The 57671-nt window shown below is 55.5% G+C and carries 52 protein-coding genes and 1 tRNA gene (2 of these 53 running past the window's edge); 29 read left to right on the top strand and 24 right to left on the bottom strand.

The features are described 5' to 3' along the window. The 3 genes in view from bcsE to bcsG are tightly spaced (each overlapping or abutting the next) and all read left to right on the top strand, a layout consistent with a single transcriptional unit that may run on beyond the window. A protein-coding gene (gene bcsE / locus PGS10_RS09900) for a cellulose biosynthesis protein BcsE (RefSeq protein WP_047047793.1) crosses the window boundary here: on the top strand, positions 1-1353 show its 3' portion. Its footprint begins 204 nt before the window's first position; 1353 of the gene's 1557 nt are visible here — the last part of the coding sequence; its start codon lies beyond the left edge, outside the window; it ends in the stop codon at positions 1351-1353. Beyond that, the gene (gene bcsF, locus PGS10_RS09895) at positions 1350-1547 is read left to right on the top strand and encodes a cellulose biosynthesis protein BcsF (RefSeq protein WP_045390791.1); all 198 of its coding nucleotides are present in this window, start codon (positions 1350-1352) and stop codon (positions 1545-1547) included. Before bcsE ends, bcsF begins: the two co-directional genes overlap by 4 nt. Further along, complete coding sequence (gene bcsG, locus PGS10_RS09890; RefSeq protein WP_047047789.1) at positions 1544-3223, top strand: cellulose biosynthesis protein BcsG; 1680 nt, start codon at positions 1544-1546, stop codon at positions 3221-3223. Before bcsF ends, bcsG begins: the two co-directional genes overlap by 4 nt. A gap of 82 nt (positions 3224-3305) precedes the next feature. Here bcsG and PGS10_RS09885 read toward each other — a convergent pair whose 3' ends face one another. The 10 genes from PGS10_RS09885 to PGS10_RS09840 all read right to left on the bottom strand — a co-directional run bounded on the left by PGS10_RS09885 (position 3306) and on the right by PGS10_RS09840 (position 14260). Continuing rightward, positions 3306-3413 (bottom strand): type I toxin-antitoxin system toxin Ldr family protein, encoded by a 108-nt coding sequence (locus PGS10_RS09885; RefSeq protein ID WP_015703763.1) that lies wholly within the window; start codon positions 3411-3413, stop codon positions 3306-3308. Between the two features lie 299 nt (positions 3414-3712). Next, positions 3713-4726 (bottom strand): dipeptide ABC transporter ATP-binding subunit DppF, encoded by a 1014-nt coding sequence (gene dppF, locus PGS10_RS09880; protein ID WP_015369233.1) that lies wholly within the window; start codon positions 4724-4726, stop codon positions 3713-3715. Further along, complete coding sequence (gene dppD / locus PGS10_RS09875; RefSeq protein ID WP_045390786.1) at positions 4723-5706, bottom strand: dipeptide ABC transporter ATP-binding protein; 984 nt, start codon at positions 5704-5706, stop codon at positions 4723-4725. Before dppD ends, dppF begins: the two co-directional genes overlap by 4 nt. A gap of 10 nt (positions 5707-5716) precedes the next feature. Beyond that, positions 5717-6619 carry a dipeptide ABC transporter permease DppC gene (dppC, locus tag PGS10_RS09870; RefSeq protein WP_045390783.1) on the bottom strand — a complete coding sequence of 301 codons (903 nt, stop codon included), beginning with the start codon at positions 6617-6619 and terminating at the stop codon, positions 5717-5719. Between the two features lie 9 nt (positions 6620-6628). After that, the gene (gene dppB / locus PGS10_RS09865; protein WP_002921786.1) at positions 6629-7648 is read right to left on the bottom strand and encodes a dipeptide ABC transporter permease DppB; all 1020 of its coding nucleotides are present in this window, start codon (positions 7646-7648) and stop codon (positions 6629-6631) included. A 133-nt stretch (positions 7649-7781) separates the two neighbouring features. Further along, positions 7782-9389 carry a dipeptide ABC transporter periplasmic-binding protein DppA gene (dppA, locus tag PGS10_RS09860; RefSeq protein ID WP_047047780.1) on the bottom strand — a complete coding sequence of 536 codons (1608 nt, stop codon included), beginning with the start codon at positions 9387-9389 and terminating at the stop codon, positions 7782-7784. 758 nt (positions 9390-10147) lie between these two features. Beyond that, a tRNA-Pro gene (locus PGS10_RS09855) sits at positions 10148-10224 on the bottom strand. A 91-nt stretch (positions 10225-10315) separates the two neighbouring features. After that, positions 10316-12007, bottom strand: coding sequence for a kdo(2)-lipid A phosphoethanolamine 7''-transferase (gene eptB, locus PGS10_RS09850; RefSeq protein ID WP_045390774.1), 1692 nt, complete (start codon positions 12005-12007; stop codon positions 10316-10318). A 222-nt stretch (positions 12008-12229) separates the two neighbouring features. Beyond that, positions 12230-13435, bottom strand: a complete 1206-nt coding sequence (locus PGS10_RS09845) for an L-lactate MFS transporter (protein ID WP_045390772.1) — start codon at positions 13433-13435, stop codon at positions 12230-12232. A 240-nt stretch (positions 13436-13675) separates the two neighbouring features. Further along, positions 13676-14260: an autotransporter outer membrane beta-barrel domain-containing protein gene (locus tag PGS10_RS09840; protein WP_161801957.1), complete on the bottom strand. Its 585-nt coding sequence runs from the start codon at positions 14258-14260 to the stop codon at positions 13676-13678. A gap of 258 nt (positions 14261-14518) precedes the next feature. On the opposite strand from PGS10_RS09840, the gene tag reads away from it, so the two are divergent. Then, on the top strand, positions 14519-15082 hold the full coding sequence (tag, locus tag PGS10_RS09835) for a DNA-3-methyladenine glycosylase I (protein ID WP_047047771.1): 564 nt from the start codon (positions 14519-14521) through the stop codon (positions 15080-15082). Then, positions 15079-15519 (top strand): N-acetyltransferase, encoded by a 441-nt coding sequence (locus PGS10_RS09830; protein WP_047078836.1) that lies wholly within the window; start codon positions 15079-15081, stop codon positions 15517-15519. Before tag ends, PGS10_RS09830 begins: the two co-directional genes overlap by 4 nt. Here the strand turns inward: PGS10_RS09830 and PGS10_RS09825 are convergent. Then, positions 15488-17818: a molybdopterin guanine dinucleotide-containing S/N-oxide reductase gene (locus tag PGS10_RS09825; RefSeq protein ID WP_316422814.1), complete on the bottom strand. Its 2331-nt coding sequence runs from the start codon at positions 17816-17818 to the stop codon at positions 15488-15490. The genes PGS10_RS09830 and PGS10_RS09825 overlap by 32 nt on opposite strands. A gap of 168 nt (positions 17819-17986) precedes the next feature. Here PGS10_RS09825 and PGS10_RS09820 point away from each other — a divergent pair, with 168 nt between their 5' ends. The 6 genes from PGS10_RS09820 to ghrB all read left to right on the top strand — a co-directional run bounded on the left by PGS10_RS09820 (position 17987) and on the right by ghrB (position 23943). Beyond that, positions 17987-18649, top strand: coding sequence for an OmpA family lipoprotein (locus PGS10_RS09820; RefSeq protein ID WP_015369222.1), 663 nt, complete (start codon positions 17987-17989; stop codon positions 18647-18649). Positions 18650-18751: 102 nt separating this feature from the next. Next, positions 18752-19768, top strand: coding sequence for a LacI family DNA-binding transcriptional regulator (locus PGS10_RS09815; RefSeq protein WP_045390758.1), 1017 nt, complete (start codon positions 18752-18754; stop codon positions 19766-19768). A 109-nt stretch (positions 19769-19877) separates the two neighbouring features. Next, positions 19878-20627, top strand: a complete 750-nt coding sequence (locus PGS10_RS09810; protein ID WP_045390756.1) for a sugar phosphate isomerase/epimerase family protein — start codon at positions 19878-19880, stop codon at positions 20625-20627. Between the two features lie 3 nt (positions 20628-20630). Next, complete coding sequence (locus tag PGS10_RS09805) at positions 20631-21566, top strand: sugar kinase (RefSeq protein ID WP_316422812.1); 936 nt, start codon at positions 20631-20633, stop codon at positions 21564-21566. Positions 21567-21666: 100 nt separating this feature from the next. Next, positions 21667-22947, top strand: coding sequence for an MFS transporter (locus PGS10_RS09800; protein ID WP_045390750.1), 1281 nt, complete (start codon positions 21667-21669; stop codon positions 22945-22947). 24 nt (positions 22948-22971) lie between these two features. Beyond that, a complete protein-coding gene (gene ghrB / locus PGS10_RS09795) occupies positions 22972-23943 on the top strand; it encodes a glyoxylate/hydroxypyruvate reductase GhrB (protein WP_047078832.1) in 972 nt (323 codons plus the stop codon). 66 nt (positions 23944-24009) lie between these two features. Here the strand turns inward: ghrB and PGS10_RS09790 are convergent, their stop codons facing one another. Next, positions 24010-24720 (bottom strand): DUF3053 domain-containing protein, encoded by a 711-nt coding sequence (locus PGS10_RS09790; RefSeq protein ID WP_045390744.1) that lies wholly within the window; start codon positions 24718-24720, stop codon positions 24010-24012. A 435-nt stretch (positions 24721-25155) separates the two neighbouring features. Here PGS10_RS09790 and PGS10_RS09785 point away from each other — a divergent pair, with 435 nt between their 5' ends. From PGS10_RS09785 to cspE, 3 genes are all read left to right on the top strand, one after another. Beyond that, positions 25156-26535: an MFS transporter gene (locus tag PGS10_RS09785; protein WP_316422808.1), complete on the top strand. Its 1380-nt coding sequence runs from the start codon at positions 25156-25158 to the stop codon at positions 26533-26535. Between the two features lie 246 nt (positions 26536-26781). Beyond that, a complete protein-coding gene (locus PGS10_RS09780; RefSeq protein WP_047047749.1) occupies positions 26782-27072 on the top strand; it encodes an HTH-type transcriptional regulator in 291 nt (96 codons plus the stop codon). A gap of 264 nt (positions 27073-27336) precedes the next feature. Further along, entirely contained in the window at positions 27337-27549 is a 213-nt protein-coding gene (gene cspE, locus PGS10_RS09775) for a transcription antiterminator/RNA stability regulator CspE (protein WP_000014594.1), read from the top strand. Between the two features lie 50 nt (positions 27550-27599). Here the strand turns inward: cspE and yidD are convergent, their stop codons facing one another. The 5 genes from yidD to PGS10_RS09750 form a co-directional block, all read right to left on the bottom strand. Beyond that, positions 27600-28004: a membrane protein insertion efficiency factor YidD gene (yidD, locus tag PGS10_RS09770; RefSeq protein WP_072058237.1), complete on the bottom strand. Its 405-nt coding sequence runs from the start codon at positions 28002-28004 to the stop codon at positions 27600-27602. An 86-nt stretch (positions 28005-28090) separates the two neighbouring features. After that, on the bottom strand, positions 28091-29710 hold the full coding sequence (locus PGS10_RS09765; protein ID WP_316422807.1) for an ABC-F family ATP-binding cassette domain-containing protein: 1620 nt from the start codon (positions 29708-29710) through the stop codon (positions 28091-28093). Between the two features lie 232 nt (positions 29711-29942). After that, complete coding sequence (gene glyS, locus PGS10_RS09760) at positions 29943-32012, bottom strand: glycine--tRNA ligase subunit beta (RefSeq protein WP_020077709.1); 2070 nt, start codon at positions 32010-32012, stop codon at positions 29943-29945. A gap of 9 nt (positions 32013-32021) precedes the next feature. Then, complete coding sequence (gene glyQ / locus PGS10_RS09755; RefSeq protein ID WP_001168551.1) at positions 32022-32933, bottom strand: glycine--tRNA ligase subunit alpha; 912 nt, start codon at positions 32931-32933, stop codon at positions 32022-32024. 137 nt (positions 32934-33070) lie between these two features. Next, positions 33071-33370, bottom strand: coding sequence for a YsaB family lipoprotein (locus PGS10_RS09750; RefSeq protein WP_045390734.1), 300 nt, complete (start codon positions 33368-33370; stop codon positions 33071-33073). 184 nt (positions 33371-33554) lie between these two features. Between PGS10_RS09750 and PGS10_RS09745 the strand changes: the two genes are divergently transcribed. Beyond that, complete coding sequence (locus PGS10_RS09745; RefSeq protein ID WP_316422806.1) at positions 33555-34550, top strand: acyltransferase; 996 nt, start codon at positions 33555-33557, stop codon at positions 34548-34550. Between the two features lie 34 nt (positions 34551-34584). On the opposite strand, the gene yiaA is transcribed toward PGS10_RS09745, so the two are convergent. The 4 genes from yiaA to xylA form a co-directional block, all read right to left on the bottom strand. Next, a complete protein-coding gene (yiaA, locus tag PGS10_RS09740; protein WP_045390728.1) occupies positions 34585-35025 on the bottom strand; it encodes an inner membrane protein YiaA in 441 nt (146 codons plus the stop codon). Between the two features lie 34 nt (positions 35026-35059). Further along, positions 35060-35437, bottom strand: coding sequence for an inner membrane protein YiaB (yiaB, locus tag PGS10_RS09735; RefSeq protein WP_047047737.1), 378 nt, complete (start codon positions 35435-35437; stop codon positions 35060-35062). A 169-nt stretch (positions 35438-35606) separates the two neighbouring features. Beyond that, a complete protein-coding gene (gene xylB / locus PGS10_RS09730; RefSeq protein WP_316422803.1) occupies positions 35607-37061 on the bottom strand; it encodes a xylulokinase in 1455 nt (484 codons plus the stop codon). Between the two features lie 94 nt (positions 37062-37155). Beyond that, positions 37156-38478, bottom strand: coding sequence for a xylose isomerase (gene xylA / locus PGS10_RS09725; RefSeq protein WP_047047733.1), 1323 nt, complete (start codon positions 38476-38478; stop codon positions 37156-37158). Between the two features lie 372 nt (positions 38479-38850). Here xylA and xylF point away from each other — a divergent pair, with 372 nt between their 5' ends. The 4 genes from xylF to xylR all read left to right on the top strand — a co-directional run bounded on the left by xylF (position 38851) and on the right by xylR (position 43913). Beyond that, positions 38851-39846: a D-xylose ABC transporter substrate-binding protein gene (gene xylF / locus PGS10_RS09720; protein ID WP_045390717.1), complete on the top strand. Its 996-nt coding sequence runs from the start codon at positions 38851-38853 to the stop codon at positions 39844-39846. 64 nt (positions 39847-39910) lie between these two features. Next, positions 39911-41452 (top strand): xylose ABC transporter ATP-binding protein, encoded by a 1542-nt coding sequence (locus PGS10_RS09715; RefSeq protein ID WP_045390714.1) that lies wholly within the window; start codon positions 39911-39913, stop codon positions 41450-41452. Then, positions 41430-42611 (top strand): xylose ABC transporter permease XylH, encoded by a 1182-nt coding sequence (gene xylH / locus PGS10_RS09710; RefSeq protein WP_047047728.1) that lies wholly within the window; start codon positions 41430-41432, stop codon positions 42609-42611. Before PGS10_RS09715 ends, xylH begins: the two co-directional genes overlap by 23 nt. Positions 42612-42734: 123 nt before the next feature. Beyond that, positions 42735-43913, top strand: coding sequence for a D-xylose utilization transcriptional activator XylR (xylR, locus tag PGS10_RS09705; protein ID WP_045390709.1), 1179 nt, complete (start codon positions 42735-42737; stop codon positions 43911-43913). Positions 43914-43956: 43 nt separating this feature from the next. Here xylR and PGS10_RS09700 read toward each other — a convergent pair whose 3' ends face one another. Continuing rightward, positions 43957-44784: a protein bax gene (locus PGS10_RS09700; RefSeq protein ID WP_063447255.1), complete on the bottom strand. Its 828-nt coding sequence runs from the start codon at positions 44782-44784 to the stop codon at positions 43957-43959. A 315-nt stretch (positions 44785-45099) separates the two neighbouring features. Here PGS10_RS09700 and PGS10_RS09695 point away from each other — a divergent pair, with 315 nt between their 5' ends. Both PGS10_RS09695 and avtA read left to right on the top strand, forming a co-directional pair. After that, positions 45100-47130 (top strand): alpha-amylase, encoded by a 2031-nt coding sequence (locus PGS10_RS09695; protein WP_047047725.1) that lies wholly within the window; start codon positions 45100-45102, stop codon positions 47128-47130. A gap of 172 nt (positions 47131-47302) precedes the next feature. Continuing rightward, positions 47303-48559, top strand: a complete 1257-nt coding sequence (gene avtA, locus PGS10_RS09690; protein ID WP_015369199.1) for a valine--pyruvate transaminase — start codon at positions 47303-47305, stop codon at positions 48557-48559. A 36-nt stretch (positions 48560-48595) separates the two neighbouring features. Here avtA and PGS10_RS09685 read toward each other — a convergent pair whose 3' ends face one another. Then, a complete protein-coding gene (locus tag PGS10_RS09685) occupies positions 48596-49084 on the bottom strand; it encodes a 4Fe-4S binding protein (RefSeq protein ID WP_047047721.1) in 489 nt (162 codons plus the stop codon). 118 nt (positions 49085-49202) lie between these two features. Beyond that, positions 49203-50021: an IclR family transcriptional regulator YiaJ gene (yiaJ, locus tag PGS10_RS09680; protein WP_045390824.1), complete on the bottom strand. Its 819-nt coding sequence runs from the start codon at positions 50019-50021 to the stop codon at positions 49203-49205. 217 nt (positions 50022-50238) lie between these two features. Between yiaJ and yiaK the strand changes: the two genes are divergently transcribed. The 8 genes in view from yiaK to araD are tightly spaced (at most 50 nt apart) and all read left to right on the top strand, a layout consistent with a single transcriptional unit that may run on beyond the window. Continuing rightward, positions 50239-51237 carry a 3-dehydro-L-gulonate 2-dehydrogenase gene (gene yiaK, locus PGS10_RS09675; RefSeq protein WP_316422796.1) on the top strand — a complete coding sequence of 333 codons (999 nt, stop codon included), beginning with the start codon at positions 50239-50241 and terminating at the stop codon, positions 51235-51237. An 11-nt stretch (positions 51238-51248) separates the two neighbouring features. Next, the gene (locus PGS10_RS09670) at positions 51249-51713 is read left to right on the top strand and encodes a YhcH/YjgK/YiaL family protein (RefSeq protein WP_047047716.1); all 465 of its coding nucleotides are present in this window, start codon (positions 51249-51251) and stop codon (positions 51711-51713) included. A gap of 38 nt (positions 51714-51751) precedes the next feature. After that, positions 51752-52675, top strand: coding sequence for a DUF4862 family protein (locus tag PGS10_RS09665; protein WP_047047713.1), 924 nt, complete (start codon positions 51752-51754; stop codon positions 52673-52675). 50 nt (positions 52676-52725) lie between these two features. Next, positions 52726-54045 (top strand): MFS transporter, encoded by a 1320-nt coding sequence (locus tag PGS10_RS09660; RefSeq protein WP_047047711.1) that lies wholly within the window; start codon positions 52726-52728, stop codon positions 54043-54045. A 48-nt stretch (positions 54046-54093) separates the two neighbouring features. Next, the gene (locus tag PGS10_RS09655) at positions 54094-55599 is read left to right on the top strand and encodes an FGGY-family carbohydrate kinase (protein ID WP_047047708.1); all 1506 of its coding nucleotides are present in this window, start codon (positions 54094-54096) and stop codon (positions 55597-55599) included. Continuing rightward, positions 55596-56258: a 3-keto-L-gulonate-6-phosphate decarboxylase UlaD gene (ulaD, locus tag PGS10_RS09650; protein ID WP_316422793.1), complete on the top strand. Its 663-nt coding sequence runs from the start codon at positions 55596-55598 to the stop codon at positions 56256-56258. Before PGS10_RS09655 ends, ulaD begins: the two co-directional genes overlap by 4 nt. Continuing rightward, entirely contained in the window at positions 56251-57111 is an 861-nt protein-coding gene (locus PGS10_RS09645; RefSeq protein WP_045390681.1) for an L-ribulose-5-phosphate 3-epimerase, read from the top strand. Before ulaD ends, PGS10_RS09645 begins: the two co-directional genes overlap by 8 nt. Then, positions 57105-57671, top strand: the 5' portion of a protein-coding gene (gene araD, locus PGS10_RS09640; protein ID WP_049060720.1) for an L-ribulose-5-phosphate 4-epimerase. Its footprint extends 132 nt past the window's final position; the window shows 567 of its 699 coding nt (coding positions 1-567); it begins with the start codon at positions 57105-57107; its stop codon lies beyond the right edge, outside the window. Before PGS10_RS09645 ends, araD begins: the two co-directional genes overlap by 7 nt.

The raw sequence follows: 57671 nt of genomic DNA, 5'->3' as shown, positions 1-57671 counted from the left end.
AAATATCGCGGTCCTGATAAAATCGCATTATTCACGATGCCAGATCGCCCGGAAGGCCTGCAGGAGTTGCACCGCGACATACTTTGTTCTATGGAACCTGGCAACTATTTATTTATTCTGCTATGTACAGAAAATTCCTGGCAAAATATAAAAACAGAAGAATTACTCCATTGGGTAGAAAAATCTAATCGATGGGCCAAATACCATAACTGCTCTCTTATGGTACTTAATTCGGCTAATGATACCGACAAACAACTTTCTCCGTTATTACGCCAGTACCGCGCCCTTTCCGGGCTGGCGAGCATTCGTTATCAGGGCGATAGCCATCTATTTGATATCGCGTGGTGGGGCAGTGAGAAAGGTATTAGCGCGCAGCAGCAGCTGGTTATTTTACACGATGATGAGGGCTGGCGGCTGGCGCAGAGCGAAGAAGCGGCAGTGCAACCGCGTAGCGACGAAAAAATCGTCCTCAGTAATTTGCGCGTGCTGGAAGGGGCGCCTGCGCTTTCCGAATACTGGACGCTGTTCGAAACCAATGACGCCGTCTTTGAAGCCGGTCGTACCGCGCAGGCGGCCACCTTGCTATTTTCCATTACCCAAAATGAGCAAATAGAGCAGCTCGGACGCTATATCCATACCCTGCGTCGCCAGCGCGGCAGCGCCTTAAAAATCGTGGTACGTGAACAAACGCCGAGCCTGCGCGCCACCGATGAACGCTTGCTGTTAAGCAGCGGCGCCAACATGGTAATCCCCTGCAGCGCCGGGCTTTCTCGATGCCTCACGCTTATTGAAAGCGTGCAAAAGCAGAAATTTACTCGCCACGTTCCGGAAGACTTCAACACGCTGTTGACCTGGAGCCGGCCGCTTAAACTTCGCGGTTATCAAAAGTGGGACGCCTTCTGTGAAGCGGTCAGCAATATCATGGCCAACACGCTGCTGCCGCCGGATAGCAAAGGGGTAATGGTGGCGCTGCGCCCCGCGCCGGGGCTACGTGTCGAACAGGCGTTAACCCTTTGTAAACCCAACCGCATGGGCGATATCGCGACGATCGGTAATAATCGATTAGTGCTGTTTTTATCGTTTTGCCGGGTAAATGACCTGGACACGGCGTTAAACCATATCTTCCCTTTACCGACCGGAGACATTTTCTCTAACCGTATGATTTGGTTCGAAGATAAGCAAATTTCCGCGGAAATCCTGTTGATGCGCGGCATATCTCCTGACAACTGGAACACGCCGCTGCCGATTACGGTGGGCAAAAACGAAGCCCTTAACGTTAAACACGATGGGCGCCAGTGGCGGCGAATCCCTGAACCCTGGCGACTCTCCACCGACGGAGAACCGCGGTCATGATGTCTATCGCCGATATCATTCAGCTGATCGTATTGTGCGCCCTGCTATTTTTCCCGCTGGGATACCTGACGCGTCATTATCAGCGCCGTATTCGCACCACTTTACGTTTGATGTTCTTTAAACCCCGTTTCGTGAAACCGGCCGGCGTACTGCGCCGGGAGAGCGCGACCAGGCAGGGCAAACCGAAAAAATGACCAAAGCAAAAACTACCGCTACGCCGCTTCCGCTATGGCAGTACTGGCGCGGCCTGTCCGGCTGGAACTTCTATTTTCTCGTGAAGTTTGCCCTGCTGTGGGCGGGATACCTGAACTTCCATCCAATGCTCAACCTGGTGTTCCTCGCCTTTTTGCTGGTGCCGATCCCCCGTGAAAAACTGCACCGGATACGCCACTGGATAGCGATTCCGCTCGGCTTTGCCCTGTTCTGGCATGACACCTGGTTACCGGGTCCGGAAAGCATCATGAGCCAGGGCTCGCAAATCGCCGGTTTCAGCGCCGATTACATCTGGGACCTGATCACCCGTTTTATTAACTGGAATATGGTCGGCGCCTTCTTTGTGCTGCTGGTGCTGTGGCTATTCATCAGTCAATGGCTGCGCGTTACCGTCTTCGTTTCGGCGATCATGGTCTGGCTGGTTATCAGCCCGCTGCTGCCCTCCTTTACTTTATGGCCCGCCGGGCAGCCGACCACCGCAGCGGCCACGCCGGCGGCAACGACCGGTGGAACGACAACAGCCGCGGCATCAACCAGCGCCGCCGCCAGCGGCGATATCCCGCCGCAGACCGAACCGCCAACCTCAGCTAACCTTAGCAATTGGCTGAAAACTTTCTATGCTTCTGAACAGAAAAGAAAAACACCGTTCCCGGATCAGCTGCCTGGGGATGCGCAGCCGTTCGATCTGCTGGTTATTAATATCTGTTCCCTGTCATGGTCAGACATTGAGGCTGCCGGGTTGATGGATCATCCGCTGTGGAAACATTTCGATATCCTCTTCAAAAACTTTAACTCCGCCACTTCCTACAGCGGCCCGGCAGCCGTTCGCCTGCTGCGCGCCAGCTGCGGCCAGCTATCGCATAACAACCTGTATCAGCCGTCTGGCAACGAGTGCTACCTGTTCGAAAATCTGGCCAAACTCGGCTTTACCCAACAGCTGATGCTGGGGCATAACGGCGTATTCGGCGACTTCCTCAAAGAGGTTCGCTCGCTCGGCGGCATGCAGAGTCCGCTGATGGATCAGAGCGGTTTGCCGGTAATCCTGCAAGGCTTCGACGGATCGCCGGTTTACGACGACCAGGCGACGCTCGATCGCTGGCTACAGTCTACCGAGAAGCTTAACACGCCCCGTACCGCGACCTTCTACAACACGCTGCCGCTGCACGATGGCAACCATTATCCCGGCCAAAGCAAAACGGCCGACTATAAAGCCCGCGCGCAGAAGTTCTTTGATGAGCTGGACGCCTTCTTCACCGAACTGGAAAAATCGGGGCGTAAAGTGATGGTGGTGGTGGTGCCGGAACACGGCGCCGCGCTGAAGGGGGATAAGATGCAGGTTTCCGGGCTGCGCGATATCCCAAGCCCGTCGATTACCAACGTACCTGCGGCGGTGAAATTCTTCGGCATGAAGGCTCCGCATCAGGGCGCCGCGGTGGAAATCACTCAGCCTTCCAGCTACCTCGCGGTTTCTGAACTGGTGGTGCGCGCCCTGGACGGTAAGATGTTTACCGAAGATAACGTCAACTGGCAGCAATACACCGCAAATCTGCCGCAGACCGCGGCGGTATCAGAAAACTCCAACGCCATTGTCATTCAGTATCAGGGCAAACCCTACGTGCAGCTAAACGGCGGCAGTTGGGTGCCGTATCCGCAGTAAAGACGAAAAAGGCCGCAGGAGAATTCCTGCGGCCTGTTCGGGCGCAAATTGCCAACGCAGCAGACTCACGCCCGCCGGTCCGTCACTTCTGGTTGTGCATCCAGCTGACGATAATGCTGACCACAATGCCAGCAATTATCGGCGCCGCCAGATCGTCCCATAAGATCAGACCTAACTGTGTGAGCGTCATAGAGCCGCCTGTATTGCAATGGCAACCGTTCGCGGCTATCTTTAACTTGTCTGGAGTTAGTGATAGCCCTCGTTCAGTTGCCTGGTTAACACCAGCAACGTGCGAGGGTTTTCTCTTTCCAGCAACTTATCTATGCCGCCGGGGTTCAAGCCCCCGCAACATTGCGCCTCACCGGGCGAACCCGGCTTGGCGTCGATTCTACTGCTCCTTGTCATCGCCTTCACCACGCCCTTTGGCAATCTGCGAGGCGCATTCCAGCCCTCCCCCGCAGAAATCATCACGCGACAACCCGCTTCCCATCACGCCCGCGCTTTCTCGGGATTCTCATCCTGATCAACGGCAAAGCAGGCCACCAGTTGGCCACCGTAATCCTTAAGCTGCGGCTGAAGCTGAGTGCATGGGCCAAAGCGTCGGCGGCAGCGCGCATTGAAGGCGCAGCCCGGCGGCGGATTCAGCGGGCTCGGCAGTTCGCCGGTGAGCTTGATGCGCTCGCGTCGATCGTCCGGATTCAGACGCGGCGTCGCTGACAACAGGGCCTGAGTATACGGATGACGCGGGTTATTAAAGATCTGGTCCTTGGTCCCCTTCTCCACGCAGCGGCCAAGATACATCACCATGACTTCATCAGCGATGTGCTCGACGACCGAGAGATCGTGGGAGATAAACACGTAGGACAAACCTAAATCCTGCTGCAGGTCCATCATCAGGTTCAGCACCTGCGCACGTACCGAAACATCCAGCGCGGAAACCGGCTCATCGGCTATCACCACATCCGGATCCAGCATCAGTCCGCGGGCAATAGCGATACGCTGGCGCTGGCCGCCGGAGAACATATGCGGGTAGCGATCGTAATGTTCCGTTTTCAGGCCCACCTTCGCCATCATCGCCAGCGCTTTTTCACGCCGCTGCTCTTTGCTCAGGCTACTGTTGATCAACAGCGGCTCTTCCAGAATCTGCCCCACTTTTTTACGCGGGTTCAGCGAACCATATGGATTCTGAAACACAATCTGAATTTTTTGCCGCCGCAGCTTTTGCGCCTGCGGGTCGTGCTTGAGCAGATCCTGCCCCTGATAATACAGCTCGCCGCCGGTGGGAATTTCAATCATCGTCAGCAAACGACCCAGCGTCGATTTGCCGCATCCCGACTCCCCCACCACCGCCAGCGTTTTACCGCGTTCAAGGGTAAAGGAGACGCCGTCCAGCGCTTTTACCAACCGTTCCGGAGCAAACAACCCTTTCTTCACCGGATAGTGTTTTTTCAGATCTATGGCCTGCAACAGCGGTTGTTGCGTGGCGGCCTTTTGCGTACTCATAATCCAGGCCTCCCGGCATCATCGAGTGGGTAGTGGCATTTTGACTGACGGCCGCCGTCGAGATCCGCGAGCGCGGGCTCTTCGCTCCGGCATTTATCCGTGGCATAGGGGCAGCGCGGGTTCAGCAGGCATCCGTTTGGGCGGTCATATTTCCCCGGAACTACCCCCGGTAGCGATGCGAGACGCGCCTTATCCTGGGCAAACTCTGGCAGCGCGCGCAGCAGCGCCTGGGTGTAAGGATGGCGCGGCGCGCGGAAGATATCTTTCGCATCCCCGGTCTCCACCACCTGACCCGCGTACATGACGATAATTTTATGCGCGGCTTCCGCCACCAGCGCCAGGTCATGGGTAATCAACACCAGCGCCATATTTTCTTGCTGCTGCAACTCCAGCAGCAGTTCGATAATCTGCGCCTGAATGGTCACATCCAGCGCGGTGGTCGGTTCATCGGCAATCAGCAGTTTTGGCCGGCAGGCGATAGCCATCGCGATCATCACGCGCTGGCTCATCCCACCGGAAAGCTGATGCGGGTAAACGTCCAACCGCGACGCCGGGTCAGGAATACCCACCAGGTTCAGCAGGTCGATCGCCCGCTGGCGGCGGGTTTGCTTATTGCCGCCCTGATGGACCTTAATCGCTTCCATTATCTGATAGCCGACGGTAAAGCACGGGTTGAGGCTGGTCATCGGATCCTGGAAGATCATTGCCACTTCCGCCCCCACCAGCTGACGCCGCTCTTTTTCCGAAATTCGCTGCAGATCGCGGCCGTTAAATTCCAGTTTGTCCGCCATCACCCGACCGGGGTAGTCAATCAGGCCCATAATCGCCAGCGAACTCACCGACTTACCGGAACCCGACTCGCCCACGATACCGACCACTTCGCCCTGCTTCACGCTATAGCTGATGCGGTCCACGGCGCGGAACGGCGCATTTTGCTCGCCGAAATGCACCGATAATTTATCTACATTTAATAACGCCATCTCGAACCTCTTACTGCTTCAGTTTGGGATCGAGCGCGTCACGCAGACCGTCACCCATCAGGTTAAATGCCAGCACCGTCAGCAGGATCGCCACGCCCGGGAAGGTCACCACCCACCAGGCGCTTTGTGCGAACTGCAATACGTCGGAAAGCATGGTGCCCCACTCAGGCGTCGGCGGCTGCGCGCCCATGCCGAGGAACCCCAGCGCTGCCATGTCGAGAATGGCGTTAGAGAAGCCCAGCGACGCCTGAACGATCAACGGCGCAAGACAGTTAGGGAGAATATTAACGAACATCTGGCGCATCGCGCCGGCGCCCGCTACGCGGGAAGCGGTCACGTAATCGCGGTGCACTTCCACCAGCACCGCCGCGCGCGTCAGACGCACATAGTGCGGTAGAGCAACGAAGGTGAGCGCCAGCGAAGCATTGACGATTGACGGCCCGAAGATAGCCACCAGCACCAACGCCAGCAGCAGGCTGGGCAGCGCCAGCATGATATCGACCACGCGCATGATGATGGAGTCCACCACCCCGCCGAAATAGCCAGCAACCAGCCCCAGCACTACGCCGAGGATCAGCGACAGCACTACCACCAGACAGCCCACCAGCAGCGACAGGCGCGCGCCGTACATCAGGCGCGAGAGAATATCGCGCCCCACGTCATCGGTGCCAAGCAGGTGCGCCATACTGCCGCCATCCTGCCAGAACGGCGGTGCCAGCAGCGAATCACGGAACTGATCCGCCGGGTTATAAGGGGCGAGAAAGTTGGCGAATACCGCGATGATAATCATCACCGCCACGTATACCAACCCGACGACTGCCCCTTTGTTGCGTTTGAAATAGTGCCAGAACTCCTGCAGCGGGGTCATTGGCACCGGCGCGGCGACAACTTTATTTTCTGTAATTTGTGACATGATGGCCCCTTACTTCTTATGCCGGATACGCGGGTTCACCACGCCGTACAGCAGGTCGACCAGCAGGTTGACGAGAATAATCATCGTCGCCACCAGCAGCACCCCGCCCTGCACAACTGGATAATCGCGGCGCTGTAGCGCATCGATAAGCCAGCGGCCTAAACCTGGCCACGAAAAAATCGTTTCGGTCAGAATGGCGCCCGCCAGCAGCGTGCCCACCTGCAGACCAATCACCGTAACCACCGGCAGCATCGCGTTGCGTAGCGCATGGATGACAATCACCCGCATGCGGGTTAACCCCTTAGCGCGAGCGGTACGGATGTAATCCTCGCCCAGCACTTCCAGCATCGACGATCGGGTCATACGCACGATCACCGCCAGCGGAATCGTACCCAGCACGATGGCGGGTAGGATCATATGCATTAAGGCATCGATAAAGTCGCCCTGTTCACCCCAGATGGCGGTGTCAATCAGCATAAAACCGGTCAGCGGCAGGGTATCGTCAAGGAATACCGTATCGCTGATACGCCCGGATACCGGCGTCAGGTTCAACTGTACCGAAACCAGCATAATCAGCATCATGCCCCACCAGAAGATAGGCATCGAGTAGCCGGTCAGCGCCAGGCCCACGGCGGTATGGTCAAAGATGGAGCCGCGTTTTACCGCAGCCAGCACGCCCACCGGAATACCGACGGCGACGGCGAAAATCATCGCGCAGACGCCCAATTCGAGGGTGGCCTTGAAGCGTGGCACAAACTCTTGCCACACGGGAATGCGGCTTTTCAGCGAGATCCCTAAATCACCGTGCAGTACGCCCCAAATATAATGGGCATATTGCTGCCACAGCGGCTTATCGAGGCCCATTTCGGCCAGCAGCTGCGCGTGACGTTCGGGGGAAATACCACGTTCGCCCGCCATAATCATCACCGGATCGCCGGGGATCATATGAACGAAGGCAAAGGTGAGAAGGGTAATACCGATAAATGTCGGGATGACGAGTCCCAAACGTCGGAGAATAAACTGCAACATAACCCGGATTCTCTCTAGTGACGCCAGGCCTGGTGACAAGGCGTCTGTATTGCTCACAAATGTATTCCCCGAATAGCGGGAATACGCCCCCCGCCTCTCCCACGCGGGGAGAGGGGGTCAGGCATCGTGCTTATTATTCGACAGAGACGTTATCGAAGTGGTGTTTGCCAAGCGGATCAACCACATAGCCTTTGACTTCTTTACGCACTGGCTCGTAAACGGTGGAGTGGGCGATGATCAGCGCCGGAGCCTGGTCATGCATCACTACCTGAGCCTGTTTGTACAGTTCAATACGCTTGTTGTGGTCGTCGGTGGCGCGCGCCGGTTGAATGAGGTCTTCAAACGGCTTGTAGCACCAGCGAGAGTAGTTAGAGCCGTCTTTCGCCGCGGCGCAGCTGAACAGAGTTGCGAAGAAGTTATCCGGATCCCCGTTGTCGCCGGTCCAGCCCATCATCACGGTCTGGTGTTCGCCCGCTTTTGCACGTTTCAGGTACTCGCCCCACTCATAGGTGACGATCTTGGCCTGTACGCCGACTTTCGCCCAGTCAGCCTGGATCATTTCAGCCATACGGCGCGCGTTCGGGTTATACGGACGCTGTACCGGCATTGCCCACAGGTCGATGGTGAAGCCTTTTTCCATGCCCGCTTCTTTCAGCAGCTGCTTCGCCTTTTCAGGATCGTAGGTGTAGTCTTTAACGTCATCGTTATAGCCCCACATGGTCGGCGGGATCAGGTTCTTCGCCGACTGGCCGGCGCCCTGATAAACGGCTTTGATGATCGCTTCTTTGTTCACCGCGTAGGTCAGCGCCTGGCGAACTTTGACGTTATCGAGCGGTTTTTTCTCGGTGTTGAAGGAGAGATAACCCACGTTCAGACCCGGCTGTTCCAGCAGGTTGATGTTTTTATCTTCCTTCATGCGCGCGATGTCAGCCGGGTTCGGATAAGGCATCACCTGGCATTCGTTTTTCTGCAGCTTGGCGTAGCGTACGGAAGCGTCAGGGGTGATGGAGAAGACCAGACGATCGATCTGCGGCTTGGTGCCCCAGTAGCCCGGGAAGGCTTTATACAGAATGCGCGAGTCTTTTTGGTACTGCAGCAGTTGGAATGGGCCAGTGCCGATTGGGTTAAGGTCTACTTTTTCCGGCGTGCCGGCTTTCAGCATGTTGTCGGCATATTCTTTCGACAGGATAGAAGCAAAGTCCATCGCCAGGTCAGCGAGGAACGGCGCTTCCGGGCGAGTCAGCACGAACTGGACGGTATTATCGTCCACTTTCTTCACTTCGCTAATCAGGTCCTGCAGGCCCATCCCTTCGAAGTACTCATAGCTGCCGCCAGAGACTTTATGGTACGGGTTTTTGTCATTTTTCTGACGGTCGAAGGAGAACACCACGTCGTCGGCATTCAGATCGCGCGTCGGTTTAAAATCTTTATTATCCTGCCACTTCACGCCTTTACGCAGGTGGAAAGTATAGGTTTTACCATCCTCGCTGACATCCCACTTCTCAGCCAGGCCAGGAATAACTTCGGTCGTACCGGTTTTGAATTCAACCAGGCGGTTGTAAATAGGTACCGAGCTGGCGTCATAGGTGGTACCAGAGGTGAATAGCTGTGGGTTAAAGCCTTCCGGCGAACCTTCAGAACAATAAACCAGGGTTTTAGCTTGTACGCTTGCGGCGACGGTCATGGCGACCAGGCTCAGACCAAGCTTCAGCATCCCTGACTTTTTCAAGGAAATACTCATTATTCTGCTCCAAAACTGTGATGTTGTTTGCATATAGCCGCCAGACCTTTATTTATTTTTTACCCGGTCTGGTCGGTGGTGCCCGAAGGCGTTGAGAGAGATGGGGATTCCGTTCGCTAAAACGACTGAGTTGCAGTACGGATTCTCCATGAAATGCCCCTCATGCCGTACAATCTGTCAACAGAATGGAGAAACGTCAATACAGCTAACCGGGTTTTGCGTCAGGGGTGAGAATCGGTGGGCAAAGATTAAAAAAACTTGATGACGCTATTTTCAGCAGAGAAATTTATGCTACCGGCAATAAACCAGAATAAAGCCCTTAATAGTTTGCAACATCTGGTGATAAACAATTCTTAAAAATGGTGAAAATTTCTTCCCATGTGGCCATTATGTGAGCGATTAATAGCGCGAACGTTAAAACGCACAGCGGAAAATGCTGTACTTAGTCATAAGCTTCGCGAAAAAAGATCTATTCATCGATAAAAAAAAGCAATGGAAGATGTCACAAAACAGCGAACAGCTGGCGAGATGCGCGGGGAAATGCGATTTTTGTGATTCTGACAAGGTTTTCACCCCGGCTTGCGCTGCGCTTAGCCGGGCTACCGGGCTGGTTATGCGCTGTGCGAATGTAGCCCTGATAAGGCGCTTGCGCCGCGATCAGGGAAGCGCTCGAGTCGAACCTCTGCCCCCGGAGGTTCTCATCCTCTTCGGGCCACAGATGCAAAAAAAGCCTGCTCGTTGAGCAGGCTTTTCGAATTTGGTCGGTGATAGAGGATTCGAACCTCCGACCCCTTCGTCCCGAACGAAGTGCGCTACCAGGCTGCGCCAATCACCGAATGCGGGGCGCATCTTACTGCTGGGATGCACACCCGTCAATGCCTTATTAGCAAAAAATCAATCAAGCGGCGAGAATCTCGCCACTGCAGCTATTCTTTCACCGCTTTCTTCGAAGCCGGCACGCGACACCAGTTATTGTTTTCATTAATCCCGCCGTCCGGCGAGGTATAACCAAGACAACCCATAATGGTGTCATACAGCTCAACGTGACGGTGCGGAGCCTTCGTTGCCGCCTGCTGCTTGAGACGCGCAAAGGAGGCGGCATGGTCCGGGTTCGCCAGATACTTATCCGACATCCAGACCATCATCGGCACGCGGAACTGTTCCGGCGGCGCCATCATACGCGGCGTACCGTGCAGATGTTCGTGTTCATTAATCGACTCGCCGTGATCGGCGGCGTAGAACACGATAGCCTTTTTATCACGCAGTTGGTCCAGCACGCTGACGATAAAGTGATCCACGTAGGTGACGCTATTATCGTAAGAGTTTATCAACTCGGCCTTCGAACATTTGCTGTCCACGCCGATACACTCCGGTTTCCATTGCGCGAAGCTGCGCGGATACCGCTGGGTGTAGTTAAAATGCGATCCCTTGGTATGCAGGATAATCAAGCGCTTGCCATCAGGATTTTGCTCCATACCGCGCTTCATCTCATCGACCAGCAGCATATCATCCACGTTCTTGCCGCGGTTGCGCGGCTCGGCGCCGATCTGCTCGCGATAGGCGATATTGTTGGCCATCGTATTGCTGTAGAACCACATCTCGCTCTGCATAGCGTACAGGTCGCCGGCAAAACCTAGCTGGTGCAGAACAGCGAACACATTCTGCTCTTTCAACGTCCGCTGCGGATTATCATCCGCCCCGCCCTCGCGCACAAACATACAGCGCAACGACAGCTTGGTGGCGGTATCGCAAGAGGTGCCGCGGAATGCGACAAGATTCTTCTCTTGCGCCAGCTTCGGCGTGGTATTGCGGTTATAGCCGAGTATACCCATATGATCCCAGCGGGTGGTCTCGCCGATGATAAACACCACGTAAGTATCATCAAGATCCTGCGGCGCCACGTAGGTGAATTTTTTCGCCGGATTAATCAACGATTTATTATCAGACGACTCATCCACCTGCGCCCAGGCGTACAGCCCGAGCGCCGACAGCCAGTTAGAAGGCAGATACGAGTTGGCAATGACGCCGCCGTAGCTTGGCATATCGACTTCAGAGTTGCGCTCGATATCATGCTGACGTAGCTCAAGCAGGCGAATCGGCCCCCAGACCATCAGCCCGGCCAGCACGACTATCAGGATATTTTTCACCCGCTGACCCGGCGTTTTGACCTGTTGCAGCAGCGTCTTACGGCAGCGGTTGCTCCAGATAAGAAGGAGCGGCAACACGCTAACCGCGGCCAGCCAGAGGATCAGATGCCAGCCGATAACCTCTTTCGACAGGTCAATATCGGTGGTCATCACCGAAGCGATTATGCCGTAGCCAATCACCACATTGAGGAAAGTCATGTAATAACTTGCCCCAGCGGAAAACAGCACCACCAGCGTGGCTAAGATGCGCCAGACCCGACGGCCAAATAACGAGAGCAGACGCAGCAGGAAGAAGGTGACCAGCACCGTCGCCACCAGTTCCACCACTCCGGACAACCCTTTCCAGACGGTAAACTCTTGAGCGTAACCATCGAAACGACGGAAAAACACCGCGGCGTTCATAAACCAGCCGATGTACAGCGCAAGCCAAAAACTCAGCTTCTGCTGCGACATCGTTTTAATGTATTTCATGCAAGCAAACCTGGGAAACGAAGAGATAAAACCGCCCTGATTAAAACGATATAAACAGGAAGATTAATTAAGTGCGTCTGGGTTGGTTATCGGAAACCTCTACAAAGCGCGCTAAGTAGACCACAGCAAATGGGAAAAGTATCCGCGAGGAATGTGATTCAGCCAGATATTTACAAAATATCTGGCTGGTAAGGCATTATTCGCTTAGGAAGGGCGATGCTATCAGGCGTGCGCCTGGTGGTAAATTTCGCTTTTCGGCTGACGAATGGTAGTGGAAAGCGCCAGCGACAAAATCAGCAGAGCGAAGATGACGCAGAAGGTGACGTAGAAGCCGCCGAACACGGAGGCAATCAGCGAACCGCAAATACTACCGATACCGAAGCCGAGATAAATCACGCCGTAGTTTTTCGCCAGGTTATTGAGGCCAAAGAACTCGCTTACCAGCGACGGGAAGACGGTAATGGTGCCGCCGAAGTTAAAGGCCACACAGGCAATCGCCGCAAAGAAGGTCATCGCATTTAGCGGCGCGAACAGCAGGGCCGCCATACCAACCAGGGAGACCACTTGACCGATGGTAATCACGCGGATACGGGAGATTTTGTCGGACAGGATACCCAGCACCAGGCGGCCGCTCAGGTTAGCGATAGAAATCACGGTAACCGCATTCGCCGCCGTCGCCACGTCGAGATGCACCATGCCCTGCGCGATATCTTTTGCTACACCAATCACATACAGACCGCTCATGCAGGCCGTCAGGAACATCACCGCCAGCATCCAGTACTGCGGTTTACGCATGGATTCAGCAAGGGTGAAATCATTTTCGACAACGCCGTTGGCGGTAGTGGTCGCGGGATGATTCGGCGCATCTTTCATCATGGTGGCGCCAAAGACGATCATCACCAGTACGATAGCGCCCCAGATAACAAAGGTTTTTTCCAGCCCGACCGTCGCCAGCAAGTGACTATCGATAAATTTAAAACCGAGGCTGCCAAGGCCATAAGCGCCAATTGAGAAGGCGGAAATCAGACCTTTACGCTCGGGGAACCACTTCACGCAGTTCGACAACGTCAGCAGATAGCCCGCACCGTCCGCCAGACCGACCAGCAGGCCGGCGCTCAACCACAGCATCATCAGGCTGTTGGCATGGGCTGTGAGGAAAAAGCCGACGCCAAGCAGGATGCCGGATGCCATGGTGACGCGTTTCACGCCAAAGCGTTCCTGCAATTTACCGGCAACGGAAGAGGATAACGCCAGCCCAAGACTTAACAGGCCGAAGGAAAATGCCACCTGGCTTACTGGCTCGTCCAGTTTGCTGGCCAGAGAACTATTAAACAAACTCCATGTATAAACCGATCCCAGAGCGAATTGCGTAATGATCGTGCCAATCAGCGTGAGCCAACGGGTATATTGAGTGTTTGCAGCGTTCATAGCAGATGTCCTGAAGGATTAACTGCCGCCACAATAACCAAATCCCCAAATCCGGTGGGGGAAAACGGCATGAACTGCCATCAATGAGGAATGAAATGCATTTATGGCGGAATGAATGACATTGCAAAACATTCATTCCCTAAATTTCACTCAAAAAGTTAGTGTGCGCTACCTCACAGAAACGCGCCGTTACTGAGATTTAACAGTAACGACTGCATTTCAAATGCGTAACAAATTCGGTCAGAAATTGGCGCTGACGCCCATCAGATACAGCGTATTTTCACCCGACGGAACGTTATCTGCCTGTGAAAGTGTAGCCCACGCCGCCAGATGTGAACCCAGCGGCATATCTGCGCCCAGCGTGACGTCGCCCCAGCTACCGTCTTTTCCGCGGCTAATCGACGCATTGTTATCGATAGAGATAGACTGGTTATAGCTCACCTGCGCCCATGGATGCACGCCCCATAGCTGTTGGTAATCCATACGCCAGCCGAGCGTGTTGACGTAAATACTTTCGCCCGCACGACGCGTCGCGGGCGGCGGGTTGAGATCGCTACGCAAGCTGGCGACCGGCCCGGAGGTCACGCCGCTGGCCAGTGAGTAGTTCCATCCCACGCTCATGCCGTGACTCAAATCCGGCGGCGCCAGCGCCTGATTCAACGCCAGTCCGGCGGGCGCTTCTGACGCCCTCATTCGCTCGGCGAGAATATCTTCATAACGCGGTTGGTGATCGCTATCCCATGTATAGCGTTCCGACGTATTACTTTTTGTATCGTTAGCGATATATTCCTGTTGCCAGGCATTGGCGCCTGAAACACACGACACCCAGATAGTGATGCACGCCGGGACCAACCCACCCCGGAGGCCATTGCATTTCTTTATTATCATTAATGCGACTCCAAAAGAGCCGAATCGGCAATGTTGCTGTGTTTTTATACTCAAAATAATTCGAGCTGCCGCCCACTTCTACGCAACTTGAAGTATAAGGAGTTGATGGGAAGTGGTTTCCCTGTATTAACTATTATCTTTATCTTTCAGCCGTCAAGGCGGATGAAAAAGTTTTCTGACGAAAGGGAGAGAAACATGCAACGTTGCGGATGGGTAAGCCAGGATCCTCTTTATATCCAGTATCACGATAACGAATGGGGAGTCGCCGAGAGAACGCCGCAAAAGCTGTTTGAAATGATCTGCCTCGAAGGCCAGCAGGCGGGACTCTCGTGGATAACCGTACTGAAAAAACGGGAAAACTATCGTCAGGCCTTTCACCAGTTTGACCCGATTCGCGTAGCGGCCATGGATGAAGCTGACGTCGAGCGCCTGTTACAGGATGCGGGCATCATCCGCCATCGGGGGAAGATCCAGGCCATCATCGGCAATGCGCGGGCGTTTCTCGCCATGGAAGCCAACGGTGAAGCATTCAGCGATTTTGTCTGGTCGTTTGTCGATAATCAGCCGCAAATTACCCATGCCGCGACGCTCGCCGAAATCCCCACCACCACACCAGCCTCCGATGCTCTATCTAAGGCGCTGAAAAAGCGCGGCTTTAAATTCGTCGGCTCCACTATCTGTTATTCATTTATGCAGGCCTGCGGGTTAGTCAACGATCACGTGACCGGTTGCTGTTGCCACCCCGGGAGACCAGCATGATCAAAAAATGGGATGCCGCAGAGACCGGCCCGCTACTCGAGTTGTGGCTGGAAAGCACTATTTACGCGCATCCGTTCATTGCAGAAAGCTACTGGCGGGAGAGTCTGGAAGTCGTGCGCGATGTCTATCTTCCCGCCGCCGCCACCTGGGTGTGGCAGGAGAATGATGCGCTGAAAGGGTTTGTCAGCGTGATGGATTCGCGCTTCGTCGGGGCGCTTTTCGTCGCCCCGCAAGCGATCCGCCACGGTATCGGCCGCGCGCTGCTTGATGAGATCAAGCAGCACTACGACTGGCTAAGTCTGGAGGTTTATCAGAAAAACGTGCGGGCGGTGAATTTCTACCACGCGCAGGGCTTCCGTATAGAAGACTGCGCGTGGCAGGACGACACCCAGCATCCGACCTGGATTATGCATTGGCCGGCGGATCAAATGCGCTGAGCGCCAACGCGGGTCCATCATATTTTTCCAGCCATGCCAGCGCCGTATTCCCGGCGCAACCGTTGCCCAGACGCGAGGTCGGAATATCTTTCGTCAGCACGTTCACCGCGCCGTTTTTGCAAATTCCGGCATCGGGGTCGATATCCGGCCATGCGCCTTCATGCAGGCAAATCACCCCCGGGCGAATACCTTCCGTGACCACCGCGCCGGCCAGTACCTGACCACGTGAATTCCACACCCGCACCAGATCGCCGTCGGCGATATTGCGCGCCTGCGCGTCCAGCGGATGGATAGTCAGCGGTTCACGCCCGGCGACGGCGTAGCGTTCTCGAAGCGAAGTCTGATTCAACTGGCTATGCAGGCGGTGCGCCGGGTGGGCGGAAAGCACCTGTAGCTGACCCGCCTCGGCGTTGCCGTGCCACTCATCAGGCTCGAGCCACATCGGGTGCGGCGGACAATCGGCATAGCCAAAGCCGGCAATGGTCGGCGAGTGAATTTCAATTTTCCCGCTCGCGGTTTTTAACGGGTTAGCCTGCGGGTCTGCGCGGAATGCCGCGAAGCGGGAGAAACGGGCGTTATCCGGGTTTTCCGGCATTTCAATTAGCTGGTTAGCCTGCCAGAATTCGGCAAACGGCGGCAGCGTCACCTGCTGCTGCGCCCCGCGTTGGACGGCAATCTGGTAGAAGGTCTCCAGCCATTGCAAATCGTTTTTTCCTTCGGTGAAACGTTCGCGACCGCCCGCCTCCCAGCGTTCGCTCAGGTCCGCAAAGACATCAAAATCGTCGCGCGCTTCATCGCGCGGCGCGACTACCCGCTTCATCGGCACCAGATGCTGATTGCTGTAGTCCCCGGTCATGGTCAGATCGTTGCGCTCAAACGAAGTGGTCGCCGGTAAGACGATATCGGCATGGCGCGCGGCGGCGGTCCAGAAGCATTCGGAAATCACAACCAGCTCCGGCTTCTGCCAGGCCTGAATCAGGCGGTTGGTATCCTGATGATGGGTAAAGTTGGCGCCGCCCGCCCACCAGATAAAGCGGATATCGGGAAAGCGTCGCGTCATCCCGTTGTACTGATAGCTTGCCCCAGGGTTTTCCAGCGCCTCAACGATACGGGCGACCGGGATTTTCTCCACCGCATCGGTTCCTCCCGCCACGCTCCCCTGCATAGAGGCCAGCACCGCGGCGCGGCGCGTCGGGTTGCCGCCGTTGGCAAAGTGGTAAGAAAGACCAAAACCGCCGCCGGGCGTGCCAATCTGCCCCAGCATCGCCGCCAGCGTCACCAGCATCCAGTGTTTTTGCTCGCCAAACTGCTGGCGCTGCATGCCCCAGCCGGACATCAGCATGGTGGTATTTTCATGGAAAAGTTTTGCCAGTTCGCGGATTTTATCCGCCGCTACGCCGCAGATCGCCGCAGCCCATTCGGCGGTTTTGGCGACGCCATCGCTTTCACCACTCAAATAGCGGGCGAAAATGTCATAACCGCTGGTACAGCGGGCGAGGAATTCATCGTCCTGCCAGCCATGCTCGACCAGGGTATGGGCGATCCCCAGCATCAACGCGACGTCAGTGCCCATATGCGGCGCGATCCACTCCATTGATTCGCCAAAGAAATCAACGCTTTCCGATCGCATGGGATCGATACAGATCAGCCGTTTGCCGCTCTGGCGCAGGCGATCAAACCAGGGGATCCCTTGTTCATCCGAGGCGTTCCAGGCAATTTTCAGCGTATTCAGCGGATTAGCGCTCCACAGCACCACCACCTCGCTGTGCTCCAGAATAAGCGGCCAGCTGGTCTGCTGCTGATAAACTTCATTACCGCCTACCACGTAAGGCATGATCGCCTGCGCCGCGCCGGTTGAATAATCGCCGAGGTGTCCGGTATAGCCCCCGGCAAGACTCATATAGCGCTGCAGCAAGGTTGCCGCCTTATGCAACACGCCGTTAGAACGCCAGCCATAGGAACCGGCGAAAATCGACTGCGGGCCGTAGCTTTCACGGATCCGCCGATGCTGAGCATCAATCAGGTCAAGCGCCTGCTCCCAGCTTACCCGCACGAATTCATCCTGACCGCGCACGCCCTGCGGCTGTTGGGGCGAGGCGAGAAAGCCTTTTCGCACCATCGGATAGCGAACGCGAGTTTTGCTGTGCACCTGTTCGCGCACCGCCGTTTGCAGCGAGTTGGCGAAGGGAGTGTCCAGCGCGCCGCGGGACGAAATCACATTTTCACCATCCGTCTCTACCAGCATTGGCCCCCAGTGGGCCGCGGTTAGGATGGTTTTAGTTGCAGATGAGGTTGGCAAAGCAGGCTCCTGGGTCAGCGAATGCAGGTGTTGTGGCGGTTTGTTAGTCAACCGTTCAATGTTACTTACAAAAAGAGATACCCTGCGGGGAATTTTCTCCGTATTCGGACGTCATAATCAACCGTCACGCTTGCGGTGGCAAAGAATAAAAAGGATTAAGGAAATAAGATGAAAAAACGCGTACTGATGATTGCTGCTATCGTTAGCGGCACACTGGCTATTTCTGGTTGTACTACCAACCCTTATACCGGCGAACGCGAAGCAGGAAAATCCGGCATCGGCGCGGGTATCGGCTCCTTAGTGGGCGCAGGCGTCGGCGCGCTCTCCTCTTCCAAACATGACCGCGGCAAAGGCGCGCTGATTGGCGCAGCGGCAGGCGCGGCGCTCGGCGGCGGCATCGGTTATTACATGGACGTGCAGGAAGCGAAACTGCGCGAAAAAATGCAGGGAACCGGCGTCAGCGTGACGCGAAATGGCGACAACATCGTGCTCAACATGCCGAATAACGTCACCTTTGACAGCAGCAGCGCCAACCTGAAACCTGCAGGCGCCAACACCCTGACCGGCGTCGCGATGGTGCTGAAAGAGTACGAGAAAACCGCCGTTAACGTCGTCGGATATACCGATAGCACCGGCAGCAACGATCTGAACATGCGTCTGTCACAACAGCGTGCCGACAGCGTCGCCAGCGCGCTCATCACTCAGGGCGTGGCGGCTAACCGTATTCGCACCACCGGCATGGGCCCGGCGAATCCGATCGCCAGCAACAGCACGGCGGAAGGCAAAGCGCAGAACCGTCGCGTGGAAATTACCCTCAGCCCGCTGCAGTAATCTTCTCGTTTCCGGCCCGGCAGCCTTCCTGCCGGGCAAAATGCTTGATATCGCTATTTTTCGCGCTAAGGTGTTGGCAGATTTTCAGCAAAGGAAGCCATCATGGCGAAAGCGGCGCGAGCAACCATCAGCGACGTGGCGAAAGCCGCGAAGACCGGTAAAACCAGCATTTCACGCTATCTCAACGGCGAAAAGCATCTGCTATCCGACGATCTACTGGCGCGGATTGAAAAAGCGATTGCCGAGCTCAACTACCGTCCCAGCCTGATGGCCCGTGGCCTGAAACATGGCCGTACCCGCCTGATTGGCCTGATCATCGCCGATATCACTAACCCTTACTCCGTGAACGTGTTAAGCGGGATCGAAGCCGCCTGCCGCGAAAAAGGCTTCACCTTGCTGGTATGTAATACCAACAACGAAATCGATCAGGAGCTCCACTATCTCGACCTCTTACGCAGCTATCAGGTTGAAGGGATTGTGGTTAATGCGGTCGGCATGCGCGAAGAAGGCCTCAACCGTCTGCAGCAATCCGCGCTGCCGATGGTGCTTATCGACCGTAAAATCCCCGATTTCGCCTGTGATGTCGTGGGGCTGGATAACACCCAGGCCGCCACCACCGCCACCGAGCATCTGGTAGAAAAGGGTTTTGAAGCGCTGCTGTTTTTAAGCGAGCCGATTGGCTCCGTTAACACCCGCCGCGAGCGCCTGGACGCCTTCCGCGCCACCCTACAGCGCTATACTGGCGTAGTGGCGGAAAATGCTGAAGTACCGCTTAACGATGGCGCCATGATGGATAACGTCCTGCGCCAGTTCCACGCCCGCCACCGCGGAATGCGCAAAGCGGTGATTTCCGCCAACGGCGCCCTGACGTTACAGGTAGCCCGCTCGCTGAAGCGCGTTGACCTCATCTGGGGCAGCGATATCGGCCTGCTGGGCTTCGATGAGCTGGAATGGGCGGAGCTGGCCGGCGTCGGCATCACCACCCTCAAACAACCAACCTGGCAGATTGGCTATGCCGCAGTCGAACAGGTCGTCAGACGTATCGAAGGCGGCAGCGACCCCATCTGCGAGCGGGTGTTCTCCGGCGAGCTCATTGTGCGGGGATCAACTTCTCGTTAACGATTCATCGTGATGACGATCATAAATTAAACATCCTGGCCTTTTCTTTGGAACCGGTACCATCTAGCGTAATAGGGAGTTAAGCCCCACCACGCCAGGAGTTTGTTCAATGGCCAGAAAAATCATTGTCGTCACCGCCGCTTATGGCAACGACCACGTTAAAGCGCTTGGCGGGCAGTCCGCCGTATTACCCTTTATCGCCGGTTCCGGCGCCGATGGCGTGGAAATTCGCCGCGAGCTGTTCAGCGCGGCGGAACTGAAGCAGTTGCCGACGCTGGCGGCCGACATTGAAAAACGGGGCCTGCTGGCCTGCTACTCCGCGCCGCAAGCGCTGTTCGCCGACAATGGCGAGCTCAATCCTAATCTCCCGTCATTACTTGAGGAAGCGCAAACCCTCAACGCCCTGTGGCTGAAGCTCTCCCTCGGTCATTTCATCCATAATCAACAGCTGGAGACGCTGCGCGATATTCTGAGCGACAGCGGCATGGCGCTGGTGGTGGAAAATGACCAGACCGATTGCGGCCAACTGGCGCCGATGCAGCGCTTCAAAGCCGCCTGTCGGGTCCATCAGATGCCGGTGACGCTGACTTTCGACATGGGGAACTGGCTGTGGGTCGGCGATTCGCCGGAAGAAGCCGCACGCCATCTGGCCCCCGCAGTCAGCTATATTCATGTGAAGGCGGCGGAGCCTCATCATGAGAAGTATCGCGCCGTCCCGCCGGACCAGGCGGACGCACGCTGGCTGGCGCTGCTCGATAACCTGCCCGCCGACGCGCCGCGCGGTATTGAATTCCCGCTGGTCGGCGACGACCTGACCGCCGTCACCCGCCATTACGTTGACCTGCTACGCGAGGATTAAGCCATGGAAAACTTAGATGTCATTACCATTGGCGAAGCCATGGCGATGTTTGTCGCCACCGAAACCGGCGAACTGGCGGAAGTTGAACGCTTTATCAAACGCGTGGCCGGCGCTGAACTGAACGTGGCGACCGGACTGGCGCGACTGGGGCTGAAGGTGGGCTGGGTGAGCCGCGTCGGCAACGATAGTTTTGGCCGTTTCGTGCTGAATTCACTGGCCAAAGAAGGTATTGACGCGCGCGGCGTAGCCGTTGACGAGCGCTACGCTACCGGCTTCCAGATGAAATCTAAAGTCGAAAATGGAACCGATCCCATCGTGGAATATTTCCGTAAAGGATCGGCTGCCAGCCATCTGTCGACGGAAGATTTCCGCGCCGATTACTTCACCAGCGCCCGCCATTTGCACTTAAGCGGCGTCGCCGCCGCGCTGTCCGACAGCTCGTATGCATTGCTGGAACATGCGGCCAACGTGATGAAAGCCGAAGGGAAAACCCTCTCTTTTGACCCAAACCTGCGCCCGGTACTGTGGAAAAGCGAAGCCGAGATGGTGGAGAAACTGAACCGCCTCGCCTTCAAGGCTGATTGGGTTTTGCCAGGCTTAAAAGAGGGGGTGATTCTTACCGGCCAGCAGACGCCGGAAAGTATCGCTGATTTCTATCTGTCGCGCGGCGTTAAGGCGGTGGTGATTAAAACCGGCTGCGACGGCGCCTGGTTCAAGACCGCTGACGGCGAACAGGGCGCCATCGCCGCGATTAAAGTCGATAACGTGGTGGACACCGTCGGCGCGGGCGATGGCTTTGCCGTCGGCGTGATCAGCGCGCTGCTGGAAGGCAAAACGCTGACGCAAGCCGTGAACCGCGGTAACAAAATTGGCTCGCTGGCCATTCAGGTCCAGGGCGATAGCGAAGGGCTGCCCACCCGCGAAGCGCTGGGCGAATAATCTTTTCACCTAAAACAGCCGTCCTGTACCCTACATGCAGTGCGGCACAGCAGCGCCCGTCCCGGCGGGCGTATGTCACCTCATTGACAGAGGCAAGCCTATGAACAGTTCAACAAATGCAGCAAAACGTTGGTGGTACATCATGCCTATCGTGTTTATCACGTATAGCCTGGCGTACCTTGACCGCGCCAACTTCAGCTTTGCATCGGCCGCGGGCATTACCGAAGACCTTGGCATCACTAAAGGCATCTCATCGCTGCTGGGCGCCCTTTTCTTCCTTGGATACTTCTTCTTCCAAATCCCCGGAGCGATTTACGCCGAACGCCGCAGCGTGCGTAAACTTATCTTTATCTGCCTGATCCTGTGGGGCGGCTGCGCCTCGCTGACCGGCGTAGTGCATAACATCCCGGCGCTGGCGGCCATCCGCTTTATTCTTGGCGTGGTGGAAGCGGCGGTCATGCCGGCGATGCTGATTTACATCAGTAACTGGTTCACCAAATCAGAGCGTTCGCGCGCCAACACCTTCCTGATCCTCGGCAACCCGGTCACCGTACTGTGGATGTCGGTCGTATCGGGTTATCTGATCCAGGCCTTCGGCTGGCGTGAAATGTTTATCTTTGAAGGGATCCCTGCAGTAATTTGGGCCTTCTGCTGGTGGGTACTGGTGAAAGACAAACCGTCGCAGGTGAACTGGCTGGCGGAAAGTGAAAAAGCGGCGCTGCAGGAACAGCTGGAGCGCGAGCAGCAGGGTATCAAAGCGGTGCGTAACTATGGCGAAGCCTTCCGTTCACGCAACGTGGTGCTGCTGTGTATGCAATATTTCGCCTGGAGCATCGGCGTGTACGGTTTCGTACTGTGGCTGCCGTCAATCATCCGCAGCGGCGGCGAAAACATGGGGATGGTCGAGGTAGGCTGGCTCTCTTCAGTACCCTATCTGGCGGCAACGATTGCGATGATCGCCGTCTCCTGGGCTTCCGATAAGATGCAGAACCGTAAGCTGTTTGTCTGGCCGCTGCTGCTCATTGGCGGGCTGGCGTTCATCGGCTCGTGGGCCGTCGGCGCCAACCATTTCTGGGTCTCTTATACCCTGCTGGTGATCGCCGGCGCGGCCATGTACGCCCCGTACGGCCCGTTCTTTGCGATTATCCCGGAGATGCTGCCGCGCAACGTCGCCGGCGGCGCGATGGCGCTGATCAACAGTATGGGAGCGCTGGGTTCCTTCTTTGGCTCATGGTTCGTCGGCTATCTCAACGGCGCAACCGGCAGCCCGTCCGCCTCGTACATTTTCATGGGTGTGGCGCTTTTCGCCTCGGTATGGCTTACTTTAATTGTTAAGCCTGCTAAGAATCAAAAACTTCCGCTTGGCGCTCATCACGCCTGAACTACTTACGCTACGGAGATTCGCATGAAGCCGTCTGTCATTCTCTATAAAACGCTTCCCGACGACCTGTTACATCGTCTGGAGGAACATTTTTCCGTCACCCAGGTGAAAAACCTGCGTCCGGAAACCGTTTCACAGCACGCGGAGGCTTTCGCCCAGGCGGAAGGTTTACTGGGTTCGAGTGAAAAGGTTGACGCCGCGTTACTGGAGAAAATGCCGAAGCTGCGTGCGACCTCTACCGTGTCTGTCGGCTACGACAATTTTGATGTCGATGCGTTGAACGCGCGCAAGATTTTGCTGATGCATACGCCGACCGTGCTGACCGAAACCGTCGCCGATACGGTGATGGCGCTGGTGCTGAGCACCGCGCGTCGGGTGGTTGAGGTCGCTGAACGCGTGAAAGCGGGCGAATGGACCAAAAGCATCGGGCCGGACTGGTTCGGCTGCGATGTACACCATAAAACCTTAGGCATCGTCGGCATGGGCCGCATTGGCATGGCGCTGGCGCAGCGCGCCCACTTCGGTTTCGGCATGCCGATTCTGTATAACGCGCGCCGTCAGCATCCGCAGGCGGAAGAGCGCTTTAACGCCCGCTACTGCGATCTGGATACCCTGTTACAGGAAGCGGATTTCGTCTGCCTGATCCTGCCGCTGAGCGAAGAGACCCACCACCTGTTCGGCGCAGCGCAGTTTGCCAAAATGAAATCTTCCGCCATCTTCATTAACGCCGGGCGCGGTCCGGTGGTTGACGAGCAGGCGCTGATTGCGGCGCTGCAGGCCGGTGAGATCCACGCCGCCGGTCTTGATGTCTTTGAACATGAACCACTGGCAAAAGATTCGCCATTACTGAAACTGTCGAACGTGGTCGCGCTGCCACACATTGGTTCCGCTACCCACGAGACGCGTTATAACATGGCGGCCTGCGCGGTAGACAATCTGATTGACGCGTTGAACGGCAAGGTAGAGAAGAACTGTGTGAACCCGCAGGTGAAGTAAGCGAGAAAAGCAGAAGCCCGGCCGGCGGCGCTTACGCCGTCAGCCGGGAGAACAGCGATATACCGATTAACGCGTGGCGTTAACCGCCGCCGTCCAGGCCTGATTAAAGGCCTGATGCTGTGCGGCCAGCGGGGCGATCAGCGCATTGTACTGGCTCGCCTGCTGTGACGTCGGGAACTGAATACCGTTGGCCACGAAGCTCACCTGCGTCCCCTGCTGAGCGACAAAATCACCCACCTGGACCAGCTGCTGAGTAAAGATCTGCGCGGCCGGGATCAGCGGCTGCAGCGCATTCGCCGGCGCCGTCACGACTTTATTAAACACCTGGTCATAAACCGGCTTAAGGTCATCAGCCTGCTTCAGCGCACCATGCGCGGCATCGGCCTGCATTTTGGCGTTTTCCAGCTGCTGGCTCAGCACGCCCAGCGCGCCGTTAGCCTGACGCAGCGGTTCACGCTGAGTGGTATAATCCTGCGCCACGCGAATGGCGTTAACGCTATCAACCACCGGGCGCAGACCTGCATCCATCGCCTGGCTGACCTGCTGTGAATAAGCGTAAATCACCGCATAATCGGAAACGAAGGGGCCGAACTGTTTTTTCTGATCGGCGGTAAGCGTTGGCAGACGTTCGCCGCTACGCATTGCCGTATTCTGCAGGAAGTCGATGAACGCTTTGCGCTGATCGCCTTCTTTATCAAAACACCCACTCAGGCTAACCACCATTAATATGGCCGCAACGGCCGCAAACCAGCGAGAGCAGGACTTTCCTGTCGCCATTTTTTTACTCCTTCAGCCAAAAAAAGCGCAAACAGGCACACGCGTGCCAGACGCTGACAAGGATAGTCCAGGACGGGCTTGCAGGATACCCTTTCCTGATAATCTTACCGTGGAAAATGCCCTTTTTTGCACCCCGGCGCCAGCCATGTCCGCTGTTAAGTTCATCACATTTAACGCGATAACTTAACCGGCAAAAATAGTAAATATCTTTTTGATTTAATTAAAATTAATAAAATCATCGGTGAATGAATTGGGCAAAGCGGACGATAATCGCACACTTCCTGACGGCGGCACATTGTCTACAGGCAGGTTCAATGGTTTGATTAATGAGCGATTAACGGCGTTATGTTCGATTATCGCACAACCAACATCAATGATAGCGAGGGAGACTATAACAATACCTCTGTCCCCCGCTCAGCCTGCCAGGAATGCCGTATGAAGAAAACAACCATCGATATTCAGGCTTTTATCAACGAACATCCATTCACTAAGTACCAATGGATGATTCTCGCCTTATGTTTTATTACCGTCGCGATGGACGGATTTGATACCGCGATTATCGGATTTATTGCTTCAGACCTGGTACAGGAATGGGGAGTTGAGAAATCCGCGCTGGGCCCGGTAATGAGCGCCGCTCTGGTCGGGCTCGCCGTCGGCGCGCTGACGGCCGGGCCGCTCGCCGACCGTATTGGCCGCAAGAAAGTGCTGATTATGTCGATCCTGGTGTTCGGCGGCTTTAGTTTGTTAACCGCGTTTGCCAGCAGCCTGAACCAACTGACATTATTACGCTTCCTCACCGGTCTGGGCTTAGGCGCGGCAATGCCGAATGCCGCGACGCTAATGAGCGAATATGCTCCGGAACGCCGCCGCGCGCTGATGGTAAACCTGATGTTCGTCGGCTTCCCGATGGGATCGTCGCTCGGGGGCTTCCTGTCAGCCTGGATGATCCCGCACTATGGCTGGCAAAGCGTGTTAGTGCTTGGCGGCGTGATGCCGCTGCTGCTGGCCGTGGCGTTAATGTTCCTGCTGCCGGAATCCGCCCGCTATATGGTCGTGAAACGGCAGCCGGCACAACGCATCGCCACCATCCTGAAGCGTATCGCGCCGCTGCCGGATGCGGTTGAATTTGAGCTACGTGAAGCAGGCCAGGTGAAGGAAAAGTCGGCCATTGGCGTGATTTTCTCCCCGCGCTACGCCGTGGGCACCGTGATGCTGTGCCTGACCTATTTTATGGGATTATTGATTTTCTATCTGCTGACCAGCTGGCTACCGCTGCTGATCCGCGAAACCGGCGCCTCGATGAGCCAGGCTTCTATCATCACCGCGCTGTTCCCGCTCGGCGGCGGGATTGGCGTATTGATCCTCGGCGCGCTAATGGACAAGATCAACCCTAACAAGGTAGTTGCCGTCGGCTGGCTGCTCACCGGCGTCTTTGTTTGCCTGGTCGGTTTCTCAACCAGCAATCTGCTGCTGATGGGAGTGATGGTGTTCATCGCCGGCAGCATTATGAACGGCGCGCAATCATCAATGCCGGCGCTGGCTGCCGGGTTCTACCCAACCCAGGGCCGTGCCACCGGCGTTGCCTGGATGCTGGGTATCGGCCGCTTCGGCGGGATCCTCGGCGCCTTCAGCGGCGCTTTCCTAATGCAGGCGCAATTGTCGTTTGAGACCATCTTCACGATGCTGGCGATCCCGGCGTTTTTATCCGCCATCGCTCTGCTGGTGAAATACAAAATGAGCCAGCGCCAGCCAAGCGTCAGCGAAAATGACAGCAAGAATTTACAAAATGACAGCAAGAATTTACAAAAAGCCTAATCAATCCAGCCAGCGCTCTGCGCTGGCTTTTTCTTGCCGCAAACCATCATTTACATAAATTTTCTAAAGCCGCTGTCGATGTTAGGAATCATCACCTTAGCTTTTACGCACGCCGCTTTTCCGGGTGATTAACGAAACCACGCCAACAAATAATCACTGCGGTTATTATTTTCCTTGCTTTTGCGACTATTCTTAAATGGCTCGATGTATTTTCCTCTCCGCAGTGAGACAGAATAGGAGCTCTCAATGGAATATAAAGATCCCGTATTTGATTTGTTGAGTAACCTGGAACAAATTGTTTTTAAAGATCAGCCGCAAACGGCCACGCTTGCCCGTACACCAAGCGTTTTTAATGAATTTGAACTGCTGCGTAAAGGCACAGGGCTTAAGACCGATGATTTCGCCAATGCCATGGGCGTCAGCGTCGCAATGGTCGAAGAGTGGGAGTCGCGACGGGTAAAACCGTCATCCACGGAACTCAAACTGATGCGCCTGATGATGGCCAATCCGCAGCTCTCAAGGCAGCTAATAGATTGAAAAACTGGTTTACTATCTTCTTTTGGTAACGGTCCTGATGCAGGGCCGTTTTATATCCTGATGAAAAAAAGTTTGCTATCCGACTGAGAACATGCGTTAATGCTCGCAGGTTTGATGTACAGACCACAGAGCAGTCGAATAGAGCAGTCCTTCAAAGGTTATCCATTAGATATCCCCGTAGTGAACTTTCCCTTTATCGCTTTAAATCTGTAGTCCAGACCACTACGCCGCAAGGCTCACTAATTTTTTTAAAGGTAATTCACTATGTCCGGTAAAATGACTGGTATCGTAAAATGGTTCAACGCTGACAAAGGCTTCGGCTTCATCACTCCTGACGATGGCTCTAAAGACGTGTTCGTACACTTCTCTGCTATCCAGAACGATGGCTACAAATCCCTGGACGAAGGTCAGAAAGTTTCCTTCACCATCGAAAGCGGCGCTAAAGGCCCGGCAGCTGGCAACGTAACTTCTCTGTAAGTTCAAGCCGCTAAGAATAATAAATCCCTGCCTTATGGCGGGGATTTTTTTTATCTATTCCGGCGCCACAATCTCACTGATAAACAGTCGCAAGGACAATCCAGATCCGGCAGCTTATCCGGCACCAGGTGGGAACAGCACTTACCGTCGCAGCCAGTGACAACATCACAACCATCGCAAGCATCGCGCTTTCTTCCCGGTTTACGTCTTTTTTTACCCGCTGGGTTAGCCGCGAGTTTTTGTTGCTGTAGGGTTTCCGCAGCCACCCGACAGTCGGCGAATCGCTGACGAATTTCTCGCCAACCGTCAACGACGCCTTTGTTATGAATAATGTCTTTTACCGCACCTGAACAACCCTGCGTATGATGTAAAACGCTATAGGCGCAGCGGTAGCCCTTACGGGGAGAGACAATCCGTTGATAGAAAACAATTAATTTTAAAATTAGGTTGTCCATATATACCTAAAATGTACTGGCTATCAGTCATCATATCCCTCCCGATCGACCGACAGGTATAAATGAATTCCTAAAAACGACCACTTTTAACTGACAGTGAAATGCCAGCCCGTATCCCGCCACTCCAGGCAATGGGTCAATTTCAGGCCTTGTAAAAATACCTCGTCATGCGATACCACCAGCATCGCGCCGGGAAACGCCGCCAGCGCGCTTTCAATTGCCTGGGTCGAAGCCAGATCGAGGTGATTGGTCGGCTCATCCAGTAGCAGAAGTTGTGTTGAGTCCCGCCGCCAGAGCGCGCAGGCAAGCGCCGCTTTCAGTCGCTCGCCGCCGCTTAACGCCGCCAGCGGAAGGCTGACCTTGTCAGCCCCCAGCTGGAGCTGCGCCAGACGGCTACGCAGCATTCCTTCATCCAGCGGAGTGTTTCCTAAGTTCAGGTGCTCCATTGCCGATAGTGATAAATCAAGCTGCGACAGATGCTGATCGAGATACGCCGCGCTCACCGACAGCCGAACATCGCCAGAGGTTGCCTGCTCCAGCCCCATCAGGGTTTTCAACAATGTTGTTTTGCCACAGCCGTTTGGCCCCTTTAGCGCGATGCGCATCGGGCCATCCACCCGCCAGTCGAGCGGCGCGGTGGATGAGTGAGCTAACTGCAGTGATTCCAGCACCAGTACCTGCTTGCCGGCGGCCACTTCACTGCCCGGTAGCGTGAACATCACCGGACTATCTTCTTCTACCCGCTCCCACGCCTGCTGCACGGCGGCATTCAGGCTGCTGTTCTGTTCACGATGCTGACGGCGCAGCGTGCCCGGGCGCTCTTTTGCGGCCCCCTTGTACTTCACACGTTCGAAAGAGGCGATATTCAGCGTATCGACAGTACGCAGCGTCTGCGCCGATCGCCGCTGGGCCGCATCATGCTCCTTTTGCATCCGCGCCCGGGTGCGCCGCCGTTCGATAGCGGCATGCTCCAGCGCCGCTCGGGCGGCCTGTTGCTCCGCTTCGCGCTGCTGCTGATATGCGGCATAATTACCGCCGTAGCTGCGCAGCGCCGCCGGCGTTAGCTCAATAATCTTCGACATCCGAGCCAGTAATTCACGGTCGTGGCTGGCGATTAATGCCCCGCCCCGCCAGATTTCCAGCTGCTGATACAGCCACTCCCTGCCCTGACGATCGAGATGATTCGTGGGTTCATCCAGCAACAGATAGTCCGCGCCGGAAACAAATGCGCCGCACAGCAGCGCCTTCATCCGTTCGCCGCCGCTGAGCGAAAAAGCGGGACGATCGGCGGAGAATGCCGGGAGATCGGCATCGCGAAAGGCTGAACTCAGGCGATCGGGCAGATCCCAACGACCATCTAACAGTTCGAAGTCATCTGCCAGTCCTTTCCCCTGTTCAAGACGGGACAAAGCGTCAAATAGCGGTGCATAACCCAGTAGCGAGGCAATGGTGGTCCCGGCCGTGAGGGTCGGCTGCTGCGCCACCCAGGCAACCGTAGCCGACCGTTCGATATGTCCGCCGGAAGGAGAATCGAGGCCCGCCAGCAGACGCAACAGGCGTGTCTTGCCAACGCCGTTGCGTCCAACAAGGCCGCAAAGCAACGGTTCCAGCGATAAATTCAGCGGCCCAAAAAGCGTCTGTCCCGTCGCGAACTGACAGGTGACCTGATGTAAAACAAATGAGGGGGTGTGGGCGCAATGAGCCATAAGCACTCCTGAATGAAATCAATACTCCCCTACCCGCAGCGTCTGCAAGGTAAGGCGTGAAATTCATCAGTCGTGTTTGTTCATTTGTCGTGTGCGCTCCAGTGAGACGAGGGATTCGTCGGGACATAGGATAGCCAGGCCCGAGCCTGGATTTCAAGATTATTTTTTCACCATCGCGATAAGGCAAAAAAAAGCCTGCCGGATGGCAGGCTTTTGACCTTTCTCGAGATAGTTACTGCAGCAGCGAAATATCCGCAACCTGCAGGAACAGCTCGCGCAGTTTGGACAGCAGCGTCAGACGGTTGATGCGGACATCTTTGTCTTCAGCGTTAACCATCACATTTTCGAAGAACTCATCAACCGGCTCGCGCAGCGCAGCCAGCTCAATCAGCGCATCCTGATAACGGCCTTCGGCGAAGTATGGCTGCAGCTTATCACGCAGCACCACCAGATTACCGGCCAGCTTGATTTCCGCCGCTTCTTTCAGCACCGAGGCATGAACGATATCGTTCAGGGTCTCGTCGGATTTCGCCAGGATGTTGGATACGCGCTTGTTTGCCGCCGCGAGGGCGGAGGACTCTTCCAGCGTACGGAAGTGCGATACGGCCTTCATGCGCGCATCGAAATCCGCCGGGCGAGTCGGACGACGCGCCAGTACCGCCTGAATAGTGTCAACGCCGTAGCCTTCGTCCTGATACCAGGCGCGGAAGCGTCCCAGCATGAAGTCGATGACGTCATCAACGACGTTGGCGTTAGTGAGTTTCTCGCCGTACAGACGCACCGCTTCTTCGGTCAGCGTTTGCAGATCGAGATTCAGGTTCTTCTCAACGATGATACGCAGCACACCCAGCGCGGCACGACGCAGCGCAAACGGGTCTTTATCGCCTTTCGGATGCTGGCCGATACCGAAAATACCCGCCAGGGTGTCCATCTTGTCGGCAATAGCCACCGCGCAGGCAACTGGGTTAGACGGCAGCGCATCGCCGGCAAAACGCGGCTGATACTGCTCGTTCAGCGCCACTGCGACGTCTTCCGCTTCGCCGTCATGACGCGCGTAGTGCATCCCCATCACGCCCTGCGTGTCGGTGAACTCGAAGACCATATTGGTCATCAGGTCACACTTGGACAGCAGACCCGCGCGGGTCGCATGGTTAACGTCAGCGCCGATTTGCTCGGCAATCCAGCCCGCCAGCGCCTGAATGCGATCGGTCTTGTCGCGCAGGGTTCCCAGCTGCTGTTGGAACAGCACGGTTTCCAGACGCGGCAGGTTATCTTCCAGACGTTTTTTACGGTCGGTATTGAAGAAGAACTCGGCATCCGCCAGACGCGGACGAACGACCTTCTCGTTACCGGAGATGATCTGCTGCGGATCTTTGGACTCGATATTCGCCACGAAGATGAAGTTCGGCAGCAGTTTGCCGTCGTTAGCATAGACCGGGAAGTACTTCTGGTCGCCCTTCATGGTGTAAACCAGCGCTTCGGATGGCACCGCGAGGAATTTCTCTTCAAACTTCGCCGTCAGCACTACCGGCCACTCGACCAGAGAGGTCACTTCTTCCAGCAGGCTTTCGCTCAGGTCAGCGTTACCGCCAATCTTACGCGCCGCCGCTTCAGCGTCCGCTTTGATTTTGGCTTTACGCTCGGCGTAGTCCGCCATCACTTTACCGCGCTCCAGCAGAATCTGCGGATACTGATCGGCATTGTCGATGGTGAATTCCGGCTCGCCCATAAAGCGATGTCCGCGGATGATACGGTCGGAAGCGATGCCCAGAATGGTCGCCGGAATAACCTGATCGCCCAACAGCAGGGTCACGGTGTGTACCGGACGCACGAAGTGAACGTCAGAAGCGCCCCAGCGCATCAGTTTCGGGATCGGCAGCTTCGCCAGCGAGGTTGCAACCATGTTCGGCAGCAGAGTCTGCGCGCTTTCACCTTTAACGTGGGCACGATACAACAGCCATTCGCCTTTATCGGTGGTCAGACGTTCAGCCTGATCGACGGTGATTCCACAGCCGCGCGCCCAGCCTTCGGCCGCTTTGCTTGGTTTACCTTCCGCGTCAAACGCCTGGGCAATGGCCGGGCCGCGTTTTTCGACTTCGCGATCCGGCTGCGAGGCGGCCAGATTCGCCACTTTCAGCGCCAGGCGGCGCGGCGCGGCAAACCATTCGACGGCGCCGTGCGCAAGGCCAGCGTTGTCCAGTTCCGCAGTAAAGTTGGCAGCGAAGGATTCAGCCAGGCTGCGCAGTGCTTTTGGTGGCAGCTCTTCGGTGCCGATCTCCACCAGGAAAGTTTTCTCAGACATGGCCGCCTCTTATTTGTCTTTGTTGCACATCGGGAAGCCCAGGGCCTCACGGGAAGCATAGTAAGCTTCTGCCACTGCTTTGGTCAGGGTGCGGATGCGCAGAATATAGCGCTGACGCTCGGTGACGGAGATGGCTTTTCGCGCATCCAGCAGGTTAAAGCTATGGGCGGCTTTGAGAATACGTTCGTAGGCAGGAAGCGGCAGCGGGTTTTCCAGCGCCAGCAGTTGCTGCGCTTCTTTCTCGTACTGCTCGAAGCAGGTGAACAGGAAGTCTACGTCCGCATATTCAAAGTTATAGGTGGATTGTTCCACTTCGTTCTGGTGGAACACGTCGCCGTAGGTGGTTTTGCCCAGCGGGCCATCGCTCCAGACCAGATCGTAGACGCTGTCCACGCCCTGGATGTACATCGCCAGACGCTCCAGGCCGTAAGTGATTTCACCGGTAACCGGTTTACATTCCAGGCCGCCAACCTGCTGGAAGTAAGTGAACTGCGTCACTTCCATACCGTTCAGCCACACTTCCCAACCCAGCCCCCAGGCGCCCAGCGTCGGGTTTTCCCAGTTATCTTCAACGAAGCGGATGTCGTGGATGGTCGGATCCATACCCAGCTCTTTCAGAGATCCGAGGTACAATTCCTGAATGTTGTCCGGAGACGGCTTAATCACCACCTGGAACTGGTAATAGTGCTGTAAGCGGTTCGGGTTTTCGCCATAGCGACCGTCGGTCGGGCGACGAGAAGGCTGCACGTAGGCGGTCGCCATCGGCTCTGGCCCCAACGCGCGTAAGCAGGTCATCGGGTGGGAGGTGCCGGCGCCAACTTCCATGTCCAGTGGTTGAACAATGGTGCAGCCCTGACGAGCCCAGTAATCCTGTAAGGTCAGGATCAGGCCCTGGAAGGTCCTGGTATCAAACTTTTGCATATTATTTCGTGCTGGATACGTGTGGATTTAAAGGAAGGGATCAGTATACCCGCTGGCTGCGAGATATACAGTATGAAACGCCTTTGTTTAGCGAAATTTGAGCAAAGCGGCGCCATCATGCGGCGTTCAAGCCGCATTTAGCGCATAGAAAGATGCAAAAACTGGCCGTCCGGATCAAAAGAACAGATAAAACGTTCATTCCGCGAAGTCAGGCCGGAAAGCTCATAGCTCGCCTGGAACTGCTCGAAATGATTGACGTCGACGCGACGGGTGTCTGTGCTATAACGTAACGCCGCCTGATCCTTGCATAGTTTTTCCATATTCAGCGTCGTTTGCGGCGTGATACGTGCCTTTTGCGCTTTTTGGACAGGTTGAGCAGGTGTCTGGCTGCAGCCGACCAGCAGCAGCGCCACCAGGACTGATACGAAATATTTCATCACTATTTTTCTCAACCGCCTTGTTAGCCAATTGTTATCGTGCAGACCATGTAAACCCAGACAAACATTTTGCGAATCTCATTGATGCTCTACAAGAGTGTGGCGATAAACTCAGAATATTCCATTGTGATGACGACAAACTACGGGAGTCAGACTCTTTTTACGCAGGAGCCATGAGGTACAGATGCAGGAAAAAATAAGCTGGATTACCAACTTGCGCGGCATAGCATGTCTGATGGTCGTGATGATTCACAGCACCACCTGGTATATTACCCATCCGCATAGCATCAGCCTGTTTGAATGGGATATCGCTAACCTGCTTAACTCGGCATCGCGCGTCAGCGTCCCGCTTTTTTTCATGATTTCAGGTTATCTTTTTTTTGGCGAACGCAGCGCCCAGCCGCGTCATTATCTGCGCATCGTGCTGTGTATCCTGTTCTACAGCGCGCTGGCGCTGCTCTATATCACCCTGTTTACCCATATCAACGTTGGGCTGTCATTAAAAAACTTACTGCAGAAGCCGGTGTTTTATCACCTGTGGTTTTTCTTTGCCATTGTGGTGATTTATCTGCTCTCGCCGCTGATTCAGGTGAAGCAGGTCAGCGGCAAAATGCTGCTGGCGCTGATGCTGGTGATTGGCCTCATCGCCAACCCTAATACGGTAAGTATTAAAGCCGGCGGCATTGAATGGCTACCGATCAATCTTTATATCAACGGCGATACCTTTTACTACGTACTGTACGGGATACTGGGCCGGGCGATCGGCGCCATGAACACCGACAGAAGAGGATTAACCCTGCTGTGCGCGCTGCTGTTTACCGCCGCGGTGTGGGTCATTTCACGCGGCACGCTGCATGAACTGCAATGGCGCGGCGATTTCGGCGATACCTGGTATCTTTATTGCGGACCAGCAGTATTTGTCTGCGCGACCTCGTTGCTGACGCTGGGCAAAAACATCCTCAATAATCGCGAGCTCCCCGGTATTGCGTTAATTTCCAGACATTCGTTAGGCATTTATGGTTTTCACGCGCTGTTTATACACGCGCTGCGCGCAAGTGGTCTGGAGCTTAGCCGCTGGCCATTACTGGATATTGTATGGATTTTCGCCGCTGCGCTCTTGGGTAGCCTGGCGCTGTCTGTACTGGTGCAGCGAATTGACCACCGCCGGTTAGTGAGCTAAAAAAGCGCCCGCCGTTCAACGCGGGCGCCGTCGGTTACTCTGCGGTCTCTTCGATTACTGCGTTCCCCTCGCTTAACGGCGAGCGATCCCAGGCGTCACGAATATTCTTCTGTACTGCTACCGCGCCGAACAGGCTCAAAAAGAATGCCAGGCCATAGAAGCCTTTCTCGCTTAACATCAGCGTTGCGTTCCACAATCCCACTACCAGCAGGCCTATCGCAATCACGAAGGCGATCAGGCAGGACATGTAATACATAGCGGTGGTTGGAATTTTGTCGTATTTATCACGTACCGTTTTCTGATAAGAAGCGGCGGAAAAAAGACCCAATACCAATACGGCAAAATAGTAGCCCTTTTCATTGAGCTCCATTGGCGCGTTCCACAGGCCAATCAAATACACGAGGATACCGCCCACCAGCGCAATCCATGAGATCAGGTGAAACGCGGGTGAATATGTCGTCGCTTTCATTTCCATTACTGACTACCTCTCTTCGCTGTCGACTGACAGCTTATTCCACTGAGCTATTGCGAGCTTTATCCGCGACTTTGGTGGGATAAGATATCGCTGAAGCGCCATACATACAGACAAACCATGCCATCACGTAAATGCTTTTTTCACGCCACGGCGCGGGGACAAACCAGGCGCCGACCAGCAGCAATCCCACCGATAGCAACAGCACCAGCCGGCACAGAGAGATAAAATCGTCGTCTCGCTGCGCTTCCAGCTCCGTTCGCTGATGCGTGAGCACGGCAAACATCCCCATCACCAGCACACCAAGAAAGTACCCTTTGCCGCTGAATAGCGGACACGTTCGCCAGATGCCGATTAAGTAAACCAGCGAGCCCAGCAGCATGACCAATCTTGCCGTCGTACGTTTTAATTTCATTGCGCCTCCCTGGCCATCGTAACGCTCATTATGACCGGGGAATTGCCAGTTGCGGCGGTTTCAGCGAATTGAAATCCACAATTCGGAATAAATAAATATGTGAATTAAATCAATGCAAAGTGAATCATTCAGAAAGGGAATTCGCCCCAATAAATGGGGCGAGAACATCTTATGACATCAGTGGCTTAAGCTGCTGATAGATCTGGCGGAATGTTTCACGACGCGGCGCATAACGGGCAAACCGTTGAGCATCAGGCAAGTGCGCCTGCTCCAGCGGCAGCTGCGGCAGGAGGTCAGAGAAAGCCGCACCTTGATGAACGCCCAGCTGCGCCAATCTTGCCGCGCCTAACGCCGGGCCGACATCGCCGCCGGTGCGGAAATTCAGCTGCTGCCCGCTAATATCGGCGAGCATTTGCCGCCAGTATGCGCTCCGCGCGCCGCCGCCGATAAGAGTGACGCTTTCCGGTTTCACGCCGCAGGAGTGCACAACATCCATACCGTCGGCCAGCGCGTAACCCACCCCTTCAAGCACCGCCCGCGCCAGTTCGGCGGGACCATGTAGATGGGTAAGGCCGAAGAACACGCCTTTAGCCTGCGGATTGTTGTGCGGGGTACGCTCGCCGGAAAGATAGGGGAGAAACCACACCGGATCGGCATTTTCGGCCGCCGCCTGCGCCGCGGCGAGCAGCGCCGGTACGCTGCCAAGGCCGGTCAACTTCGCCGCCCAATCCAGACAAGACGCGGCGCTGAGCATCACCGACATCAGATGCCAGCGGCCCGGCAGCGCGTGGCAGAAACTATGCACCGCGCTTTCCGGTTTACTCAGAAAACCATCGCTGACGGCGAAATAGACGCCGGAGGTTCCCAGCGATAACATCGCCTGCCCGGCATCGGCCATGCCAACGCCGACAGCGCCTGCGGCGTTATCACCGCCGCCCGCAACCACCAGCGCCCGCGGCATATTCCACGCCTGGGCTACCTCAGCACGCAGTTGGCCGGTCACCTCACAGCCTTCAAATAGCGACGGCATATTGTCGCGGCTGAGCCCGCAGGCGGCGAGCATCTCATCGCTCCAGTCACGACGCGCGACGTTCATCCACATCGTGCCGGCGGCGTCGGACATATCGCTGGCGAATTCACCGCTCATGCGTAGCCGCAGATAATCTTTCGGCAACAGGACCTTATCAACCTGTTTAAAGATATCGGTTTCATGACGCTGCACCCACAGCAGCTTAGGCGCCGTAAAGCCCGGCATCATCAGGTTACCGGTGATTTGCCGCGAAGCGCCGACTTTTTCTTCCAGCAGCATGCACTCTTCGCCGCAGCGGCCATCATTCCACAAAATCGCCGGACGCAGCACCCGTTGCTGTTTATCGAGCAGCGTGGCGCCATGCATTTGTCCGGCAATCCCTAAAGCTTTTACCTCGCGCAGAGCGTGTTGCGCTCCCAGCGCTTGCATCGCGGTATTCGTCGCCTGCCACCACTGTTCGGGATCTTGTTCGGACCAGAGCGGATGTGGGCGCGAGACGGTCAGTTTTTCGGTATGCGTCGCCAGTACGTCGCCCTGTTCATTGAGCAGAATGGCTTTTACGCCCGAGGTCCCTAAATCAATCCCGATATACATGCAGCGTCTCCTTAACACGAACGCCACGGCAAAGCGTGGCGCAGCAAAAATGGTTACAGCCAGCGCCCGGATTTAGCGGGCGCTTTTGTCGGCATTACTTATCGAACAGGTAATGATTCACCAGGTTTTCCAGCAGTTCCTGATGCCCGCTGTGGTGCTGCGGCGCCAGGTTATGCTGAGTCGCATAGTGCGCGATGTCGGTCAGGGTCATCTGGCCTTTAAGGATCTGCTGGCCCAATTCACCGTTCCAGCCGGCGTAGCGTTTTGCCACGCGTTTATCCAGCTCGCCATCTTCAATCATGCGCGCCGCGACCTTCAGCGACAGCGCCATGGTGTCCATCGCGCCGATATGACCGTAGAACAGGTCGTATTTGTCGGTGCTCTGGCGACGAACTTTAGCATCAAAGTTCAGGCCGCCGGTGGTGAAGCCGCCCGCTTTGAGGATCTCATACATCACCAGGGCGTTCTCTTCCACGCTGTTCGGGAACTGGTCGGTATCCCAGCCAAGCTGCGCATCGCCGCGGTTAGCATCAACCGAACCGAACAGGCCCAGCGCAATAGCCGTCGCGATTTCGTGATGGAAAGAGTGGCCGGCAAGGGTGGCGTGGTTGGCTTCAATGTTCAGTTTAATCTCTTTTTCCAGACCAAACTGTTTCAGGAATCCATAAACCGTGGAGGCATCATAATCATACTGGTGCTTGGTCGGCTCCTGCGGCTTCGGCTCGATCAGCAGGGTGCCCTGGAAACCAATTTTGTGTTTGTGCTCAACCACCAGCTGCATAAAGCGGCCGATCTGCTCGCGTTCCTGACGCAGGTCGGTATTAAGCAGGGTTTCATAGCCTTCGCGACCGCCCCACAGAACATAGTTTTCACCACCCAACTTGTGGGTCGCATTCATTGCGGTGACTACCTGAGTCGCCGCCCAGCTAAAGACTTCCGGATCGGGGTTAGTCGCCGCCCCTGCGCCATAACGCGGGTTGGTAAAGCAGTTTGCCGTCCCCCACAGCAGTTTGACGCCGCTCTGCTGCTGTTTTTCCGCCAGCACGTCCACCATCTGCGCGAAGTTGTTGCTGTACTCTTTCAGCGAAGCGCCTTCCGGAGAAACGTCGACATCATGGAAGCAGTAATACGGCACATTCAACTTATGGAAAAACTCAAATGCCACTTCGGCTTTACGCTTCGCCATTTCCAGCGCTTCGCCCGGCTGCTGCCATGGTCGATCGAAGGACCCCACGCCAAACATATCCGCGCCATTCCAGCAGAAAGTGTGCCAATAGCAGGCGGCGAAACGCAGGTGGTCTTCCATGCGTTTACCCAGTACTAATTCATCCGGATTGTAGTGGCGGAAAGCCAGCGGGTTAGTCGATTTCGGGCCTTCATAACGAACGCGTTCGAGTTGATCGAAATAGGTCTGCATAGAGAACTCCATATTCAGGGGTGCGGCGAGTAACAAGTTATACGCCAATATAGAATTCCACTTTCGCCTTCCTCAATTACGTTATTTCACACCGCCATTGAGAGAATCCACAAACGTGCGCCAGCTCGCAAAAATAATTCCTCTCCGCATCATTTCTGGAATCCTATGATGGAAGAAGAATGAAATAATCTGCATACTCTTGAATAAAATACGATCGCGGTCATAAATTACAAAACAAACTAAATTTCATAATGCGAAAATAAGAACAGGTAATTGCCAGCCCTCGCTTCCCCGTTAAGAATCTGCAACGTATCTGCAACCTGAAGTTTATTCCTGTACGCCTTACCTACCCTTTGAAAAGGTATCGTTATTATGAAGATAAAGAACCTTTGCCTTACGCTCTGCGCCTCATCGCTCCTTCTCGCCAGCATGGCGGGTATGGCTAAAGAAGTTAAGATTGGGATGGCCATCGACGACCTTCGTCTGGAGCGCTGGCAAAAAGATCGCGATATTTTCGTTAATAAAGCAGAATCCTTAGGCGCCAAAGTATTTGTGCAGTCCGCCAATGGCAACGAAGAAACGCAAATGTCGCAAATTGAAAATATGATCAACCGCGGCGTCGATGTTTTAGTGATTATTCCTTACAACGGCCAGGTGCTCAGCAACGTTATTAAGGAAGCAAAACAAGAGGGAATTAAAGTCCTCGCCTACGATCGCATGATTAATAATGCTGACATCGATTTTTATATTTCTTTCGATAATGAAAAAGTCGGTGAAATGCAGGCCCAAAGCCTGGTTGACAAAGTGCCGCAGGGTAATTATTTCCTGATGGGCGGCTCGCCGGTGGATAATAACGCCAAACTGTTCCGCGCCGGCCAGATGAAGGTACTCAAACCTTATGTCGATGAGGGCAAAATTAAGATCGTCGGCGATCAGTGGGTCGACGGCTGGCTACCGGAAAATGCGTTAAAAATCATGGAAAACGCGCTGACGGCGAATAACAACAAAATTGACGCGGTAGTGGCTTCCAATGACGCGACCGCCGGCGGCGCTATCCAGGCGCTAAGCGCCCAGGGACTGGCGGGTAAAGTCGCTATCTCCGGGCAAGACGCCGATTTGGCTGGCGTGAAACGTATTATTTCCGGCACCCAGACGATGACCGTTTATAAACCTATCACCACCCTTGCCACCAACGCTGCCGAAATCGCCGTTGAATTAGGCAACGACCAGCAACCCAAGGCCGACGCCACGTTGAATAACGGCTTAAAAGATGTCCCCTCGCGCCTGTTAACGCCAATTGAAGTCAATAAAGAGAATATTGACGCCACGGTGATTAAAGACGGTTTCCACAAAAAGAGTGAACTGTAATGGCTGACGCCCCGATACGGGGCGTCATTTTCGTCCTGCCGGATATCGCTTTTGCGGAGTCTCTATGTCCTGGTTACTCGAAATGAAGAACATCACCAAAGCCTTCGGCGCGGTTAAAGCCGTGGATAACGTCAGCCTACGGCTGAATGCCGGGGAAGTGGTGTCGTTATGCGGTGAAAATGGTTCGGGGAAATCAACGCTGATGAAAGTGCTGTGCGGGATCTATCCGCACGGCAGCTACGAAGGTGAAATTATTTTCGCCGGCGAGACGCTGCAGGCGAATCATATTCGCGATACCGAGCGTAAAGGTATCGCCATTATTCACCAGGAGCTGGCGTTGGTGAAGCATCTCACGGTGCTGGAAAATATCTTTCTCGGCGCCGAGATCTCACGCCATGGCCTGCTGGATTACGAAACCATGACCCTGCGCTGCCAGAAGCTGTTGGCGCAGGTGAATTTATCGATCTCGCCGGATACCCGCGTCGGTGATTTAGGTCTGGGCCAGCAGCAGCTGGTCGAGATCGCCAAGGCGCTGAATAAACAGGTACGTTTGCTGATCCTCGATGAACCCACGGCATCGTTAACTGAACAAGAAACCGCGACGCTGCTGGCGATTATTCGCGATCTGCAAAACCACGGTATCGCCTGTATTTATATTTCGCACAAGCTCAATGAAGTTAAAGCCATCTCCGACACTATCTGCGTAATACGTGACGGTCAGCATATTGGCACCCGCGACGCCAGCGGAATGAACGAAGATGACATCATCACTATGATGGTCGGGCGCGAGCTCACGGCGCTGTATCCAAACGAACCCCATAGCCATGGCGAAGAAATCTTGCGTGTCGAGCATCTCACCGCATGGCACCCGGTAAACCGCCATATTAAGCGCGTCAACGACGTCTCATTTACCCTCCGCCGCGGCGAAATCCTCGGCATCGCCGGGTTAGTCGGCGCCGGGCGCACCGAAGCCGTACAGTGCCTGTTTGGCGTCTGGCCTGGGCGCTGGCAGGGAAGCATTTTTATCGATGGCCAACCGGTGACAATTAACAATTGCCAACAGGCGATTGCCCATGGCATCGCCATGGTGCCGGAAGATCGCAAAAAAGACGGCATCGTGCCGGTGATGGCAGTCGGCAAGAACATCACTCTCGCGGCGTTAAACCAGTTCACCGGCCCGGTGAGCAGTCTCGACGACGCCGCAGAGCAGCACTGCATCCAGCAGTCGATTCAGCGGCTGAAAATTAAAACGTCATCGCCGGATCTGGCGATTGGCCGCCTGAGCGGCGGCAATCAACAAAAGGCGATTCTGGCCCGCTGCCTGCTGCTCAACCCGCGCATCTTGATCCTCGATGAACCAACCCGCGGCATCGATATCGGCGCGAAATACGAAATCTACAAGCTTATCAATCAACTGGTGCAGCAAGGCATCGCCGTCATCGTCATCTCATCCGAACTGCCTGAAGTGCTCGGGCTGAGCGATAGGGTACTGGTGATGCACGAAGGCAAGCTTAAGGCCGATTTACTTAATCAAGGTCTGACCCAGGAACAGGTGATGGAAGCCGCGCTGAGGAGCGAACGCCATGTCGAAAAACACGTCGTCTGAAATCAAACTCACCCCATCCGCCCCTACCGCTTTTCCGGCGCTGAAAGGGCTCAATCTCCAGGTTTTCGTGATGATCGCCGCGATTATCGCCATTATGCTGTTTTTTACCTGGGTTACCGACGGCGCCTATTTGAGCGCACGTAATATTTCCAACCTCCTGCGGCAAACCGCCATCACCGGCATCCTCGCCGTCGGCATGGTGTTTGTGATCATTTCGGCGGAAATTGACCTCTCCGTCGGCTCGATGATGGGGCTGCTCGGCGGGGCGGCGGCGATTTTCGACGTCTGGCTCGGCTGGCCGCTACCGCTCACCATCCTCGTTACGTTGGTTATGGGGCTACTGCTCGGCGCGTGGAACGGATGGTGGGTCGCCTATCGTAAGGTGCCCTCTTTCATTGTGACCCTTGCCGGCATGCTGGCGTTTCGCGGAATTTTAATCGGCATTACCAACGGTACCACCGTCTCGCCCACCACACCGGCAATGTCGCAAATCGGCCAAAGTTATTTACCGGACGGCATCGGCTTTGGAATCGGCGTTATTGGCATGGCGGCTTTTATCATCTGGCAATGGCGCGGACGGATGCGCCGACAGGCGTTAGGGCTGGCGACCACCAGTTCTGGCGGCGCTGTTGGTCGTCAGACCATCACCGCGGTTATCGTGCTGGGCGCTATCTGGCTGCTCAATGACTATCGCGGCGTGCCGACGCCGGTGCTCATACTCGCCGCTCTGCTGCTGGCGGGCATGTTTATGGCGACCCGCACCGCTTTTGGCCGCCGCATCTATGCCATTGGCGGCAATCTGGAAGCGGCTCGCCTCTCCGGGATTAACGTCGAGCGTACCAAGCTTGCAGTCTTCGCCATTAACGGCCTGATGGTGGCCATCGCCGGGTTGATTCTCAGCTCGCGGCTGGGAGCAGGCTCGCCTTCCGCCGGCAACATCGCCGAACTGGACGCTATCGCCGCCTGCGTGATTGGCGGCACCAGTCTGGCGGGCGGCGTCGGCAGCGTTGCTGGCGCGGTGATGGGGGCATTTATTATGTCGGCGCTGGATAATGGCATGAGCATGATGGACGTCGCCACCTTCTGGCAATACATCGTCAAAGGCGCCATTTTACTGTTGGCGGTCTGGATGGATTCGGCTACCAAACGGAGAACATAACGGTATCACTATGAAAAATGCCCGAATAACTTGCGCCACCGCCAAACTTCGCAATAAGGCGCTTGAAATAATTCGGGCATTAGCCGGTATTGTATGACCGGGGTAAGAGCAGGAATATCATCTATGTTTGAAAAGCGTCACCGCATTACGCTGTTATTCAACGCCAACAAAGCCTATGACCGTCAGGTGGTTGAAGGCGTTGGCGAATATCTGCAGGCATCACAGCTGGAATGGGATATTTTTATCGAAGAGGATTTTCGCGCGCGTATCGAAAACATCAAAGAGTGGCTGGGTGATGGCGTGATCGCCGATTATGACGACCCGGAGATTGAAAAGCTACTGGCGGATGTCAAAGTGCCGATTATCGGCGTCGGCGGCTCCTACCATAAGCCAGAATGCTATCCGCCTGTTCACTATATCGCCACCGATAATGCCGCGCTGGTCGAAAGCGCATTCCTGCATCTGAAAGAAAAAGGCGTGAACCGCTTCGCCTTTTACGGGCTACCGACCTCCAGCGGCAAGCGCTGGGCGATGGAGCGCGAACACGCCTTCAGCCAGCTAGTCGCCAAAGAAAAATACCGTGGCGTGGTCTATCAGGGGCTGGAGACCGCGCCGGAGAACTGGCAGCATGCGCAAAATCGGCTCGCCGACTGGCTACAAACGCTGCCGCCGCAAACCGGCATTATCGCCGTGACCGATGCCCGGGCACGTCACGTCCTGCAGGCCTGTGAGCTGCTGCATATTCCGGTGCCGGAAAAATTATGCGTTATCGGTATCGATAACGAAGAATTGACCCGCTATCTCTCCCGCGTCGCGCTCTCTTCCGTGGCGCAAGGTACCCGGCAAATGGGCTACCAGGCGGCGAAACTACTGCACCGTTTAATGGAAAACGAAGCGCTGCCGCTGCAGCGCCTGCTGGTGCCGCCGATGCGCGTCATTGAGCGGCGTTCCACCGATTATCGCTCACTCACCGACCCTGCGGTGATTCAGGCGATGCATTACATCCGCAACCACGCCTGCAAAGGCATTAAGGTTGAGCAGGTGCTCGACGCCGTCGGTATTTCCCGCTCTAATCTGGAGAAACGCTTTAAAGAAGAGGTCGGTGAGACCATCCACACGGTGATCCACAGCGAAAAGCTGGAAAAAGCGCGCAGCCTGCTGGTCTCCACCACGCTATCGATAAACGAAATTTCGCAGATGTGCGGTTATCCGTCGCTGCAGTATTTCTATTCGGTGTTTAAGAAAGAGTACGACGTGACGCCAAAGGAATACCGCGACCAGCACAGTGAAGTAATGATGTAGCGGGAAAGAAAAATGCCCGGGCTTACGCACCGGGCATTGATGATTACATATGAGCGGCAATTAAGCGCTGATTGTCCTGATACATGGCGAAGAGATAGTTGTTGTAGCTCGACCCTTTTGTCGAATATCCCTTCAGCTTGTGGATCATCGCGCTGGCAGTTACTTCCTGATCCGTCTTACGCAGCTGTGCGCGAGACTTACGGAAGGATGAATAAGCCGGGTGCGTATTCAGGTTTTTTACATAAGCCTGAACCGACTGCTCGACAGATTCAAACTGGGAGTAGCCTTTCATTGCACCGCGACAGTTACCGCCGCCACACTTCATACCAAACAGGTTGTTGTTCTCACGCGCCAGCTTCGAGGTGCCCCAACCGCTTTCCGCCGCCGCCATGGTTGCCACCATGCTGTTCGGAATAATGTCGACACGCTCAAGCAGCGAGTTCCATGGTATATGGCGAGTATTGCCAGACCACTTCACTTTATAACGTGAGGCGATGTCTTTCAGGCGCGCCTGCTCGCTCGGCGACCAACGGCCGTCGTATTGCTTAGAGACAAGCCAGTTACGATCTGCCGTGATCGCTTGATTTTGCTTTGTAATGTAAGGCATAACCGTCCGGAGAAACGCTTTTTTCCTTGGTGTCCCGGAAGGGTATTTTCGCAAATCAGGAAGTGAACTGCTCTTTACACTATTGCGAGAATACTCTTGTTTACTGCTAACCTTGATACTACTGGGCTTCTTTACTTTCTTAACTACTGAGGCTTTATGACTCTTTGTTGCTGTGTGCGTTGTCGCCAACACACTACCTGAAAATATACAGGTAAGTAACATGAGTATCGCAGCCCCATATCGTCGCATGGGAATCGATATCATTAGGTCTCCTGGTCGGATTTACTCATTCCAACACCTTGTTTTTCGCAAAAAATCGATAGTTGAATCGCGAATAGTATCAAAAATACCCAGAGAGAGCATCAAGAGAAATAGTCCAATTCCGAATCGCTGTCATCTGAAATCGGTTTCTGCACCGTCGCGAAGGTGCAGAAATGCTATCTCCGTCTCATTTATAGCTCATTTTTTGAACTAAATCACTCACCCCTTTTCATCCTCCCCGCAAAATTACCGGCAGGATGAGTTCAACCTTATGGCGTGCAGGCACACTGTGATAAAAACCGCTAACAGGACTCCAGCATGAAACTCGCTGCGCTCGCCTCGCTACTGCTGCCCGGGATGGCTTTTGCCGCCTGGACAACCGCTGACTTTCCCGCCTTCACTGAACAGGATGCAGGCCGCTTCACGACGCAAAATGAGGTGACGAAGGGTACCCGCCCTTTGCGGATAAGTTTTGACCAACAGTGCTGGCAGCCTGCGGGGGCGATAAAACTCAATCAGATGCTATCGCTGGAACCTTGTCGGGATACCCCGCCGCAGTGGCGCGTGTTCCGCGACGGGCGCTATACGCTGGAAGTCGATACCCGCTCCGGTACGCCAACGCTGATGCTGTCGCTGGCGGAACAGGAAACAGCCAGCACGCAGCCGCTGGTGCGCCAATGTCCGAAATGGGATGGTAAACCGTTAACGTTTGATGTCGGCCAGACGTTTGCCGAGGGAAGCCAGGTCCGCGATTTTTACAGCGGTAATCTCGCTACGGTGAAAGCGGGCAAAATCACGCTGCGGCCCGCCGAAGGCAGTAATGGGCTCCTGCTGCTTGAAAAAGCGGATAGCGCCGCCAGCGCGCCGTTTAACTGGCATAACGCCACGATCTATTTTGTCCTGACCGATCGCTTCGTCAACGGTAATCCGACCAATGACAACAGCTACGGGCGCCATAAAGACGGTATGCAGGAGATAGGCACCTTCCACGGCGGCGATTTACAGGGGCTGACCAGCAAGCTGGATTATCTTCAACAGCTTGGCGTCAACGCGCTGTGGATAAGCTCGCCGCTGGAGCAAATTCACGGCTGGGTTGGCGGCGGCGCCAAAGGCGACTTTCCCCACTACGCTTATCACGGTTACTACACCCAGGACTGGACCCGTCTTGACGCCAACATGGGTGACGAAGCCGATCTTCGGCAACTGGTCGATGAGGCCCATCGGCGCGGCATGCGCGTCCTGTTTGATATCGTCATGAATCATACCGGTTACGCCACGCTTGCCGATATGCAGGAATTTCACTTCGGCTCGCTGTACCTGAAAGGCGATGAACTGAAAAAAACGCTTGGCGAGCGCTGGACCGACTGGAAACCGGCGCCGGGGCAAAGTTGGCATAGCTTCAATGATTACATTAACTTCAGCGATAAAGCGGGCTGGGAACAATGGTGGGGGAAAAAATGGATCCGCACCGATATCGGCGACTACGACAATCCAGGTTTCGACGATCTCACCATGTCGCTGGCGTTTCTGCCGGATCTGAAAACCGAATCGACGCTCCCTTCTGGCTTGCCAAATTTCTATCGTCATAAGCCAGATACCGCCGCCAAAGAGATAGCCGGCTACACGCCGCGCGACTATCTGACCCACTGGCTTAGCCAATGGGTACGCGACTACGGGATTGACGGCTTCCGCGTCGATACCGCGAAACACGTCGAACTGGACGCCTGGCAGCAGCTCAAAACCCAGGCCACGGCCGCGCTGGCAGACTGGAAAAAAGCGAATCCGCAGAAAGCGCTGGATGACGCCCCATTCTGGATGACCGGCGAGGCCTGGGGCCACGGCGTGATGCAGAGCGACTACTATCGCCACGGTTTCGACGCGATGATTAATTTCGATTATCAGGATCAAGCGGCGAAAGCAGCAAACTGTCTCGCAAACATGGACGCCACCTGGCAGCAGATGGCGGACAAGCTGCAGGATTTCAACGTGCTGAGCTATCTCTCCTCGCACGATACCCGCCTGTTCCGCGAAGGCGGAAGCCGGGCGGCGGAACTGCTATTACTCGCGCCAGGCGCCGTACAACTCTTCTATGGCGATGAATCTTCACGTCCGTTCGGCCCCACGGGTTCCGACCCGCTGCAGGGTACCCGCTCCGATATGAACTGGCAGGATGTTGTCGGTAGCGCATCCGATAACGTCGCGCACTGGCAAAAAATCGCCCAATTCCGCGCCCGCCATCCGGCCATTGGTATGGGTAAACAACAGACGCTGACGCTAGAGCAGGGCTATGGTTTCGTGCGTGAAAGCAGCGCTGATAAAGTGATGGTTGTCTGGGCCGGACAGCAATAGCAGTCGCTTACTGGGCTCCTTGCCGCTGGCGGGAGCCTTTTCAGCACAAATTACTAATATCTCCCCTATTAGCAGAACAAAAAATAGATCGCTCCCTCCTGTGCCGATTTGCACCGCGTTGACGCTGGCGTTATGGTAATTCCCTTTCCAGAAGACCAACAGAATATCCGCGATGACATTTTCACTTTTCGGCGACAAATTCACCCGTCATTCAGGCATCACCCGCCTGATGGAAGACCTCAATGACGGCCTGCGCACACCGGGCGCGATCATGCTGGGCGGCGGCAACCCCGCGCAAATCCCGGAGATGAATGAATACTTCAATAGCCTGCTGGCCGATATGCTGGATAACGGCAAAGCCCTTGATGCGCTTTGCAATTATGATGGTCCGCAAGGGAAAAGCGAGCTTCTGACCTTGCTTGCGCAAATGCTGCGCGAAGAATTAGGTTGGGAGATCGAACCACAGAATATTGCTCTGACTAATGGCAGCCAGAGCGCATTTTTCTACTTATTTAACCTGTTTGCCGGCCGCCGTGCCGACGGCACCACCCGCAAGGTGCTGTTCCCGCTGACGCCGGAATATATCGGCTACGCCGATTCCGGGCTGGAAGAGGATCTGTTTGTCGCCACCCGCCCCAACATTGAACTGCTGCCGGAAGGCCAGTTCAAATATCACGTGGACTTCGAACACCTGCAGATCACCGAAGAGACGGGAATGATCTGCGTCTCCCGGCCAACCAACCCGACCGGTAACGTCATTACCGATGAAGAGCTCATCAAACTGGATGCTCTCGCTAACCAGCATGGCGTCCCGCTGGTTATTGATAACGCCTATGGCGTACCTTTCCCCGGCATTATCTTTAGCGAAGCGCGCCCGCTGTGGAACCCGAATATTGTGCTGTGCATGAGTTTATCCAAGCTCGGACTGCCGGGCACCCGCTGCGGCATCATCATCGCCAACGAAAAAATCATCACCGCGATCAGTAATATGAACGGCATTATCAGCCTCGCCCCGGGCGGAATTGGGCCGGCGATGATGTGCGAAATGATCAAGCGCAAGGACCTGCTGCGGTTGTCCGAAACGGTAATTAAACCGTTCTATTATCAGCGTGTTCAGGAAACTATTGCTACCATTCGCCGCTATTTGCCGGAAGAACGCTGCCTGATTCATAAACCGGAAGGGGCGATTTTCCTGTGGCTGTGGTTTAAGGATCTGCCGATCTCCACCGAGCTGCTGTATCAGCGCCTGAAGCAACGCGGCGTGCTGATGGTACCGGGCGATTACTTCTTCCCGGGGCTGGACAAGCCGTGGCCGCATACGCATCAGTGCATGCGCATGAACTACGTGCCGGACCCGGAGAAAATCGAGGCGGGGGTTAAAATTCTTGCCGAAGAGATTGAGCGCGCCTGGCAGGAGCAAGACGCCTGATGATGTTCCCGGCCATCGCTGGCCGGGAACATCCAGTTACATTGCCTGCGCCGCCCAACGACGGCGCTCGGCGCTTAATCTTTCCAGCTCGGCGGGCTCAATACAGCGCAGCGCCTGAGTCGGGCAGGCCGCTACGCACGCCGGCCCCGTTTGCCGGTGCGCGCACAGGTCGCACTTCAGCGCCTGCACGCCTTCGTCGGTCAACATCACCGTCATCGCCCCATAAGGGCACGCCACCATACAGCTTTTACAACCAATGCACAGCCGTTGATCGACTCGCCAGACGTCGCCCTCATGGCGTATTGCCCCTTCCGGGCAGACGTTCACGCAAGGAGCATCTTCGCACTGACGACACAGCGTCGCCGTTGATAACTCATCGCTCTTCACTACCCGGATCCGCGGCGCAAAGCGTCTTGCAGAGACGGTAGAACAATCCTGCCCCTGCTGATGCGACACCACGCAGGCCACCTCGCAGGTTCGGCAGCCAATACACTTTTGCGCATCGGCGATAATAAACCGGTTCATCCTCAACTCCCTTCGGGATAAAAACGCAGCGTGCCAGAAAAACCCCGCTGCGCGCTTTGATCCTGAATGGAATCAGCTGCGTTTTAGGCAAATACCCAGCAAGATCTCGCCAGTTGCCTTAGCCTTCGCGAATAACAAACCCCAGCTCGCGGGAAATCGCCTCTGCCGTTTCACGCAATGGTTTGAGCAGATTTTTCTCACCAACCTGTTTCAGGCGCGAAGTCGACAGCGAAATCGAAATGGCGTAAGGCACGCGACCGTGAATATCGAATACCGGTACCGCCAGGCACGAGACGCCGAGTTCGTTCTCTTCGCGGTCCATCGCCATATTACGTTCGCGAATCTGCGCCAGCTCGTCGTTCATCGCCGGCAGGCCGGTAATGGTGTTACGGGTCAACGGCTGAATAATATCCTGATGGCTATCCCAGTAGCTGGCAACGTAGTCAGGATGGCCGAACGCCATGTAGATCTTGCCCATCGCCGAACAGTACAGCGGCATATGCTGGCCAATATAGGCGCGGGTACGCAGCATACCGGTAGTCGGCTCCAGCTTATAAATCAGAATCGCGTGGTCGTCCTCACGGCTGGAGAAGTTCACCGTCTCGCCGGTGGCGATGTTTAAAGCTTCAAGATGCGGCGCAGCGACATGAATAATATTCAGCGACGACAGCGCCTTTTGGCCCACGGCTATAAATTTGGTGGTCAGGCGGTAACTTCCGGCGGCAGGCGCCGGCGTAACGTAGCCGCAGGACTGCAGGCCCTGCAACAACCGATGCACGGTACTTTTGTTCAGGCCCGCCAGTTCAGACAGATGCGCCAACGGACAACCGTTTGGATAGTTACTGAGGATCTCAATCAGCATTAACCCGCGAAATAGACTCTGGCTTCCGGCTGGCCTCTCTTTCTCTTGCGTCATTTCACTCTCTTTTGTGCCCATCGCTTCGGCTTCCTTTTTAATCGCGCTCTGATGGTAGCGCAAAGTGTGGTTCAGTTCACGATCTGAACTGAAAAAACACAACCAACTGATTTTAATGATTTTTAAAAATAGCATCTGCCGTTGATCTGTCAAAAATTGATCGTTATATTTGAAATCAGATTTCGATATATGAAACGTAAAGATAAAAAATCACTCAAACCCTAAGGGGAACACGGGAATGAAAGTAACTTTTGCGCAGCTAAAAGAGGCGTTCAATCGGGTATTACTCTCACGCGGTATTGCGGCGGAAACCGCCGACGCCTGCGCGGAAATGTTCGCCCGCACCACGGAATCCGGCGTCTACTCACACGGAGTGAATCGCTTTCCACGTTTTATTCAGCAACTGGATAACGGCGATATCATTCCGGATGCGAAACCTCAGCGCGTCACCAGCCTTGGCGCTATTGAGCAGTGGGATGCCCGGCGTTCGATTGGCAATCTGACGGCGAAAAAGATGATGGATCGCGCCATTGAATTGGCCTCCGACCACGGCATTGGCCTGGTGGCATTACGCAACGCCAACCACTGGATGCGCGGCGGCAGCTACGGCTGGCAGGCGGCGGAAAAAGGCTATATCGGCATTTGCTGGACCAACTCCATCGCCGTCATGCCGCCGTGGGGCGCGAAAGAGTGCCGCATTGGCACCAATCCGCTGATCGTGGCAATTCCCTCCACTCCCATCACAATGGTCGATATGTCGATGTCGATGTTCTCTTACGGCATGCTGGAGGTTAATCGCCTGGCTGGCCGCACGCTGCCGGTAGATGGCGGGTTTGATGATGACGGTAATTTGACGAAAGAACCCGGCGTGATTGAGAAAAATCGCCGTATCCTGCCGATGGGCTACTGGAAGGGTTCCGGTTTATCAATTGTGCTGGATATGATAGCCACTCTGCTTTCCAACGGTTCCTCCGTTGCTGAAGTCACCCTGGACAATAGCGACGAATATGGCGTATCGCAGATTTTCATCGCCATTGAAGTCGACAAGCTCATTGATGGCAAAACTCGCGATGCCAAACTACAGCGGATCATGGACTTTATCACCACCGCCGAACGCGCCGATGAAAATGTGGCGGTCCGCCTACCGGGCCACGAGTTTACGCGATTGCTGGAAGAAAACCGCCGTAATGGGATCACCGTCGACGACAGCGTATGGGCCAAAATTCAGGCTCTATAGGGGAAACCACTATGATCTTCGGCCATATTTCACAACCGAATCCGTGCCGTCTACCGGCAGCGATTGAAAAGGCGCTCGATTTTCTTCGGACTACCGATTTTCGCCACCAGCCGCCCGGCGTCGTCGAAATTGATGGTAAGAATATTTTTGCGCAGATCATCGATCTGACCACCCGCGCGGCGACAGAAAACCGTCCGGAGGTACATCGGCGTTATTTAGATATTCAGTTTCTCGCTTCCGGTGAAGAAAAAATAGGTATCGCCATCGATAGCGGAAATAACCAGATCAGCGAATCGTTATTAGAACAGCGCGATATTATTTTTTATCACGATAGTCAACACGAATCGTTTATTGAAATGATACCCGGTAGCTATGCCATATTCTTTCCACAAGATGTGCATCGCCCTGGATGCATTAAAATGACTGCCACCCCTATTAGAAAAATAGTCGTCAAGGTAGCTATCGATATTCTGTAAAAGAACTAATTATCTCATTAAATTTACAGGAGCACATAATGAACATTACTACCGGTTATATTATCGGTGCGTATCCCTGTGCCCCCTCATTTCACCAAAAGAGTGAAGAGGAAGAGAAGGAATTCTGGCGACAACTTGCCGATACTCCAGATATTCGTGGCATAGAACAGCCTTGTCTTGAGCATATCCATCCTTTAGGCGATGAGTGGCTGCTGCGCCATACGCCGGATAACTGGCAAATTGTGATTACCGCCATTATGGAAACCATGCGCCGCCGCGGAGAGAACGCGGGTTTCGGTCTGGCCTCCAGCGATGAACAACAGCGTGTAGCCTGCGTTGAATACTACCGCCACCTTCATCGCAAAATTAATAAAATCAACGGTATTCAACCCGGTAAAGTCACCGCGCTTGAGTTACAGGCCGCGCCGCTGGCGGGAGATCAAAACATCGCCCAGGCAACGGACGCCTTTTCCCGCTCGCTCAAAGAAATCGCCAGTTGGGACTGGCGCTGCGACCTGGTGCTGGAACACTGTGACGCGATGAATGGCCCGGCGCCGCGTAAAGGCTTCCTGCCGCTGGATAATGTACTGGAAGTTATTGCCGACTACGAGATAAGCGTGTGCATTAACTGGGCGCGCTCGGCCATTGAAGGCCGCGATACCGCGCTGCCGTTGGCCCATACCCGACAGGTTAAACAGGCCGGGAAACTGGGCGCGCTGATGTTTTCCGGCACCACCCAAACAGGCGAATATGGCGAATGGCAGGATTTACACGCGCCGTTTGCCCCCTTCTGCCCGCAAAGCCTGATGACCGCGCAGCATGCCCGCGATATTTTCGCCTGCGCCGCCGGCGCATCGTTGCAGTTCGCCGGTATTAAATTACTGGAAATAGACGCGAATGCCGATGTTAACCACCGCATAGCCATTTTGCGTGACGGTATCACCCTATTAAAAAACGCATAAGAACAACTACGTTTTCATTGTCATAATATTTACTCTACGAGAATATTAATATGAACATGACCTCTCGCCCTACAGCAAAAGATATTCCACGCCAGCGTTGGCTGAGAATTATCCCACCGATTCTTATTGCCTGTATTATTTCCTATATGGACCGCGTTAATATCGCATTTGCGATGCCGGGCGGTATGGATGCCGAACTGGGTATTTCCGCCACCATGGCGGGGCTCGCTGGCGGTATTTTCTTTATCGGTTATTTATTCTTACAAGTCCCTGGCGGAAAAATTGCCGTACACGGCAGCGGCAAGAAATTTATCGGCTGGTCGCTGGTCGCCTGGGCCATTATTTCCGTACTGACCGGTTTAATCACCAATCAATATCAACTGCTGATCCTGCGCTTCTTATTAGGGGTAGCGGAAGGCGGCATGCTGCCGGTGGTGCTAACGATGATCAGCAACTGGTTCCCGGACGCTGAACGCGGCCGCGCCAACGCCATTGTGATTATGTTTGTGCCGATTGCCGGGATTATTACCGCCCCGCTGTCAGGCTGGATCATCACCGTTCTCGACTGGCGCTGGCTATTTATTATCGAAGGCTTGCTCTCGGTGGTCGTGCTGGCGCTGTGGGCATACACCGTTTATGACCGTCCGCAGGAAGCGCGCTGGATATCCGCAGCGGAAAAAACCTACCTGGTCGAAACGCTGGCGGCGGAACAAAAGGCGATTGCCGGAACTGAAGTCAAAAATGCCTCGCTCGGCGCGGTGCTCTCTGACAAAACCATGTGGCAGCTCATCGCCCTTAACTTCTTCTACCAAACCGGGATTTACGGTTACACCCTGTGGCTGCCGACCATTCTGAAAGAGCTGACCCATAGCAGCATGGGACAAGTCGGCGTGCTCGCCATCCTGCCCTACGTTGGCGCGATTGCCGGTATGTTCCTTTTCTCTTCGCTCTCCGATCGTACCGGCAAACGCAAGCTATTTGTCTGCCTGCCGCTGATCGGCTTCGCACTGTGCATGTTCCTCTCCGTGGCGTTGAAAAATCACATCTGGCTGGCCTATGCCGCGCTGGTTGGCTGCGGATTCTTCCTGCAATCCGCCGCAGGCGTGTTCTGGACCATACCGGCACGCCTGTTCAGCGCCGAAATGGCCGGCGGCGCCCGCGGGGTGATCAACGCTCTCGGTAACCTCGGCGGCTTCTGCGGCCCTTACGCCGTGGGCGTACTGATCACCCTCTACAGCAAAGATGCCGGCGTCTATTGCCTGGCTATCTCACTGGCGCTGGCGGCCCTGATGGCGCTGCTGCTGCCGGCAAAATGCGATGCCGGCGCAGCACCCGCAAAGACGATGACTCCGCGTAACCACGCAGCTTAAAACTGTCCCGGACGGCCAGGCGTCGTCCGGAAAAACTGGAAGACTAAGATGAGTGAAAAAGAGACCTTCTGGCTGGGTATCGATTGTGGCGGTACTTATCTAAAAGCCGGTTTATATAACAGCCAGGGCGTAGAGCGGCGTATCGAGCGCTGCCCTTTACGCACCCTCAGCGCGCAGCCGGGATACGCCGAGCGGGAAATGGATCTGCTCTGGCAACGCTGCCATGAAACCATCGCCAGGCTGCTCAGCGCCGCTAACGTCAATGGTAAGCAAATCAAGGGCATCGCTATCTCCGCGCAGGGCAAAGGGCTATTTCTACTTGATAAACAGGATCGCCCGTTAGGTAACGCGATGCTCTCCTCCGATCGTCGGGCGTTGGAAATCGTTCAACGCTGGCAGCAGGATGGCATCCCTGAGCGACTGTATCCCCTTACCCGCCAGACGCTGTGGACCGGCCATCCCGCTTCATTGCTGCGGTGGCTGAAAGAAAATGAACCGCAGCGCTATGGGCAAATCGGCTGCGTCATGATGGCCCATGATTATCTTCGCTGGCGTTTAACCGGGATGAAGGGCTGCGAAGAGAGCAACATTTCTGAGTCCAATCTCTACAACATGAACAGCGGGCAATACGACCCACGCCTGACCCAGTGGTTAGGCATAAGTGAAATTGACGAGGCGCTACCGCCGATCGTCGGCTCTGCGGAAATATGCGGGGAAATCACCGCTCAGGCGGCCGCCGTTACCGGTCTGGCGGCGGGAACGCCCGTCGTCGGCGGTCTGTTTGATGTGGTTTCTACCGCGCTCTGCGCGGGCCTCAATGATGAATCAGTGCTCAATGCGGTGATGGGGACCTGGGCGGTTACCAGCGGGATCACCCACGGGCTGCGTGAGCATGAAGCTCATCCTTACGTCTATGGCCGTTTCGTCAATGACGGTGAATACATCGTCCACGAAGCGAGCCCCACCTCTTCCGGCAATCTTGAATGGTTTACCGCGCAGTGGGGCGGGCTCTCATTTCCCGAGATTAATGAGGCCGTCGCCAGCCTGCCAACAGCGGGAAGCGAGCTCTTCTTTCTGCCGTTCCTTTACGGTAGTAACGCCGGCCTGGAGATGACCGGCGGTTTTTACGGCATGCAGGCCATGCACACCCGCGCGCATTTACTACAGGCGGTGTATGAAGGGGTGGTCTTCAGCCATATGACGCATCTCAACCGCATGCGCGAGCGCTTTACCCGAGTCCAGGCTCTGCGCGTCACCGGCGGTCCGGCGCATTCCGAGGTATGGATGCAAATGCTGGCGGACGTCAGCGGTCTGCGCATCGAACTGCCGCAGGTTGAAGAGACCGGTTGTTTTGGCGCCGCGCTTGCCGCCCGCGTCGGTACCGGCGTCTATCGCCACTTCCGCGAGGCCCTGAGCAGCCTGCAGCATCCGGTACGAACCCTGCTGCCTGACATGACCGCACACCGTCTTTATCAGCGTAAATACCGCCAATACCAGCAATTGATTAGCGCACTACAGGGCTATCACGCCCGCATTAAGGAGCACACATTATGAGCCGACCATTACTACAACTGGCGCTCGACCATACCAGCCTGGAAGCCGCTCAGCGCGATGTCGCCGTACTGCGCCATCACGTTGATATCGTGGAAGCGGGCACAATTCTGTGTCTGACGGAAGGACTCAACGCGGTAAAAGCCCTGCGCGCCCAGTGTCCGGATAAAATCATCGTCGCCGACTGGAAAGTCGCCGATGCTGGCGAAACGCTGGCCCAACAGGCCTTTGCCGCAGGCGCCAACTGGATGACCATTATCTGCGCCGCGCCGCTGGCGACCGTTGAGAAAGGCCATGCCGTCGCCCAGTCCTGCGGCGGCGATATTCAGATTGAACTCTTCGGTAACTGGACGCTGGATGACGCGCGCGACTGGTACCGCATCGGCGTCCGCCAGGCGATTTATCACCGCGGCCGCGATGCACAGGCCAGCGGCCAGCAGTGGGGCGACGCCGATCTGGCGCGTATGAAAGCGCTGTCGGATATCGGCCTGCAACTGTCTATTACCGGCGGCATCACGCCGGCCGACTTACCCCTGTTTAGCGATATTGACGTCAAAGCGTTTATTGCCGGACGCGCGCTGGCGGGCGCGGCGCAGCCCGCGCAGGTGGCAGGTGATTTCTACGCCCAAATCGACGCCATCTGGGGAGAGCAGCATGCGTAATCATCCCTTAGGCATCTATGAGAAAGCGCTGGCGAAAAACCTTAGCTGGCCGGAACGGCTGGTGCTGGCGAAAAGCTGTGGTTTTGATTTTGTCGAAATGTCGGTCGATGAAACCGACGAACGTCTGGCGCGCCTGGAGTGGAGCGCCACCCAGCGCGCCTCTCTGGTCGCGGCGATGCTGGAGACCGGGGTAGCCATTCCGTCAATGTGCCTGTCTGCCCATCGCCGCTTCCCGTTTGGCAGCCGCGATGAGCCAACCCGCCTGCGGGCGCGCGAGATCATGACCAAAGCCATTCAGCTGGCTCGCGATTTAGGGATCCGCACCATCCAACTGGCAGGCTATGACGTCTACTACGAAGAACACGATGACGGCACGCAGCAACGCTTTGCCGAAGGGCTGGCGTGGGCGGTCGAACAGGCGGCCGCGGCGCAGGTCATGCTGGCGGTCGAAATCATGGACACCGCGTTTATGAACTCCATCAGCAAATGGAAAAAGTGGGACGAGATGCTCGCCTCGCCGTGGTTCAGCGTCTATCCGGACGTCGGCAATCTGAGCGCCTGGGGCAACGACGTCAGCGCCGAGCTTAAACTGGGCATCGACCGCATCGCCGCTATCCATCTTAAAGACACGCTACCCGTAACCGCACAATCGCCGGGGCAGTTTCGCGACGTCCCCTTCGGCGAGGGTTGTGTCGATTTTGTCGGCATCTTCAAAACGCTGCATGAGCTGAACTATCGCGGTTCATTCTTAATTGAGATGTGGACGGAAAAAGCTAAAGAGCCGGTACTGGAAATTATACAGGCGCGCCGCTGGATAGAAGCGCGGATGCAAGAAGGAGGTTTCACATGTTAGAACAATTGAAGTCTGAAGTATTAGCCGCCAACCTGGCGCTACCTGCGCATCAGCTGGTGACGTTCACCTGGGGCAACGTGAGCGCCGTCGATGAAACGGGCAAGCTGATGGTTATCAAGCCATCCGGGGTGGAGTACGACGTCATGCGCGCTGACGACATGGTGGTCGTCGATATCGCCAGCGGCCATGTGGTTGAAGGCGCTAAAAAGCCCTCCTCCGATACGCCAACCCACCTTGCCTTGTACCGCCGCTACCCGCAAATCGGCGGTATCGTTCACACCCACTCGCGCCACGCGACTATCTGGTCGCAGGCAGGGTTGGATTTACCGGCCTGGGGCACCACGCACGCGGATTATTTTTATGGCGCGATCCCCTGTACCCGCCTGATGACTGCCGATGAAATTAATGGTGAATATGAGTATCAGACCGGCGAGGTGATCGTTAAAACCTTTGAAGCGCGCGATCTCGATCCCATGCAGGTCCCGGCAGTGCTAGTGCATTCACACGGTCCGTTTGCGTGGGGTAAAAACGCCGCCGACGCCGTGCATAATGCCGTCGTC

Origin of the sequence: Klebsiella sp. 141153, assembly GCF_032601995.1 — a bacterium.
Classification (GTDB): Bacteria; Pseudomonadota; Gammaproteobacteria; order Enterobacterales; family Enterobacteriaceae; genus Klebsiella; species Klebsiella aerogenes.
The sequence above is the reverse complement of the archived record's forward strand: the minus strand, read 5'-3'. Positions and strand labels throughout refer to the sequence as shown.

Bases quoted from the DNA above. Each gene is read 5' to 3' on its own strand.
- bcsF (WP_045390791.1), top strand. From the start codon at position 1,350: ATGATGTCTATCGCCGATATCATTCAGCTGATCGTATTGTGCGCCCTG.
- bcsG (WP_047047789.1), top strand. From the start codon at position 1,544: ATGACCAAAGCAAAAACTACCGCTACGCCGCTTCCGCTATGGCAGTAC.
- PGS10_RS09885 (WP_015703763.1), bottom strand. From the start codon at position 3,413: ATGACGCTCACACAGTTAGGTCTGATCTTATGGGACGATCTGGCGGCG.
- dppF (WP_015369233.1), bottom strand. From the start codon at position 4,726: ATGAGTACGCAAAAGGCCGCCACGCAACAACCGCTGTTGCAGGCCATA.
- dppD (WP_045390786.1), bottom strand. From the start codon at position 5,706: ATGGCGTTATTAAATGTAGATAAATTATCGGTGCATTTCGGCGAGCAA.
- dppC (WP_045390783.1), bottom strand. From the start codon at position 6,619: ATGTCACAAATTACAGAAAATAAAGTTGTCGCCGCGCCGGTGCCAATG.
- dppB (WP_002921786.1), bottom strand. From the start codon at position 7,648: ATGTTGCAGTTTATTCTCCGACGTTTGGGACTCGTCATCCCGACATTT.
- dppA (WP_047047780.1), bottom strand. From the start codon at position 9,389: ATGAGTATTTCCTTGAAAAAGTCAGGGATGCTGAAGCTTGGTCTGAGC.
- eptB (WP_045390774.1), bottom strand. From the start codon at position 12,007: ATGAAATACATTAAAACGATGTCGCAGCAGAAGCTGAGTTTTTGGCTT.
- PGS10_RS09845 (WP_045390772.1), bottom strand. From the start codon at position 13,435: ATGAACGCTGCAAACACTCAATATACCCGTTGGCTCACGCTGATTGGC.
- tag (WP_047047771.1), top strand. From the start codon at position 14,519: ATGCAACGTTGCGGATGGGTAAGCCAGGATCCTCTTTATATCCAGTAT.
- PGS10_RS09830 (WP_047078836.1), top strand. From the start codon at position 15,079: ATGATCAAAAAATGGGATGCCGCAGAGACCGGCCCGCTACTCGAGTTG.
- PGS10_RS09820 (WP_015369222.1), top strand. From the start codon at position 17,987: ATGAAAAAACGCGTACTGATGATTGCTGCTATCGTTAGCGGCACACTG.
- PGS10_RS09815 (WP_045390758.1), top strand. From the start codon at position 18,752: ATGGCGAAAGCGGCGCGAGCAACCATCAGCGACGTGGCGAAAGCCGCG.
- PGS10_RS09810 (WP_045390756.1), top strand. From the start codon at position 19,878: ATGGCCAGAAAAATCATTGTCGTCACCGCCGCTTATGGCAACGACCAC.
- PGS10_RS09805 (WP_316422812.1), top strand. From the start codon at position 20,631: ATGGAAAACTTAGATGTCATTACCATTGGCGAAGCCATGGCGATGTTT.
- PGS10_RS09800 (WP_045390750.1), top strand. From the start codon at position 21,667: ATGAACAGTTCAACAAATGCAGCAAAACGTTGGTGGTACATCATGCCT.
- ghrB (WP_047078832.1), top strand. From the start codon at position 22,972: ATGAAGCCGTCTGTCATTCTCTATAAAACGCTTCCCGACGACCTGTTA.
- PGS10_RS09790 (WP_045390744.1), bottom strand. From the start codon at position 24,720: ATGGCGACAGGAAAGTCCTGCTCTCGCTGGTTTGCGGCCGTTGCGGCC.
- PGS10_RS09785 (WP_316422808.1), top strand. From the start codon at position 25,156: ATGAAGAAAACAACCATCGATATTCAGGCTTTTATCAACGAACATCCA.
- PGS10_RS09780 (WP_047047749.1), top strand. From the start codon at position 26,782: ATGGAATATAAAGATCCCGTATTTGATTTGTTGAGTAACCTGGAACAA.
- cspE (WP_000014594.1), top strand. From the start codon at position 27,337: ATGTCCGGTAAAATGACTGGTATCGTAAAATGGTTCAACGCTGACAAA.
- yidD (WP_072058237.1), bottom strand. From the start codon at position 28,004: ATGGACAACCTAATTTTAAAATTAATTGTTTTCTATCAACGGATTGTC.
- PGS10_RS09765 (WP_316422807.1), bottom strand. From the start codon at position 29,710: ATGGCTCATTGCGCCCACACCCCCTCATTTGTTTTACATCAGGTCACC.
- glyS (WP_020077709.1), bottom strand. From the start codon at position 32,012: ATGTCTGAGAAAACTTTCCTGGTGGAGATCGGCACCGAAGAGCTGCCA.
- glyQ (WP_001168551.1), bottom strand. From the start codon at position 32,933: ATGCAAAAGTTTGATACCAGGACCTTCCAGGGCCTGATCCTGACCTTA.
- PGS10_RS09750 (WP_045390734.1), bottom strand. From the start codon at position 33,370: ATGAAATATTTCGTATCAGTCCTGGTGGCGCTGCTGCTGGTCGGCTGC.
- PGS10_RS09745 (WP_316422806.1), top strand. From the start codon at position 33,555: ATGCAGGAAAAAATAAGCTGGATTACCAACTTGCGCGGCATAGCATGT.
- yiaA (WP_045390728.1), bottom strand. From the start codon at position 35,025: ATGGAAATGAAAGCGACGACATATTCACCCGCGTTTCACCTGATCTCA.
- yiaB (WP_047047737.1), bottom strand. From the start codon at position 35,437: ATGAAATTAAAACGTACGACGGCAAGATTGGTCATGCTGCTGGGCTCG.
- xylB (WP_316422803.1), bottom strand. From the start codon at position 37,061: ATGTATATCGGGATTGATTTAGGGACCTCGGGCGTAAAAGCCATTCTG.
- xylA (WP_047047733.1), bottom strand. From the start codon at position 38,478: ATGCAGACCTATTTCGATCAACTCGAACGCGTTCGTTATGAAGGCCCG.
- xylF (WP_045390717.1), top strand. From the start codon at position 38,851: ATGAAGATAAAGAACCTTTGCCTTACGCTCTGCGCCTCATCGCTCCTT.
- PGS10_RS09715 (WP_045390714.1), top strand. From the start codon at position 39,911: ATGTCCTGGTTACTCGAAATGAAGAACATCACCAAAGCCTTCGGCGCG.
- xylH (WP_047047728.1), top strand. From the start codon at position 41,430: ATGTCGAAAAACACGTCGTCTGAAATCAAACTCACCCCATCCGCCCCT.
- xylR (WP_045390709.1), top strand. From the start codon at position 42,735: ATGTTTGAAAAGCGTCACCGCATTACGCTGTTATTCAACGCCAACAAA.
- PGS10_RS09700 (WP_063447255.1), bottom strand. From the start codon at position 44,784: ATGATATCGATTCCCATGCGACGATATGGGGCTGCGATACTCATGTTA.
- PGS10_RS09695 (WP_047047725.1), top strand. From the start codon at position 45,100: ATGAAACTCGCTGCGCTCGCCTCGCTACTGCTGCCCGGGATGGCTTTT.
- avtA (WP_015369199.1), top strand. From the start codon at position 47,303: ATGACATTTTCACTTTTCGGCGACAAATTCACCCGTCATTCAGGCATC.
- PGS10_RS09685 (WP_047047721.1), bottom strand. From the start codon at position 49,084: ATGAACCGGTTTATTATCGCCGATGCGCAAAAGTGTATTGGCTGCCGA.
- yiaJ (WP_045390824.1), bottom strand. From the start codon at position 50,021: ATGGGCACAAAAGAGAGTGAAATGACGCAAGAGAAAGAGAGGCCAGCC.
- yiaK (WP_316422796.1), top strand. From the start codon at position 50,239: ATGAAAGTAACTTTTGCGCAGCTAAAAGAGGCGTTCAATCGGGTATTA.
- PGS10_RS09670 (WP_047047716.1), top strand. From the start codon at position 51,249: ATGATCTTCGGCCATATTTCACAACCGAATCCGTGCCGTCTACCGGCA.
- PGS10_RS09665 (WP_047047713.1), top strand. From the start codon at position 51,752: ATGAACATTACTACCGGTTATATTATCGGTGCGTATCCCTGTGCCCCC.
- PGS10_RS09660 (WP_047047711.1), top strand. From the start codon at position 52,726: ATGAACATGACCTCTCGCCCTACAGCAAAAGATATTCCACGCCAGCGT.
- PGS10_RS09655 (WP_047047708.1), top strand. From the start codon at position 54,094: ATGAGTGAAAAAGAGACCTTCTGGCTGGGTATCGATTGTGGCGGTACT.
- ulaD (WP_316422793.1), top strand. From the start codon at position 55,596: ATGAGCCGACCATTACTACAACTGGCGCTCGACCATACCAGCCTGGAA.
- PGS10_RS09645 (WP_045390681.1), top strand. From the start codon at position 56,251: ATGCGTAATCATCCCTTAGGCATCTATGAGAAAGCGCTGGCGAAAAAC.